Below are 57,671 nucleotides of genomic sequence, written 5' to 3'. Positions count from 1 at the left end.
GGGACGCGAGAAGTTTCTCGAGAAGGTCTGGCAGTGGAAGGAAGAATCCGGCGGCACCATCACCCGGCAGATCCGTCGCCTGGGCAGCTCGGTGGACTGGTCGCGGGAGCGCTTCACCATGGACGACGGCCTGTCCGAGGCGGTCAAGGAAGCCTTCGTCCGCCTGCATGAGGACGGCCTGATCTACCGCGGCAAGCGTCTGGTCAACTGGGATACCAAGCTGCACACCGCCATTTCCGACCTGGAAGTGGAGAACCACGACGAGAAGGGTCACCTCTGGCACCTGCGTTATCCGCTGGCCGATGGTTGCAAGACCGCCGATGGGCTGGACTACCTGGTGGTCGCCACTACCCGCCCGGAAACCATGCTCGGTGACGCCGCCATCGCAGTGCATCCCGAGGACGAGCGTTACAAGAGCCTGATCGGCCGCCACGTCATGCTGCCGCTGGTCAACCGCCTGATCCCCATCGTCGCCGACGACTACGTCGACCTCGAATTCGGTACCGGCTGCGTGAAGATCACCCCGGCGCATGACTTCAACGACTACGAGGTCGGCAAGCGCCACCACCTGCCGTTGATCAACATCTTCGACCAGAACGCCTGCATCCTGGCCCGTGCCCAGGTGTTCAACATTGATGGCTCGGTAAACGACAAGATCGATGGCAGCCTGCCGGACGGTTACGCGCACATGGACCGTTTCGATGCGCGCAAGGCCATCGTCGCCGAATTCGAAGCGATGAGCCTGCTGGAGAAGATCGACGACCACGCGCTGAAAGTGCCGCGTGGTGATCGCTCGGGCACCATCATCGAGCCGTGGCTGACCGACCAGTGGTACGTCTCTACCAAGCCGCTGGCCGAAAAAGCCATCGCCGCCGTGGAGAGCGGCGAGATCGAATTCGTCCCCAAACAGTACGAGAACATGTACTTCAGCTGGATGCGCGACATCCAGGACTGGTGCATCAGCCGCCAGCTCTGGTGGGGCCATCGCATTCCGGCGTGGTACGACGAGGCCGGCAACGTCTACGTCGGCCGCGATGAAGTGGAGGTACGCAGCAAGTACAACCTCTGCAACAACGTCGAACTGCGGCAGGACGAGGACGTGCTGGACACCTGGTTCAGCTCCGGCCTGTGGACCTTCTCCACCCTCGGCTGGCCGCAGCAGACCGAGTTCCTCAAGACGTTCCACCCCACCGACGTGCTGGTCACCGGCTTCGACATCATCTTCTTCTGGGTCGCCCGGATGATCATGCTGTCCACCCACCTGACCGGGCAGATTCCGTTCAAGACCGTTTACGTGCACGGCCTGGTGCGCGACGGCCAGGGCCAGAAGATGTCCAAGTCCAAGGGCAACGTGCTCGACCCGCTGGACATCGTCGATGGCATCACCCTCGATGAACTGCTGACCAAGCGCACCAGCGGCATGATGCAGCCCAAACTGGCCGAGAAGATCGCCAAGCAGACCCGCGCCGAGTTCCCCGAAGGCATCGCCAGCTACGGTACCGACGCCCTGCGCTTCACCTTCTGCTCACTGGCTTCTACCGGCCGCGACATCAAGTTCGACATGGGCCGCGTCGAGGGTTATCGCAACTTCTGCAACAAGATCTGGAACGCGGCCAACTTCGTCTTCGAGAACACCGAAGGCAAGGACACCGGCGCCAATGACGAGCCGGTCGAGCTGTCCTCGGTGGACCGCTGGATCATCTCAGCGCTGCAGCGTACCGAAGCCGAAGTGACGCGCCAGCTGGAAGCCTTCCGCTTCGATCTGGCGGCCCAGGCGCTGTACGAGTTCATCTGGGACGAGTACTGCGCCTGGTACCTGGAGCTGGTCAAACCGCTGCTGTGGGACGAGACCGCCAGCGTCGAGCGCCAGCGCGGTACCCGCCGCACCCTGGTCCGCGTGCTGGAAACCGCGCTGCGTCTGGCCCATCCGTTCATGCCGTTCATCACCGAGGAAATCTGGCAGCGCGTCGCGCCGCTGGCCGGCAAGTCCGGGTCGACGCTGATGCTGCAGCCCTGGCCGGAATTCAACCCGGAGCGCATCGACGAAGCCGCCGAAGGCGATATCGAGTGGGTCAAGGCCTTCATGCTGGGCATTCGCCAGATCCGCGGCGAGATGAACATCTCCATGGCCAAGCGTATCGACGTGGTGCTGGGCAACGCCTCGGCAGAGGATCAGCGCCGCCTGGCCGACAACGAGCCGCTGCTGCGCAAGCTGGCCAAGCTGGAATCGGTGCGCATCCTCGCAGGCGGCGAAGAGGCCCCGCTGTCGGCTACCGCACTGGTCGGCGACATGCAGGTGCTGGTGCCGATGGCCGGTCTGATCGACAAGGACGCCGAACTGGCGCGCCTGGACAAGGAAATCGCGCGACTGGACGGCGAAGTCAAACGCGTCGGCGGCAAGCTGTCGAATGCCGGCTTTGTCGACAAGGCACCGGCTGAGGTGATCGACAAGGAGCGCGCCAAACTGGCCGAGGCCGAACAGGCCAAGGCCCGGCTGCAGGAGCAGCGCGACCGTATCGCCACGCTCTGAACAACGCTTCGAACGCGTCAAACGAGAAGGCCAGCCCGAAAGGTGCTGGCCTTTTTGCTTAAGCAGGTCATCTTGATTGATGACAAGTTATTACCGGTAACGCTGATACACTATGCCGCACATGAAACACCCCTTTACAAACTGGCAGGCTGTTAAAGCCAAGACGAACAGCTCGACGATGTGAAATGAGCCCTCTGCTGCGAGGCGCAATGCACCAAGCATTCGCTGAACGCGCAACCGTTTCTCCGGGCAGATAACTGCCTCGACTTTTTTCACCTTCGACAGCAACTCGTGCCCTGCCAGCCGCCGAGGTTGCGTAGCCACGTCCGCATGCCCGGCAAGGTTCCTCAAGATGGAGTCCCTCCGATGTATGCGCTAATGGCTGTAGTGTTCGTCATAGGCTATCTATGCATAGCCTTTGAACATCCGCTGAAAATAGACAAGGCTGCCGCGGCAATCCTCACCGCGGTGTTGACCTGGACCATTCTGGTACTGGGTGCCGACCAGATACTTCCGCTGCTGCAGCCGGGCAGCCATGACCCGGCGGACTCGTCTGCCGTGGTGGTCGAAGCGCTGCGCCACCACCTCGGCGAAGTGTCGGAAATCCTGTTCTTCCTGCTCGGGGCGATGACCATCGTCGAGCTGATCGACTCGCACGAAGGCTTCAAGGCCATCACCGACCGCATCCAGACGCGCAAGCGCGTGCACCTGTTGTGGATCATAGGTTTCCTGACCTTCTTCCTCTCCGCGGCGCTGGATAACCTGACCACCACCATCGTCATGGTTTCGCTGCTGCGCAAGCTGATCCGCGGCCGTCCCGAGCGCTGGTTGTTCGTCGGTGTCGTAGTGATCGCCGCCAACTCCGGTGGCGCCTGGTCGCCGATCGGTGACGTGACTACCACCATGCTCTGGATCGGTAATCAGATCACCGCCTCGGGCGTCATCGTCAACCTCTTCATCCCTAGCCTGGTGTGCCTGCTGGTGCCGCTGATCATCCTCAGCTTCACCCTGCGCGGCGAAGCTCCGCGGCCGCGGCCGCGTGCCCACCTGGCGGAGAAGCATCCGCCGACCACCACCGTGTTCGAGCGCAACCTGGTGCTGGGGCTCGGCCTCGCCGCCCTGCTGTTCGTGCCGATCTTCAAGACCGTGACCCACCTGCCGCCGTACATGGGCATTCTCTTCGGCCTCGGCGTGCTCTGGGTGACCACTGAGTTCATCCACCGCAACAAGAACGACGAGGACAAGCATCCGCTCTCGGTGGTCGGCGTACTGCGCAAGGTGGACACCCCCAGCGTGCTGTTCTTCCTCGGCATCCTGCTGGCGGTCTCCAGTCTCGCCACCGCGGGCCATCTGACCCAGGTCGCAACCGCGCTGCGTGAATCGCTCGGCCACATCTACGCGATCAACTACGCCATCGGCCTGCTCTCCGCGGTCGTCGATAACGTGCCGCTGGTAGCCGGTGCAATGAAGATGTACCCGCTGGTCAGCGAGAAGATGCTGGCGGCAACCGCAGCAGAAGAACTTGGCTGGATGTCCCAGTTCGTCGTCGACGGCAATTTCTGGGAAATGCTGGCTTACTGTGCGGGTACCGGAGGTAGCACGCTGATCATCGGTTCTGCCGCAGGTGTCGCCGCCATGGGCATGGAGAAGATCAGCTTCACCTGGTACATCAAGCGCGTCAGCCTGCTGGCCTTCCTCGGTTACACTGCGGGCGCCGCGACCTATATCGGCATGCTCGCCCTGCGCTGAGCCATCGCCCTGCCGGGTCGTTGCCGCCGAAAGGCGCCACCAACGACCTGGCCAGGGACCACGCATGACCGTCAGCAAAACCAAAACCAGTTTCTACCGTCGACTCTACGTCGCCTGGCTGATCGACAGCGGCAGCGCCACCAGCGTCCCGGCGCTGATGGCAGCAACCGGTATGCCGCGGCGCACCGCCCAGGACACCCTGGCCGCGCTCGCGGACCTGGACATCGATTGCACGTTCGAGCAGGACGACGGTGAACGGCATAACGCCGGCCACTACGCCATCCGCGACTGGGGCGCGATCGACAAAGGCTGGATCGAGCGAAACCTGAAGCACATCAGGTCCGTCCTTGATTACCCCTGATCACCCATGAACACCGATCTGCTGCTGGTCCTCACGCTGCTGACGGGCTGTGTCGGCCTGTTCGCGCTGAACAAGCCGCGAATGGACGTGGTGGCGGTACTGGCAATGGTCGCCCTGCCGCTCACCGGCGTGCTCAGCGTGCAGGAGGCACTGGCCGGCTTCAGCGATCCGAGCGTGGTGCTGATCGCCACGCTGTTCGTCATCGGCGACGGCCTGGTCCGTACCGGCATCGCCTATCGCCTGGGCGACTGGCTGATGCGCGCCGCTGGCAGCAGTGAAACGCGTCTGCTGATCCTGCTGATGCTGGCGGTCGCCGGGCTCGGCTCGGTGATGAGTTCGACTGGCGTGGTGGCGATATTCATCCCGGTAGTGCTCGGCATCGCCAATCGCATGAAGGTCTCACCGCGGCGGTTGATGATGCCCCTGGCATTTGCCGGGCTGATCAGCGGCATGCTGACCCTCGTGGCGACGCCGCCCAACCTGGTGGTCAACAGCGAGCTGCGTCGCGCCGGCCTCGAAGGTTTCGCCTTCTTTGCTTTCACTCCGATCGGTCTGACGATCCTGCTGCTGGGCGTCGGCTACATGCTGCTGGCGCGTCGCTGGCTCGGCATCGACAAGCACAGCGAACCCCTGGAGCAACGGCATACCCTGGCCGACCTTGCGCAGAACTACCGGCTGGACGAACGCGAGCGGCGACTGCGGATATTGCCGGGGTCGGTCCTGGCCAACCAGGCGCTTGATGCGTTGCAACTACGCAGCCAATACGGCATCAACGTGATCGCGGTGGAACGCCACGAGCGCCTGCGCAACCTGCTGTTGATGGCCACCGGCAACACCGAACTGTTTGTCGGTGATGTGCTGCTGGTCGATCTCGCCAGCCCGGCCATCGGCCTGCTTGGCGCCTACCAGGAACTCGGCCTGGAACCGTTGCAGCTCAGCACTTCCTACTACGCCGACCATGCACGCGAGCTGGGCCTGGCGGAGGTCGCCTTGCCGCCGGACTCGCGCCTGCCTGGCAAGACGATCCAGCAACTGGGCTTTCGCAGCCGGCACAAGCTCAATGTCGTCGGGCTGCGGCGCAACCGCGAAGCGCTGCAGGGGCTGCTGGTGGACGAGAGACTCAAGCCGGCCGACACCCTGCTGGTCGCCGGCAGCTGGAAGCACATCCACCGCCTGCAGGGGCTGAGCCGCGATTTCCTGGTGCTGAGCCTGCCTGCGGAAGTGGACGACGTCGCCCCGGCCGCCAACCAGGCCCCCTTTGCGCTGCTCGGGTTGACGGTGATGATCGTGCTGATGGTCAGCGGTGTGGTGCCCAATGTGCTCGCCGCGCTGATCGGTTGCCTGGTCATGGGTCTGTTCCGCTGCATCGACATGGACAGCGCCTACAAGGCGATCCACTGGCAAAGCCTGATACTGATCGTCGGCATGCTGCCGTTCGCCTTGGCGTTGCAGAAAACCGGCGGCATCGCCCTGGCGACCGCCGGGCTGGTCGGCCTGCTCGGCGACGCCGGTCCGCATGCCCTGCTCGCCTGCCTGTTCCTGCTGACCGCGCTGATCGGACTGTTCATTTCCAATACGGCGACGGCTGTGCTGATGGCGCCCGTCGCGCTTTCCACCGCCGAACAGCTGGGCGCCTCGCCCTACCCGTTTGCCATGATCGTCGCGCTGGCCGCCTCGGCCGCATTCATGACGCCGATTTCCTCGCCGGTGAACACCCTGGTACTCGGCCCAGGACAGTATCGCTTCGCTGATTTCGTACGCATCGGTGTGCCCTTCACACTCCTGGTGATGGCGGTTTCCGTGGCGCTGGTTCCGCGGCTGTTCCCGCTTTGATCTACCTGGCAGCGGATCGCCGGCTCACCTGCCGCTGTCGAAAAGTGGCATGGCGGCGGTAAGGTCCAGCCGTTAAGCTCCAGCTCTCATTCTAAAAAGAACAGATTCCATGCCTCAGCGCGTCGCCCTGTTTCCGGTCCTGCTGGCCGGTGCCGTCCTGTTGTTGGTCGTCCACGGCCTTGGCCGCTTCGTCTATACCCCGCTGCTGCCCTGGCTGGTGGAGGACGGTCTGCTGACCGTGAAGGAAGGCGCCAGCATCGCCAGCTGGAACTACCTCGGCTACCTGATCGGCGCGCTGCTCGCGGTGCGCTGGCATCGTGTCGCACAGATCCGCCGCACCCTGCCCTGGGCGCTAGGGCTTCACGTATTGAGCAGCCTGCTACAGACCCAGGCCGAGTCCGCCGATGCCCTGGCTGCCTTGCGCCTGGCCAATGGCATCAGCAACGGCCTGGTGTTCGTCCAGGCGCCCTCGCTGATCCTCGAATGGCTGGCACGCCAGCAGCGCGTGTCCTCCAGCGGTCTGGTCTATCTCGGTGTATGCGTCGGCCTGATCCTCTCCAGCCTGCTGGTGAGCCTGAGCGATGGTTTGCTGATGGGCGCCGAACGCTGGTGGCCGGCGGCGCTGCTGTCCATACCGCTGGCGTGGTGGGGCTGGCGCCAGCTGTCGCGACTGGACGTGCCTGACGAGGAAAAGGTCCATCCTTCGGAGGAGCCACCCAGCGGCAAGCTGCTCGATCGTTCCAGTACACCGCTGTTTCTTTCCTACGCCGGTGCCGGCATGGGCTACATCCTGCCGATGACGTTCCTGCCGATGGTCGCGCGCCTGCAGGTGGAGCCAGGCGATTTCCTGATCGGTGGCAGCTGGCTGGTGGTCGCACTGGCAACGCTGCCGTCGCCCTGGCTGTGGAATCGCCTCGGCGTGCGCATGGGCGACGACATCGCCTTGCGCCTGAGCTATCTCACCCAGCTGCTCGGCGTGCTCGCCGCGCTGCTGCTGCCCGGCGCCGTCGGCATCCTGCTGTGTGCGGTGCTGGTCGGCGGGACCTTCCTCGGTACGGTACTGCTGACCCAGCGTCTGGCGCGGGCGCTGCATCCACACCAGGGGCCGCGGCTATCAGCGGCGCTGATCGCACTCTACGGCCTGACCCAGCTCGCCGCACCCTGGCTGACGAGTATCTGGATGGGCATGGGCGGCAGCCTGCACAGTGCCTTCTGGCTCGGCGCGGGTGCGCTGCTCTGGGGGCTGTTCTGGATGCTGATGGTGCCGCGTCGTCGCTAGCATCAAGCCTATCCGCCAGCAGCGGTTGTGGGACAATGCGTCCCCCAGCCGCCATTCCCGCTGATCACATGCCGCGCAAATCTCCGAGCCCACCCCCGCCATCTGCCCGCGCTGAAGCCAAGGCGGTGCTGCATCCACGCAACCGCCACACCGGCCGCTACGACTTCCCCACGCTGATCGCCGGCTGCCCGGAGCTCGCCGAGCATGTGATCGTCAACCCCTACGGCAAGCAAAGCATCGACTTCGCCAATCCGGATGCGGTGAGGGTGTTCAATCGCGCGCTGCTCAGGCAGTTCTACGGAATCCAGCACTGGGACATTCCCCCAGGCTACCTGTGCCCGCCGGTGCCAGGGCGCGCCGATTACCTGCATGGACTGGCAGATCTGCTCGGGCAGAACGATGCCAGCGCCATTCCCCGCGGCGCGGCCATTCACGCGCTGGACATCGGCACTGGCGCCAACTGCATCTACCCGCTGATCGGCCATCGGGAATACGGCTGGCGTTTCACCGGCAGTGACATTGATGCCACGGCCCTGGCCTCGGCACGCACCATCGTCTCGGCCAACAGCCTCGCCAAGGCCATCGAATTGAGGCAGCAGGCAGCGCCGAAGCATATCTTCAAGGGAGTGATCCTGCCGGAGGATCGCTTCGACCTGACCCTTTGCAATCCGCCCTTCCATGCATCGCAGGCCGAAGCCAGCAGTGGCAGCCAGCGCAAGTGGCGCAACCTGGGCAAGCTTGACCCCAGCCGCAAGCTGCCCGCGCTCAACTTCGGCGGTCAGGCGGCAGAGCTCTGGTGCGAGGGTGGCGAAGCGGCTTTTATCGCGCGCATGGCGGAGGAAAGCGCCCTGTTCGCAGGACAGGTCTACTGGTTCAGCACATTGGTATCGAAGGGGTCCAACGTGGCGCCACTGGAGACACGGCTCAAGCGCCTCGGTGCCCGCCAGGTGCACACGCTGGACATGGCTCAGGGGCAGAAGAAGAGCCGCTTCGTTGCCTGGACGTTTCTCACCGAGGCTGAGCAGGCGAATTGGCGCGCCGAGCGCTGGCCGAAAGGCTGAAATTCAGGCAGGCACCCTCGCAAGGGGATTAGACGGCAACGTCCCAGAGCTGCTTGTTCTTCAACGCCATGGTCTGGATATAGCGCGGCTCGCCGTTGATCTCTTCCAGCTCGGTCATCCCGGCCAGCTCGCCTACCACGCGATAACGCTTGCCTACACGCTTGTCCTTCAACGGATAAAGCTTGGCGATCTGTTGGGCGAGTTCGGTAAGAGTGGACATTGCTTGTTGCTCCATTGACTGCGTGCCGCAGGTATTTACCAACTGTTGATGACGGTTATGCGACAGCCGAGCCGTGGAACAGAAGTCCCAAGGCCGCCGCTTGTTCACAGGCGTACATGCACAAAAGCCGGTAGCGTGCTGCTAAGAACCGGCGATTTGCTCTTAACTTCTTCTACGCCGCTTCGCTTTGGAGCAACGAATTTCGAATTGATTCCGTCACGTTCGTCGCGGTTTACGGACTACAGACGTGGCCATCGCAGCGGTAAACGCCGGCGGCGCGACCAGGCAGGCTGGTCACGTTTGAAGAGGGAATCACGAGATCGCACAGGTACCGGCTTCAGCAGGTACCCAGGCCCATCTGCAGCAGCGCCAGGCCGCCGCGCTGCCACCCCCACCAGGCAAGCGCCAGCAGGGCGAGCAGCAGCGCGCCAGCAATAACGAGCCAGAGCGGCTTCATCAGTTGACCTGCGCCTCGCGCAGACGCTCGACTGGCTGCTCACGAATCGGCCAGTTGAGCACCGCCGCCATCAGGCTCAAGGCGATCGCGATCTGCCAGACCAGGTCGTAGCTGCCAGTGCGGTCGTACAGCCAGCCGCCAAGCCAGCCGCCGAAGAACGAACCCAGCTGATGGAAGAGAAAGGCGATGCCGCCAAGCATCGACAGGTTGCGCACGCCGAACATGGTCGCCACGGTGCCGTTGGTCAGCGGCACCGTGGACAACCAGAGCAAGCCCATGGCGATACCGAAGGCATAGGCGCTCCAGACACTCAACGGTGCCAGCAGGAAGATACTGATCACCACACCGCGAATCAGGTACAGCCCGGCCAGCAGCTTTGGCTTGGAATAGCAGCTGCCCAGCCAACCGGCGGTGTAGGTGCCGACGACATTGAACAGCCCGACCAGTGCCAGAACGGTGGTGCCCACCTGGGCCGGCAGATGCTGGTCAACCAGATAGGCCGGCAGGTGCAGACCGATGAAGACCACCTGGAAACCGCAGACGAAGAAACCCAGAGCCAGCAGGCGGAATCCGGAATGCCCGGCCGCCTCGCGCAGCGCCTCACCCAGTGACTGCTGCGTGCCGGGTGCAGCGGGCGCCTGCGCCGGGCTGCGCATCATGCCCGCAAGCGGCACGATCAGCGCGACCAGCAAGCCCAGCGCCAGCAGTGCCGAGGACCAGCCCAGCCATTCAATCAGGCCGAGGCTGCCCGGCAGCATGATGAACTGGCCGAAGGAACCGGCGGCACTGGCGATGCCCATCGCCATGCTGCGCTTCTCCGGCGGCACTGCCCGCCCCACTGCACCGAGGATCACCGAGAACGAGGTGCCCGAAAGCCCCAGCCCGATCAGCAGGCCGGCACTGAGTGTCAGGGTCGCCGGTGAATCGGAAACCGCCATCAACGCCAGCCCCACGGCGTACAGCACACCACCGATCAGCACCGCGCGTGCCACGCCGAAGCGATCCGCCAACGCGCCGGTCACCGGCTGCACCAGTCCCCAGATCAGGTTCTGTATCGCAATGGCGAAGGCGAATACCTCACGGCCCCAGCCGAACTCGGCACTCATAGGCGGCAGGAACAGACCGAACCCGTGGCGCACGCCGAGCGAAATCGCAAGGATCAGCGAGCCACCAGCGAGAATCCAGGCAGAGTTGCGCCATGCAGCGGTCATGAGTGTCATTCCTCGAAGAAAAGGCGACCAGTTTACTCAGTTAAGCCTTTCTTTCGTCACCCCATGTGTCCGATCGGGTGCCCTCCGCTCTCGCGGAACGCTAAAGCGCCATCAACCCTACGGCCATCAACAACGGCGTCGCTACGCTGACCGCGGCGTTCAGCCCCAATGCCGGCAGCAGGCGTTGCGCCTGCAGCGGTTCGCGACGCAGCAACCATGCCGCGCGCAGGGCCAGCGGCAAGGTCAACAGGCCGAGTGCGCCACCAGCCAGACCGGGCTGTGCCAGCACAGCCAGAAGCACGCCGTAGGCCAGCAGCCACTGCACAAGCGCCACGCGCACGGCGTTGGCGCAGCCGATATGCATCGGCAGGGTACGCCGGCCGACAGCGCGGTCGGCATCAATGTCCGGAAACTGGCCGAGCAAAAGCAGGTTGTTGCAGAGCAGCAAGGGCGTCAGGATCAACCACAGATCGCCGAGATCCGGCGCCCCGCCCAGAACGATGCGTGTACCCAGCACCATGAGCGCGAATCCCAGGCCCGGCGCGAACAGGCACAACCAGGGATGGCGGGTCAGCCAGGGCGTGTAAAGCAGCACCAGGAGCAGCCCCGCCAGACCGATCGGCGCCAGACTGAGCAACAGCTGCGGCTGGCGCAGCAGGAAGAACAGGCCGATCAGCGCGCAGGTCAGCAGGCTGCCGAGACCGAGCAGCAACGTGCGACCCAGCAGATGCGGATGGGTCACCAAGGTACCGCTGCCGCCACTGAACGAGGTACGGCGGGTCTGCAGGTCCAGCCCACTGCGGTAATCGCCCCATTCGTTGAGCGCATTGACTGCCACATGAGCGGCCAGGGCGCCGAGCAGTACCAGCAGCGCATCACTGAAGGACATCGCCTCCGCTCCCCCGCGCGCGGCCAAGGCCACGCCGAGCGCCACGCAGCTCAGCGTGAGCAGCAGGAAACGACCGCGCGCCACACCCAGCCAGTCCAAGGTTCCGCTCATCTGTCCTCTCCCGCTGTCGTCTTGTGTACGGCAGGCTAACCCCGATTCTGCAAGGCGTCCTTGACACAGGTCGGCTCCGCCAGATGGCCGCTTCGGCTGACAGGCACGCGCTACCCGCTCTCGGGTAAACTGGCCAACCTGTTGCATTCCAGCCGTGAGACCGCCATGCCCATCCGCCACTGCATCGTCCATCTGATCGAGAAAAAGCCGGACGGCACCCCCGCCGTGCTCCACGCCCGAGACTCCGAGCTGGGCAACTCCCAGGCCATCGAGAATCTGCTGGCCGATCTCAACGAGAGCTACAACGCCAAGCAGGGCAAGGCCTGGGGCTTCTTTCACGAGGAATCCGGCGCCTACCCGTTCAGCGGCTGGCTTGCGCAGTACATGGAAGGCAATCAGGACTTCACCGCATTCAGCCGCCAGGCAGTCGAGCATCTGCAGAAGCTGATGGAAGAATCCAACCTGTCCACTGGCGGCCACGTGCTGTTCGCTCATTACCAGCAGGGCATGACCGACTACCTGGCCATCGCCCTGCTGCACCACAGCAACGGCGTCACCGTCACCGACTCGCTGGATGTCACCGAAGCCCGGCACCTCGACCTCGGCCAGCTGCACCTGGCGACGCGGATCAACATCTCCGAGTGGCAGAACAACAAGCAGTCCAAGCAGTACATCTCGTTTATCAAGGGCAAGAACGGCAAGAAGGTGTCCGAGTACTTCCGCGACTTCATCGGCTGCCAGGAAGGCGTCGACGGCCCGGGCGAAACGCGCACGCTGCTCAAGGCGTTCAGCGACTATGTCGAAAGCGAAGACCTGCCCGAGGAAAAAGCGCGGGAGAAGACCAGCGCGCTGGTCGGCTACGCCAGCAGCCAGGCGAAGATCGGCGAACCGATGTCGCTCGAAGAGCTCTCCGGGGTGATCGACGAGGAACGTCCGCGCGCCTTCTACGAGCACATCCGCAACAAGGATTACGGTCTGTCGCCGGAGATTCCCGCCGATAAACGCACGCTCAACCAGTTTCAGCGCTTCACCGGACGCGCCGAAGGGCTGTCGATCAGCTTCGAGTCGCATCTGCTGGGCTCGAAGGTCGAGTACGACGAGGCTCGGGACATGCTGATCATCCGTCAGCTGCCGACTCAACTGAAGGACCAGCTCAAGCGGCGCAAGGACTGACCGCGTCATGCGCCTGGCGGACGCCATTCTCGATGACTGCCTGTGCGACCCGGCGGCGCCGCTGGCGCGCGATCCGGCACGAGGCTACGGCCTGGACAAAGCACAGGCTCAAGCACAGCTGGCAAGCCTGAAGGAATGGCTACGCGTGCAGCAGACCATGCTCTGGGCCAACCGCCGCGACGCCCTGCTGCTCGTGCTGCAGGGGCCGGACTGCTGCGGCAAGAACGGCGTGATCCGCCGCGTGCTGGGCGGCCTGGACCCGCTGGGGCTATCGCCGCACAGCTTCCAGGCGCCCAGCGAGAACGAACGCCGCCACGACTTCCTCTGGCGCTACCGGGAGCGGCTGCCGGCACCCGGCATGCTCGGCGTATTCAATCGCAGCTACTACGAAGCGCTGATCAGCGATCTGCGCGACGGCCTGTGCTCGCCTGCCGATATTCCGCAGCGCGAGGCCGCAATCCAGGTGTTTGAGCGCGAACTGCCGGTCGCTGGCATCCACCCGCTCAAGTGTTACCTGCAGCTATCTGCCGGCGAGCAGAAGCAGCGCTTGCATCGGCGCCTGGAGCAGCCGGAAAAACGCTGGAAGCTGACCCTTGGCGATCTGCGGGACCACCGCCACTTCGCCGAGCAACAGTCGCAATGGGCCGAGGTGCTGAGCAGAAGCCACAGCGGCGAAGCACCCTGGTACGTGATACCGGCCGACCACCGCTGGTTGCGCGACCTGCTCGTGGCCAGCCTGCTCGCCCGCGAGTTCGAGCGCCTGGCGCTCGCCTGGCCGACACGCCCGGCGCCGTTCAGCCATGCCGATCTGGACAGCACGCCATGAAGCGTCTCGCTCTGGCGCCGCTGCTACTTTTGCCGATGCTGGCGCAGGCACAGCAAGCCGGCCCAGCAGCGGAGCTGTCGGTGGACGAGGTCCGCTTCACGGTCGCCAATTCCGAATTCACCCTGATGCACGAGATGGGGCATCTGCTGATCAGCGAGCTGCAGCTGCCGGTACTGGGTCGTGAGGAGGACGCCGCCGACCAGCTCGGCTTCATGGGCCTGTTCCTGTTGCAGCAGGAACAGCACCGTGACGATTTCTACGCCAAGCTGATGGACGTCGCCGACTACTGGCGTCTGGAATGGCAGAACGCCGAACGCAACGGCACCGAACTTCCAGTCTGGGACAGCCACGCGCTGGATGCGCAGCGCTTCTACAACATCGCCTGCCTGGCCTATGGCAGCGACCCGGACCGGCTCGACTGGGTGCTGGAGGTCAGCGGGTTGCCGGTGGAGCGCGCGCTGTACTGCCCCGAGGAATACGCGCAGGCGGCCCACGCGGTGCAGTGGTTTCGCGACCACTTCGGCCGCAGCGACAAGCGACCGGCACGGCATCGCATTCGGGTGATCTACGACACGCCACCCGGCCATCTGCCGGGCGGTACCGAGCTGCTGGAAAAGATTCGCACCAGCGGCGAACTGGAGGCGGTCGCGGCCAAGGCCAGCGAGGCCTTCGACCTGCCCCGCGACCTGAGCTTGCGCATGAGCACCTGCGGTGCTCCGGATGCCTGGTTCAACCGCATCAGCGGCGAACTCACCCTGTGCTACGAGCGCATCGCCTACTTTCGCGACCTCGCCGCGGAACTGCCGCGGCTGCGCCGCGTGTCAGCCCCGCCGCACTAGCGTTCAGCGCGCCTCGATCCGATAGCCCACCCGCGGGAAGTGCACGTGCACGACACCGGTTCGATCATCGCTACGGCGCAGGATCAGCTCCTCGAGGCCGGCAAATACCAGCTCGCCCTCGACCGGATCGGCGCCGTAATCCACCGCAGCGATCGCAACCTGCTGGCCTTCGTGGAAGCCGTTTGGATCGGCAAAAGTCTCATCCGGTAGCGCAGCCGGCTCGGCTTCCAGCGCCATGCGCAAGGCATCTTCAGCCGACAGCTCGCTGCTCGAGCCATGCCCGACGCCCAGGACCTTGGCGAGCCAGGCACTGACCTCCGGATAGGTATCCACCAGCGGCGACGTAACGGGTGTGGCACGCAGGAACCAGAGGCAATGTGCGACGGAGAAGTCGGCAATCGATGGCGCCGAACCCAGCAGGAACTCGCCCTCCTCGCGCGCCAGTTGCTGCTGCAGACGCGCCATGAAGGTCGGCCAGTCGTTCTTCGCCTGCTCCAGCGGAACGCGACTGACCGAACCATTGGCGAACAATTGCGCACGGTCCTTGCTGAAGGTCTGGACGAACTCCTTGGGCACCTGGGCGAAGCGCACCGCCATGGACTCAGGCTGGAACACCAGGCTCACCGCATTCAGGAACAGCACCGAATCGGCCCACTTGGCCAGCGTCGCTGCCGCAAATTCCTGCCCCTCGGGAAACAGCGCCGGCGTGGCCTTCTCGGCTTCGAGACGACGGGCAATCAACGCGGTATCGCAATAGATGTCGGCACCGACCTGCAGTACCGGGGTGCGTCGATAGCCCCCGGTCAGCGCGGTGAGATCGGGCTTGGGCATGACCGGGGGGATCATTACCGAGCGCCAGGACAACTGCTTGAAACCCAGCATCAGACGCGCCTTTTCGGCAAAGGGCGAGGTGGGATAGTGGTGCAGGATCAGCTCGTGCATGGCAGGCTCCGCCAAGTGTTAGATGAGAACGGGGAGCATCAGCTTAGACGCTCCGCCCGAGGGAGCCTACCGGCTGATTAATGCATCATTCACGCAAGCGAAGCGGCGAGTGCCACAAGGCGCTCCTTGGCACGCTTGTCCAGACGCTTGATGGCGATCTCCCGCCGCAGCGCATCGCCCTTGCTGGCGCAGGCCTCGACGTAGACCAGCGCCTGTGCCGGACTGGAATGGAAGAAACGCGCGCCGCGTCCACGCTGATGCTCGGCAAAGCGCCGCTGCGCATCGTCGCTGATGCCACAGTACAGCGCACCGTTGGCGGCGCGGACCAGGTAAACGAACCAGGGTTTGGGCATAACCTCGGTCATGGAAGGGAAAGCCTCGATACAACGGCAGATCGGGTCGGCATTATGCCCAACTCCTGCGCCACAGCCAGTTGCCGGCAGGTTTGTCCTGCGTCCCCGACGCCGCTCGCCTAGCAGAGAGCCGGTTTGCTGTCCAGATATGGTGGCGGTTCGCCTTTGCGTATACTGCGCCGATGTTTGCCCAAACCGTGTTCCGCAAGCGCTGCGCCATCTGGCTGTTGGCGACCGGACTCTTCCTGATGCTCAGCAGCTGCGCCGAGAAGCCCAGCGAGCTGGAGCGTATACAGGAGGAAGGCGTACTGCGCGTGATCACCCGCAACAGCCCTTCCACCTATTTCCAGGATCGCAACGGCGAGGCCGGCTTCGAGTACGAGCTGGTCAAGCGTTTCGCCAGCAATCTCGGCGTCGAACTGCAGATCGAAACCGCGGACAACATCGACGAGATCTTCAGCCGTCTGAACCGCCCTGGCGGCCCCGCACTGGCCGCAGCCGGCCTGGTCGCCAGCGAAGGTCGGCTGGAGCTGGCACGCTTCACCCGCTCCTATCTCGACGTCACCACCCAGGTCGTCTACCACAGTGGCCAGCGTCGGCCGACCAACCCGCAGGACCTGATCGGCAAGCGCATCCTGGTGCTCAAGGGCAGCAGCCAGGCGGAAAAGCTCGCCTCGCTGCAGGTCGAGTATCCGGAGCTGCGCTACGAGGAATCCGATGCGGTGGAAGTGGTCGACCTGCTGCGCATGGTCGATGAGGGACAGATCGACCTGACCCTGGTGGAATCCAACGAGATGTCCATGAACCAAGTGTATTTCACCAATATCCGTGCCGGTTTCGATGTTGGCGAGCAGAACAGCCTGGCCTGGATCGTCGCCAAGGGCGAGGATGACAGCCTGCTCAAGGCCGCCGATTCGTTCCTCGAACAGGCGCAGCAGAACGGCACACTGCAGCGCTTGCGCGAGCGTTACTACGGCCACGTCGACGTGCTCGGTTACGTCGGCGCCTATGCCTTCGCCAAGCATCTTCAGCAACGGCTGCCGCGTTACGAAAAGGCCTTCCGCGAAACGGCCAAGCAACATGGCATCGACTGGCGCCTGCTCGCGGCAATCGGCTATCAGGAGTCCCACTGGCAGCCGGAAGCCACCTCCAAGACCGGCGTGCGCGGCCTGATGATGCTGACTCTGCGCACTGCTACCGCCATGGGCGTGACCAATCGCCTCGACCCGGTGCAGAGCATCCAGGGCGGCGGCAAGTACCTGGTAAAGATTCATGCGGGCCTGCCGGAAAGCATCGAGGAGCCGGACCGTACCTGGTTCGCGCTGGCCGCCTACAACGTCGGCGGTGGTCATCTGGAAGACGCTCGCAAGCTGGCCGAAGCCGAAGGGCTCGACCCCAACAAATGGCTGGACGTGAAACAGATGCTGCCGCGTCTGTCGCAGAAGCAGTGGTACAGCAAGACCCGTTATGGTTACGCCCGCGGCGGCGAGCCCGTGCACTTCGTGGCCAACATCCGCCGCTATTACGACATCCTCACCTGGGTGACCCAACCGCAGATGGAAGGCCAGCAGCTCGCCAAGAGCGACCTGCACATCCCTGGCATCTATGCCACCGACCTGATGGAAGAACTGCCACCGCTTTGAGCGCTCCGTTTCACGACGGGCCGACGCCCATCCGACGCAGCAGCGCCTTCTCGATCTCCAGAATCACCAGCACCGCGACCCCGGCGAGCACCACCAGAACGCCGGTGCTCAGCGGCAGTGCCTCGGAGGCGAACAGCGACTGCATGAATGGCGCGTAGGTGAACAGCAGCTGCAGGGCGAACACACCGAACACCGCCACCAGCACCCGCGGCGTGCCCTTCACGCCCTGCAGCGTAAACGAAGGCGCCTTCAGGTAGCGCACGCTGAACAGGTAGAACACCTCCATGCACACCAGCGTGTTCACTGCCACCGTGCGCGCCGCCTCGACCGTCTCGCCCTGGGACAGCATCCACTGATACATGCCGAAGATGCCGGCAAGAAACAGCGTCGAGACGAAGAAGATCCGCCAGATGACGAAGCGCGACAGCATCGGCTCGTCCGGCCGCCGCGGTGGGCGCTGCATCACGTCCGCCTCGGTCGGCTCGAACGCCAGCACCATGGCCAATGCCACCGAACTGACCATATTGACCCACAACACCTGCACCGGGGTGATCGGCAAGGCGATGCCGAGCAGCACGGCAAGCAACAGCGACAGCGACTCGCCACCGTTGATCGGCAGCAGGAAGGTCACGGTCTTGCGCAGGTTGTCATAGACCGTCCGTCCTTCTTCCACCGCATGGGCGATGGACGCGAAATTGTCGTCGGCCAGCACGATGGCGCCCGCCTGCTTGGCTGCCTCGGTACCTTTCATGCCCATAGCGACGCCGACGTCCGCCTGCTTCAGCGCCGGCGCATCGTTGACACCGTCACCGGTCATGGCGACCACCTCGCCGTTGGCCTGCAGTGCGCGCACCAGACGCAGCTTGTGCTCCGGGCTGGCGCGGGCGAACACGCGGGCCTCGGCGACGGCCTGGCGCATGGCCGCTTCGTCCATCAGCTCCAGCTCGGGTCCGGTAATCGCCTTGATGTCGTCGCCCATGCCCAGCTGTCGGGCGATGGCGCTGGCGGTCACGCCATGGTCACCGGTGATCATCACCACGCGAATGCCGGCCGCGCGACATTGCGCGACGGCGCTGATCGCTTCGTCACGCGGCGGGTCGATGATGCCAACCAGACCAAGCAGCGTAAGGCCACTGGCGACGTCGGCATGATCGAGATCCTCCTTGTCGACGGCCAGCCTGCGCCGGGCCAGCGCCAGCACGCGCCGCCCGGCGCGAGCCTGTAGCTCGATCTGCTGGTGCCAGTGCGCTTCGTCCAGTGGACGCTCGTCGCCATCGGCTTCGAGCTGATACGAACACATCGCCAGCACACGCTCCGGCGCCCCCTTGAGCAGCACTTCGCGCGCGCCTTCGCAGGCATGCAACGTCGCCATGAAGCGATGCTCGGATTCGAACGGGATCACATCCAGCCGCGGTCGATCGACCTGCAGCACGGCCGGCGACAACCCGGCCTTCATCGCCAGGGTCAGCAACGCGCCCTCGGTGGGGTCGCCGGCCAGCACCCATGCCTGATCCTTTTCATGCAGGCTGGCGTCGTTGCACAGTGCCGCCGCCTCCACCAGCGCGCGAGCGGCGGGCGCGCGCGCCTGCAGCACGGCCGGCTCGACGGCTGAGCCATCGAACAACAACGCACCCTGCGGCGCGTAACCGGCACCTTCGACTTCCAGCGACTGGCCGGCGCAGATCACCTGCTGCACGGTCATCTCATTGCGGGTCAGGGTGCCGGTCTTGTCGGAGCAGATCACGGTCACCGAACCGAGGGTCTCCACCGCCGGCAGGCGCCGGATCACCGCGTTGCGGGTGGCCATGCGCTGTACGCCGATGGCCAGGGTGATGGTCATGATCGCTGGCAAGCCCTCCGGAATCGCCGCCACCGACAGCCCCACCGCCGCCATGAACATTTCACCGGCGCCCATGCCGCGCACCAGCGTGCCGAAGAGAAACAGCAGCGCGCCGGTCGCCAGGATGACCATGGTCAGGATGCGGCCGAACTCTTCCATATTGCGCAGCAGCGGCGTGGTGCCCTGCTCCACCGATTCCAGCATGCGACCGATGCGGCCAATCTCGGTGGCCGCCCCGGTGGCGACCACCACGGCGCGGGCTTGGCCCTGGGTCACCAGCGTGCCGGCATAGCCCATGCAGAGGCGATCGCCTATCGAGGCATCGTCAGCCACGGCGTCGACCTGCTTGTCCACGGGGACCGATTCACCGGTCAGCGCGGCCTCGTCGACCCGCAGATTGCGTGCCTGCAGCAAACGCACATCGGCCGGCAAGCTATCGCCCGAGGCCAGCAGCACCACATCGCCAGGCACCAGATCGGCCGCATCGATATCCTGCTGCCGGCCGTCGCGCAGCACCACCGCGTGCGGCGCCAGCAGATGGCGGATCGCCTGCAGCGCCTTTTCCGCCTTGCCTTCCTGGACGAAGCCGATCACCACATTGAGCACTACCACCACCAGGATCACGAAGGTATCGACCCAGTGGCCCATCAGTGCGGTGACCAGCGCAGCGGCGATCAGCACGTACAGCAGCACGTTGTTCACATGGCGCAACAGACGCTGCCAGATGCTTGCCGGCTTGGCCTCGTCGAGCCGGTTGGCGCCGTACTGGAGCAGCCGCTGCTGGGCCTGCTCATGAGTGAGGCCGGCACTCGAAGATTCCAGCGCTCGCAACGCCTCATCGGTCGGGCATGCGTGCCAGCGGTTCGATTGGGTCTGCTGTTCGGGCATTGGATCCCCCTGATCATTGATTCGATGCGATCGAGCGCACCGGCAAAGTTAGTTCATAAGAGCCGAAATAGAGCCTTCGATGCCATCGCAGGGAAACGGCTTGCAACACTCCGGCAGCGGTCGAATGCCGCAGACGGCCCAAGCGCCCCGCAAGCTCCGTCGCCGCGCTATTCTTGTCGACCAGTCATGACTACCGAGGACGCACCATGCAAAAAACCGTACTCATCGTCGGCGCTTCCCGCGGCCTGGGCTTGGGCCTGGCGAAGCAGTTTTCCAGCGCAGGCTGGCAGGTGATTGCCACGGTACGCAATCCGCAGCATGCCGAAACGCTGCGCCAGATACCTCAGCTGCGCGTCGAAACGCTGGATATGGACGATGCGGCCAGTGTCGATCAGCTAGCCGACCGCCTGGCGGGTACCAGGCTGGATGTGCTGTTCATCAATGCCGGCGTCGCCGGCCCGCAGAGCAAACCGGCCACACAAGCCACGCAAGCGGAAGTCGGCCAGCTGTTCTACACCAACGCGGTCGCACCGCTGCGCCTGGCCGAACGACTGCTGCCACTGGTGAAACCGGACCAGGGCATGATCGTCTTCATGAGTTCGATTCTCGGCAGTGTCGAGGTCGGCCCGGGCATGGGCATGGACCTCTACGGCGCGAGCAAGGCCGCGCTGAATCACATGACCCGCACCTTCGTTGCCAAGCTCGGCGAGACGAAGCTGACGGTGCTGTCGATGCATCCGGGCTGGGTCAAGACCGACATGGGCGGCGACCAGGCCCCGCTGGATGTGGAGACCAGCACGCGGGGGATGGTCGAGCAGGTTACCCGGGCCATTGGTCAGGGTGGGCATCGGTATCTGGATTACCAGGGCGAGCCACTGCCCTGGTAACCGCTGCGAGCACCTCCACGGGGTGGCTTGCCTGCGAAAGTTCGATGCCGGACACATTCGCGGTCAAGACCGCTCCCGCTAACCAGCCCTTGGCAGCCCCTGCCGCATCCCTTATCTTTCCGCCCGCGGCACAAGCAACCCCCTCCGCCCCTGGATCAGCAGACAGGGCATAACTGAGCTGGCTACTCTGAACTCAACCCTCAGGAGAAAGCCGGCCATGGCTGCTCATCGAATCTGGATCAAGAATCCCCTCGCCCTGTTCACCGCCAACGACCAGCAAGCCCCGGGTGGGCTGGTGGTCGAGAACGGCGTCATCGTCGAAATGCTCGCTGCCGGGGCCTCGCCCGCGCTGCCGGTGAACGAGACCTTCGACGCCCGCGAGCACGTGGTGCTGCCGGGGCTGGTCAACACCCATCACCACTTCTACCAGACCCTGACCCGCGCCTGGGGACCGGTGGTCAACGAGCCGCTGTTCAACTGGCTGCTGACCCTCTACCCGGTCTGGGCGCGGCTGACGCCGCAGGCGCTGCAGCTGGCAAGCAAGGTGGCGCTGGCCGAACTGCTGCTGTCCGGCTGCACCACGGCGGCGGATCACCACTACCTGTTTCCGGGCGGGCTCGAGGACGCCATCGACATCCAGGTCGGGGCCGTCCGCGAGCTGGGCATGCGCGCCATGCTCACCCGCGGCTCGATGAACCTGTCCAAGGAGAACGGCGGTCTGCCATGCAAGAGCGTGGTGCAGGACGCCGAGACCATCCTCGCCGACAGCGAGCGGCTGATCGACCGCTACCACGAGCGCGGCGACGGCGCGCAGATCCAGATCGCCCTGGCGCCCTGCTCGCCGTTCTCGGTCACCACCGACATCATGCGTGCCTGTGCCGAGATAGCCGAAGCACGCAACGTGCGCCTGCATACGCATCTTGCCGAAACACTGGACGAACAGGAGTTCTGCGCGAAGCGCTTCGGCATGCGCACCGTGGACTACCTGCAGAGCGTCGGCTGGCTCGGCCCGCGGACCTGGCTGGCCCATGGCATCCACTTCAACCAGGTGGAAATTCACCGTCTGGGTGCAGCCGGTGTGGGCATCTGCCATTGCCCGAGTTCCAACATGCGCCTGGCCTCCGGCATCTGCCACACGCTCGAGCTCGAGGACAAGGGCGCGATCATCGGCCTGGGCGTCGACGGTTCGGCCTCCAACGACGCCTCCAACATGATGCTCGAGGCGCGTCAGGCGCTGTTCATCCAGCGCCTGCGCTACGGCGCCGAGAAGATCACCCCGCAGAAGGTGCTCGGCTGGGCGACCCGCGGCTCCGCACACCTGCTCGGGCGCAGCGACATCGGCGAGTTGGCGGTCGGCAAGCAGGCCGATCTGGCCCTGTTCAAGCTGGACGAACTGCGCTTCTCCGGCAGCCACGATCCCGTCGCCGCGCTGCTGCTGTGCGCCGCTGACCGTGCCGACCGGGTGATGGTCGGCGGCAAGTGGCGCGTGATCGATGGCCAAGTCGAAGGCCTCGACGTGCAGGGGCTGATCGCCGATCACCAGCAGGCGGCCCGGCAACTGGTAAACGGCTAAACAACCACGATCGAGGCTTGCACCAAAGCTGGGCACCGTGGATTACTGGCGCACCAGTGCAAGTCTCGATCGGGCTTCGGCGTCGAGTCGAATCGGCCACAATCCGGCGCAACTGAGGTATCTGTCCAGTTGGTCAGCTTTTTGCTAACCAGCTATCAGCCAACACAGGCTCTGTAGCCAGACAAACAGGAGCGTCACCCGCCATGCAGAACAACTCACGGAAAACCCTGCTGCGCGCCCTTGCCGCAGCGATCGGCTTCAGCGCCGCTCTCACCACGGCCGCCGCTTCGGCCGCCGATCCGCTGAAGGTCGGCTTCGTCTATATCGGCCCGATCGGCGACCACGGCTGGACCTACCAGCATGAGCAGGGTCGCAAGTACATGGAAGAGCAGCTGGGCGACAAGGTGAAGACCAGCTTCGTCGAGAACGTGCCGGAAGGCGCCGATGCCGAGCGGGTCATCCGCAACATGGCCAAGAGCGACTATGACCTGATCTTCACCACCTCCTTCGGCTACATGAACCCCACGCTGAAGGTGGCCAAGCAGTTCCCCAAGGTCACCTTCGAGCACGCCACCGGTTACAAGCAGGCGAAAAACGTCGGCACCTACCTGACCCGTTCCTATGAAGGTCGCTACGTCGGCGGCTTCCTCGCGGCGAAGATGACCAAGACCAAGAAGGTCGGCTACATCGCGTCCTTCCCGATTCCGGAAGTGATCCGCGACATCAATGCCATCCAGCTGGCGCTGGACAAGTACAACCCTGGCACCGAGATCAAGGTGGTGTGGGTCAACACCTGGTTCGATCCGGGCAAGGAAGCCGATGCCGCCAACGCGCTGATCGACCAGGGCGTGGACGTGATCTTCCAGCATACCGACAGCCCGGCACCGATCCAGGCCGCCGAGCGCCGTGGCGTCTATTCCGTCGGTTACGCCTCGGACATGCAGCACTTCGGGCCGAAGGCCGTGCTGACTTCCATCGTCAACGACTGGGGCCCGCACTACACCAAGTCCGCCGAAGCGGTGATGGCCGGCACCTGGAAATCCGAGGACTTCTGGGGCGGGCTGGCACAGGACAGCATCAGCCTGCCGATCAGCGATCTGGTGCCTGCTGACGTCAAGGCCGAGGCCGAGCAGATCATCGCCCGCATCAAGAGCGGTGAATTCCATCCGTTCACCGGCCCGATCAAGGACCAGGCTGGCGAAGTGCGCATCGCCGAGGGCGAGACCGCCAGCATCAAGGACCTCGCCTCGATGAATTACTACGTCCAGGGCGTCAAGGCTGAAATGCCGAAGTAAGCGTCACCTGCGCCGGCCCAACCGGCGCACTGCGGAATCTCGCGTGCCGTCCCGCCTCCGGGCGAACCGCACGCAGGGGGCATTGCCCTCGAAGGCCGCCGGTACGAGAAGACCGGCGGCGCCGTACCCGGAGTCAGCCATGAACTCACTGCCCATCATCGATATTTCCCCGCTCTATAACGCCGACGAGGCCGGCCATCTGGCCGTCGCCGAGGCCATCGACCGCGCCTGCCGCGAGTGGGGCTTCTTCTATATCAAGGGTCATCCGATCAGCGCCGAGCGCATCGCCACGCTGAGCGAGCATGCCCGCCGCTTCTTCGCGCTGCCGGCCGAGCAGAAGCTCGAGATCGACATCACCAAGAGCCAGCACCACCGCGGCTACGGTGCCGTCGCCACCGAGCAGCTGGACCCGAGCCAGCCGTGCGACCTCAAGGAAACCTTCGACATGGGTTTCCATATGCCTGCCGACCACCCCGAAGTGCTGGCCGGCAAACCGCTGCGCGGGCCCAATCGTCATCCGCTGCAGATCGAAGGCTGGACCGAGCTGATGGAAGGGCACTACCGCGACATGCAGGATCTCGCCTGCACCCTGCTGCGTGCCATCGCGCTGGCCCTGGGTATCGAGCGGGACTTCTTCGACAAGCGCTTCGTCGAGCCCATCAGTGTATTCCGCATGATCCACTACCCGCCCCGGCAGACGGCCACCAGCGCCGATCAGCAAGGCGCCGGCGCGCACACCGATTACGGCTGCGTCACCCTGCTCTATCAGGACCAGGCCGGCGGCCTGCAGGTGCAGAACGTCAAGGGCGAGTGGATCGACGCGCCGCCCATCGAGGGCACCTACGTGGTCAACATCGGCGACATGATGGCGCGCTGGAGCAACGACCGTTACAAGTCGACGCCCCATCGCGTGATCAGCCCGCTGGGCGTGGACCGCTACTCCATGCCGTTCTTCGCCGAGCCGCATCCGGACACCGAGATCGCCTGCCTGCCCGGTTGCTACGACGAAACCAACCCGCCGAAATACCCGAGCACCACCTGCAGCCGGTACATGCTCTCGCGCTTCGCCGAGACCTACGCCTACCGACGGCAGGGCGAGGCCGAACCCGTCTGAACGGGCTTTAATTGCAGTATGCAAACAGGGGCGAGCGCATCGATATGCCTCGCCCGATCTGCGCGCGTCTGCCGCATTGACTTTTGAGTCAGGAATTAGTTGACCGAAAAGTCAGATAGCGATAGCTTGCGTGTCAGAACAACAACAGCGGAGGCATCGCCTTGATCCAGTTTCTCCTCAATCGAGAATTGCGCAGCGAGCGCGCACTCGATCCCAACACCACGGTGCTGCAGTACCTGCGCGAGTATCGTGGCAAGACCGGAACCAAGGAGGGCTGCGCCTCCGGTGACTGTGGCGCCTGTACCGTGGTGGTCGGCGAACTGGTGGGCGACCGCCTGCGCTATCGCACGCTCAACTCCTGCCTGACCTTCATCTCCGCCCTGCACGGCAAGCAGCTGATCAGCGTCGAAGACCTCAAGGACCAGGGCCGGCTGCACAGCGTCCAGCAGGCGATGGTCGACTGCCACGGCTCGCAGTGCGGCTTCTGTACCCCGGGATTCGTCATGAGCCTGTTCGCCCTGCAGAAGAACGCCGGCGCGGTCAATGAATACGATCCGCACCAGGCCCACGAAGCCCTGGCCGGCAACCTCTGCCGCTGCACCGGCTACCGGCCGATCCTCGAAGCCGCCGAACAGGCCTGCGGCGACCGCCAACCGGACCAGTTCGATGCCCGCGAAGCCGAGACCATCGCCCAGCTCAAGGCCATCGCCCCGCGTGAAATGGCCGAGCTCAGCGACGGCGAAAAGCGTTGCCTGTCGCCGCTGACCGTCGCCGAACTGGCCGAGGTCTACGCCGCCAATCCCGACGCACGGCTGCTTGCCGGTGGCACCGACCTGGCACTGGAGGTCACCCAGTTCCATCGCGAGCTGCCGGTGATGATCCATGTCGGTCAGATCACCGAGATGAAGCAGGTCCAGATCGCGGACCGCCATATCGAGATCGGTGCAGTCGCCCCGCTGACCGACTGTTACGCCGCGCTGGCCGCCGAGTACCCGGATTTCGGCGAGCTGCTGCAGCGCTTCGCCTCGCTGCAGATCCGCAACCAGGGCACGCTCGGTGGCAACATCGGCAACGCCTCGCCGATCGGCGACTCGCCGCCGCTGCTGATCGCTCTGGGTGCCGAAGTTATCCTGCGCAAGGGCGCCAGCAGCCGCACCCTGCCGCTCGAGGATTACTTCATCGACTACAAGGTCACCGCGCGCCAGCCCGGGGAATTCATCGAGAAGGTACGGGTGCCGCGCGCCACGCCGGATCGCCTGTTCCGCGCCTACAAGGTTTCCAAGCGACTGGACGACGACATTTCCGCTGTCTGCGCCGCGTTTGACCTGCAGATCACCGATGGCGTGGTCGCCGATGCCCGGGTCGCCTTTGGCGGCATGGCGGCGATCCCCAAACGTGCCGCGGCCTGCGAAGCGACCCTGAACGGCGCGCCCTGGAACCAGCAGACCGTGGAAGCGGCCTGCGGTGCGCTGGCCGAAGACTTCACGCCGCTGACCGACTTCCGCGCCAGCCGCGAATATCGCCTGCTGGTCGCGCAGAACCTGCTGCGCAAATGCTTCCTCGAACAACATGCACCGAAGACCGAGACGAGGGTGACCGCTTATGTCTAACCACGTAACCACCCGCACTCAGGAAGAAATCGCGGCGCTGTTTACCGAGGATCTGGTCACCGGCGTCGGCAAGAGCGTCAAGCACGACAGCGCGCCCAAGCACGTCTCTGGCGAGGCGGTGTACGTCGACGATCGCCTGGAGTTTCCCAATCAGCTGCATATCTATGCACGCATGAGCGACCGCGCCCACGCCCGCATCGTCCGCATCGACACGGCGCCGTGCTATGAGGTGCCGGGCGTGGCCATCGCCATCACCGCTCAGGATATACCTGGGCAGCTGGATATCGGCGCAGTATTGCCCGGCGACCCGCTGCTGGCCGACGGCAAGGTCGAGTTCATCGGCCAGCCGGTGATCGCCGTGGCTGCCGACAGCCTGGAAACCGCACGCAAGGCGGCCATGGCCGCGATCATCGAATACGAGGATCTGGAGCCTGTAATCGATGTGGTCGACGCGCTGCACAAGAAACACTTCGTGCTCGACAGTCATGCCCACAAGCGCGGCGATTCGGCCGGCGCTCTAGCCACTGCGCCGCGCCGCCTGCAGGGTTCGCTGCATATCGGCGGTCAGGAGCACTTCTATCTGGAAACTCAGGTGTCCTCGGTCATGCCCACCGAAGACGGCGGCATGATCGTCTACACCTCGACACAGAACCCCACCGAGGTGCAGAAGCTGGTGGCCGAAGTGCTCGGCGTGCCGATGAACAAGATCGTCATCGACATGCGCCGCATGGGCGGCGGGTTTGGCGGGAAGGAAACCCAGGCCGCGGGACCTGCGTGCCTGTGCGCGGTGATCGCGCACCTTACCGGTCGGCCGACCAAAATGCGCCTGCCACGCATGGAAGATATGACCATGACCGGCAAGCGCCACCCGTTCTATGTCGAGTACGACGTCGGCTTCGATGACGACGGCCTGCTGCACGGTATCGAGATCGACCTGGCCGGCAACTGCGGCTATTCGCCGGACCTTTCCGGCTCGATCGTCGACCGCGCCATGTTCCACTCCGACAACGCCTACTACCTGGGCGACGCCACCATCAATGGCCATCGCTGCAAGACCAACCTCGCCTCGAACACCGCCTACCGCGGCTTCGGCGGCCCACAGGGCATGGTCGCCATCGAGGAGATCATGGACGCGGTGGCCCGCGAGCTGGGCAAGGACCCGCTCGAGGTGCGCAAGCGCAACTACTACGGCAAGACCGAGCGCAACGTCACCCACTACTACCAGACCGTCGAGCACAACATGCTCGAGGAGATGACCGCCGAGCTGGAGGCCAGCAGCGACTATGCAACGCGACGCGAAGCGATCCGCGCGTTCAATGCCGCAAGCCCGATCCTGAAGAAGGGCCTGGCGCTGACGCCGGTGAAGTTCGGCATCAGCTTCACCGCCAGCTTCCTCAACCAGGCCGGCGCGCTGGTGCACGTCTACACCGACGGCAGCATCCACCTGAACCACGGTGGCACCGAGATGGGCCAGGGCCTGAACACCAAGGTCGCGCAGGTGGTGGCCGAGGTGTTCCAGGTCGATATCGAGCGCATCCAGATCACCGCCACCAACACCGACAAGGTGCCCAACACTTCGCCGACGGCGGCCTCCAGCGGCACCGACCTCAACGGCAAGGCGGCGCAGAATGCGGCGCAGACCATCAAGCAGCGGCTGGTGGAGTTCGCCGCACGCAAGTGGCAGATCTTCGAGGAAGACGTCGAGTTCAAGAACGGCCAGGTGCGCCTGCGCGACCACTACATCAGCTTCGAGGAGCTGATCCAGCAGGCCTATTTCGGCCAGGTCTCGCTGTCGTCCACCGGCTTCTACCGCACGCCGAAGATCTACTACGACCGCAGTCAGGCGCGCGGGCGGCCGTTCTACTACTTCGCCTATGGCGCGGCCTGCTCGGAAGTGATCGTCGATACCCTTACCGGCGAATACAGGATGCTGCGCAGCGACATCCTGCATGACGTCGGCGCCTCGCTGAACCCGGCCATCGACATCGGCCAGGTCGAGGGCGGCTTCGTCCAGGGCCTGGGCTGGCTGACCATGGAAGAGCTGGTCTGGAACGACAAGGGCAAGCTGATGACCAACGGCCCGGCCAGCTACAAGATCCCGGCGGTGGCGGACATGCCGCTGGACCTGCGGGTCAAGCTGGTGGAGAACCGCAAGAACCCCGAAGACACCGTGTTCCACTCCAAGGCCGTGGGCGAGCCGCCGTTCATGCTCGGCATTTCGGTCTGGTGCGCGATCAAGGATGCGGTGGCGAGCCTGGCCGACTACCGGGCGCAGCCGCAGATCGATGCTCCGGCGACCCCCGAGCGCGTGCTCTGGGGCGTGGAACAGATGCGCAGGTTGAAGCAGGCGGCGGTATCCCTACCGGAGCCCGCCGTGGAAACCGCGCACTGATCCATAGGGTGGACAACGCTCTGCTTGTCCACCACGGTCGCATTACGAATGTTCCGGTGGAAAACGCTTCGCGGTTTCCACCCTACGAAGGGTCAAGCCATGAGCAACCTGTCCTGGATCGACGCACTCGCCGACCTGCAGCAACAAGGCGAACCCTGCGTGCTGGTCACCATCATCGAGGAGCGCGGCTCCACGCCGCGCAATGCCGGCTCGAAAATGGTGGTCAGCCGTGAGCGCCTGTACGACACCATCGGCGGCGGCCACCTGGAATACAAGGCCCAGCAGATCGCCCGCGAAATGCTGGAAAAGCGCAGCCGTGACACCCGCCTCGAGCGCTTCTCCCTCGGCGCCAGCCTCGGCCAGTGCTGCGGTGGCGCCACGGTGCTGCTGTTCGAGCCCATGGGCCAGCCGCAGGCGCATATCGCCGTGTTCGGTGCCGGGCATGTCGGACGCGCGCTGGTGCCGCTGCTGGCCAGCCTGCCGTGCAAGGTGCGCTGGATCGATTCGCGCGATAACGAATTCCCCGCCGAGCTTCCGCGCGGCGTGGAAAAGGTGGTCAACGACGATGTGGTCGAGGAAGTGGATAACATGCCCGCCGGCAGCTACTTCATCGTCATGACCCACAACCATCAGCTCGACCTGGAACTGACCGCCGCGATCCTTTCGCGCAACGATTTCACCTACTACGGGCTGATCGGCTCCAAGAGCAAACGCGCCAGGTTCGAACACCGTCTGCGGGACCGCGGCTTCCAGCCGGAGACCGTGCAGCGCATGCGCTGCCCGATGGGCATCGCCGAGGTGAAGGGCAAGCTGCCGGTGGAGATCGCCGTGTCCATCGCCGGCGAGGTGATCGCCACCTACAACGCGCATTTCGGTGAAAAGGGTGGGGAGAACGCCGAGGACGGTGAAAAGCCGGTACCGATGCTGGTCCCCGCTTCGCGCCGCGCCCAGACCAACTGACCACCCGACATTCTTGCAGGCACGCCATCGGCGGCGGCCTGCCCATGTCAACGCATCACCCTCATACAACGATTTTCGAGAGTCACCATGCCAAGCACCAAAGCCTACCGTGCCGCCCTGCTCCACTGCCTCGCCGACCCGCGCAAAGTGGGCATCGAGCAAGCCCATGAATACTTCGAGGACGGCCTGCTGGTCGTCGAGGACGGCAAGGTCGCGCGCATCGGCCACGCCGCCGAACTGCTGCCGACCCTGGCGGCCGGCACCGAAGTTGTCGAATACCCGGACGCGCTGATCACTCCGGGTTTCGTCGACACCCATATCCACTACCCGCAGGTCGGCGTCATCGGCTCCTACGGCGCGCAGCTGCTGGATTGGCTGGAAACCTACACCTTCCCCAACGAGGGCCGCTTCAGCGACATGGCCCACGCCCGCGAGCAGGCCGACCTGTTCCTCGGCGAGCTGCTACGCAATGGCACCACCACCGCACTAGTGTTCGGCACGGTGCACAAGCAATCGGTAGACGCCTTCTTCGAAGCGGCGGAAAAGCTCAACCTGCGGATGATCGCCGGCAAGGTGCTGATGGACCGCAACGCCCCGGAGTTCCTCACCGACACCGCCGAGTCCGGCTACGCCGACAGCCGCGAGCTGATCGAGCGCTGGCACGGCAAGGGCCGTCTGCACTACGCCGTCACTCCACGCTTCGCCCCGACCAGCACGCCGGAGCAGCTCACCCTGGCCGGCAAGCTGTTCGCCGAATTCCCCGGCCTGTACATGCACACCCACATCTCCGAGAACAAGCAGGAGGTCGAGTGGGTCAAGGAGCTGTTCCCCGAGCGCAAGGGCTACCTGGACGTCTACGACCACCACGGCCTGATCGGCCCGCGCTCGGTGTTCGCCCACGGCATCCACCTGTGCGACGACGAGTGCAAACGCCTCGGTGAGACCGGCTCGGCGGTGTCATTCTGTCCCACCTCCAACCTGTTCCTCGGCAGCGGCCTGTTCGACCTGGCCAAGGTGGAAGGCTTCGGTGTGCGCGTCGGCCTGGGCACCGACGTCGGCGGCGGCACCAGCTTCTCGCAGCTCGCCAGCCTCAACGAGGCATACAAGGTGTTGCAGCTGCAGGGCCAGAAACTCGATGCCTTCAAGGCGCTCTACCTTGCCACGCTCGGCGGCGCACGAGCGCTGTATCTGGACGACAAGATCGGCAACCTGCAGCCGGGCAAGGAGGCCGACTTCGTGGTGCTCGACTGCAAGGCGACGCCGCTGATCAGCTATCGCCTGAGCCAGGCGACGACCCTGCAGGAAAAGCTCTTCGCCCTGATGATCCTCGGCGACGATCGCGCGGTGAAGGAAACCTACGCCGCCGGGGTTTCAGTGCACCGCAAGGTGTGCTGACCAGCCGATCACGAACCTGATCATCAACGGTCGTCTCCATGCTTGATGAGCGCGTGGATCGGTGAAGCGTGATCCACCCTACGGGCCGGAACCACAACCGCCGTTCGTAGGGTGGATGTCACTTATACATCCACCGCCGGATCGCACGGAGCTTGGTGAGCAGCGATCAATGACTCGCGCTCGACCTTACGGCTTGAGCGCGGCCATCAGCGTATCGAGGTTGTGCTCGAACATCCCGAGATAGGTACTGGCCGGCCCTTCGCTGGCCAGCGCATCCGAATACAGAGTCCCGCCGACCTTGGCGCCGGCCTCGTCGGCGATCTGGCGGATCAGCCGTGGATCACGGATGTTCTCGACGAACACCGCCCGTACCCCTTCGCTGCGTATCTGCCGAATCAAGGCCGCGACTTCAGCCGCCGAAGGCTCGTCATGGGTGGACAATCCCTGCGGCGCGATGAACTGGAGCTGCCAGGCCTGACCGAGATAGCCGAACGCATCGTGGCTGGTGACAACCTTGCGCTGGCTTGCCGGCAGGCTGCCGATACTGGCATCGGCTTTCTTCAGCAGTGCATGCAGACGGGTCAGGTAAGCGTCGCGGCGCTGGTTGTAAGCATCGACATTGGCCGGGTCCAGTTCACCGAGTGCCTTGGCGATGTTGCGCACGTAGATCTCGGCATTGGTCAGGCTCTGCCAGGCATGCGGATCGGGCACCCGCTCGCCATCTTCATCCAGCATCAGCGGAACGACGCCCGCACTGGCATTAATGCGCTTGCCCTTGGGCTCGCTGCTGGCAAGTACGCGCTCCAGCCACGGCTCGAAGCCCAGCCCATTGGCGATGATCAGGTCGGCACGCAGCAGCGCCTTGGCGTCGTCCGGGCTGGGCTCGTAGACATGAGCATCGGCATCGGCATCGACCAGGTTGGTGAGTTCGACATGATCGCCACCCACCTCGCGGGTCAGGTCGGCGAGGATGCTGAAGCTCGTCACCACCTGCAGTTTTTCAGCGGCTTGCAGTGAGAGCGGGAGCCACAGGGCCAGCACAAAAAGCAGGTAACGCATGTGAATACCTCAAACGGTGATGGGGAAAGGAGTCGAGCGCAGCAGCCCATTTACCGGGCCTGCCACCAGCGAGAACAGATAGAAGGCGCCGGCCAGGAGCACGATGCACGGCCCGCTGGGCAAGCTGGCGTAGAAGGAAAGAACCAGACCGAGCCACACGCACACCGCACCGATCAACGCGGCGAGCGGTAACAGGATCAATAACCGCCTGCTCCAGAAGCGCGCGGCGGCAGCCGGCAGCATCATCAGCCCCACCACCATCAACGCGCCGATGGCCTGGAAACCGATCACCAGATTGAGTACCACCAGCGTCAGAAACGCGGCGTGCGCCAGCGGGCCGAAACGGCTGATGCTGCGCAGGAACAGCGGATCGAGGCTGTCCAGCGCCAGGGCGCGATAGCTCAGCGCAAGCACCGCCAGGCTGAAGAGCGCGGTGCCGAGCATGCCGTACAGGGTCGCGGTATCGACCGCCAGCGCCGAGCCGAACAACAGGTGCAACAGATCCAGCTTGCGCCCGGCCAGGCCAAGGAGCAGCACGCCGCTGGCCAGCGAAATTGGATACAGCGCGGCGAGGCTAGCGTCCTCGCGCAGCCCGGTGCGCCGTGTGACCCAGGCTGCGGCGCCGGCCATGCCAAGGCCGGCTACCAGCCCGCCGGCCGTCAACGCCGGCAGGCTCAGGCCGAATAGCCAGAACGCCAGCGCGGCACCGGGCAGGATGCCATGGGCGATCGCATCCCCCATCAGGCTCATCCGCCGCAAGATCAGAAAGACGCCCAACGGCCCCGCGCTGCAGGCAAGCGCAACGCCACCGAGCAGCGCTCGACGCATGAAGGCAAATTCGCCGAACGGCGCCCAGAGCAGATCCGGCGTCACGCGACCTGTCCGAGCCGTTGCCGCTCGGCCATGAACTGGCGGATCGGCGCCTTGATGCAGCCGCTGCGAGCGATCAGCAAGCCGTCACAGTGGTGATGACTCAGCCCGGCAAGGTTATGGCTGACCAGTACCAGCGTCCTCCCTTCGCGCTGCCAACGCTCGATGTGCCGCCAGAGCAAACCCAGGCCAACATCGTCCAGCGCCGCTTCGGGCTCGTCGAGCAACAGCACCTGGGCATCGGTCAGGCTCAGTCTTGCCAGCAAGGCGCGCTGCAGCTCGCCGCCGGACAACGCATGCAGCCCCTGGGTTTGCAGATCAAGCAGTCCCCAATCCGCCAACGTCTGCCGCAGCCGTGCCCGGCGCTCGTCGCGTCCGAGCCGGCTACGCCAGAAACCGGCGCTCACCAGTTCGGCAAGTCGGATCGGAAACTGCCTATCCACATGCTGCTGTTGCGGCAGATAGGAGACACCGCCCAGCAGCGATACGCCCAGATCTATGCGTCCCGCCAAAGGGCGATCCAAACCGGCGATTACCTTGAGCAGGCTGCTCTTGCCCGATCCGTTGCTGCCAATGACAGCGGTCAGGCTGCCCGCAGCCAACTGCAGATCCACTGGCGGCGTTAGCGGACGTCCACCCGCGCCCCATTGCAGGCCGTGGCATTCGATCATCATTACCTCGGTATTCAGCATCCCAGACCATGCGCGCTGCTCGGACCTCCGCTAACAGCAACAGGCGATACCCGCGCGCTCAATGTAATAGTTATAACATAACAACACCGAGAGGAGCCCGATGTCTTGTACTGGGCAGCACTGACGTGCCGACCAGATCGAGCGGGAGCGCATGAAATAGGGCTATGCCTGCTGCCGAGGCCGGGAGTGACGGGTGCTCACGATGGTGAGCCGGTTCTCATGGCTCAGCGATACCGCGGGTGAGAACTGACGGCGCAGGCTCAGGACAAGCCAGCGCGCGGGGTGGGTAGCGCTAGCGAGCCGTGCGGGGCTTCTTCTTTGCCAGCGTCAGATGCGAGAAAACCGCGTGCAGGTCGCCCGAGGCGCTGTCTTCCTCGAGGTTGAGCTTGCTGTCGATGTGGTCCATGTGATGCATCATCAGGCGCACCGCTTTATCGCTGTCGCGGGCGGCGATGGCATCGATCAGTTCGTTGTGCTCATCGTAGGAACAGTGCGATCGGCTGCCACTTTCGTACTGCGCGATGATCAGCGAAGTCTGCGACACCAGGCTGCGCTGGAAGCTCACCAATGGTGCGTTCTTCGCCGCCTCCGCCAGCTTGAGGTGGAATTCGCCTGACAGACGGATGCCGGCGCCGCGATCGCCGCGAGCGAAGCAGTCGCGCTCGTCGATCACCATCTGCCGCAGCTCGGCCAGTTGCGCGTCACTGGCGTGCTGCACCGCCAGTTCGGTAATGGCCTTTTCCACCAAGCGACGGGCGAAGAAGATCTGCCGTGCCTCCTCGACGCTCGGGCTCGCCACCACCGCGCCGCGATTGGGGCGCAGCAGCACCACGCCCTCATGGGCCAGCCTCGACAGTGCGCGGCGGATGATGGTGCGGCTGACACCGAAGATCTCGCCCAGGGCCTCCTCGCTGAGCTTGGTGCCCGGGGCCAGGCGTTGCTCGAGGATGGCGTCGAAGATGTGGGCATAAACGATATCGTCCTGCGTCCCGGTGCGAGTCTTGCCGGTCTTGTTCGGCTTCTTCAGGGGCTGCAACTGTTCGTTCATCGATGGCTCGCAAATGAGGTGTCGGCAAGGCCGAACTTTACTGGGTTCACGACGTGACGGGCAGCTCGTCAGGCAAATAAATCGCTAAAAGCCCGTTTAGCTTGTGCACAAAGAAAGGGACCAAAGCCGCCGCCACAGGCAGCTTTCATACAATCCGCACTGGCCAGCCCACCACATTCAGGCAGCTACACGATTTAGTGTTTGCAATTCTTGTATACAAAAGCATAATCCGGACAGCCCTTCCTGACCTTTCGGTCAACTAACAGAACGAAGGGCCCACCATCACCCGCCCCTCGGGAGTACTCACGCTCCGGGTGATCGACAACAAGAACGATGAGGAACGCCCAGTGGAAAGCATCAAGCGCAAGCCCCAGGCAGCACCCTTGCAACGCACCGCCCCCGGCTGGCTGGACCGCCTGTTCAAGCTCAGCGAACACCGCACCAGCATCCGTACCGAACTGCTCGCCGGCCTGACGACCTTCGTCACCATGGCCTACATCATCTTCGTCAACCCGAACATCATGGCCGACGCCGGCATCGACCACGGCGCTGCCTTCGTTGCGACCTGCATCGGTGCCGCGCTCGGCTGCCTGTTGATGGGCCTGTACGCCAACTGGCCGGTCGGCCTGGCGCCAGGCATGGGCCTGAACGCCTTCTTCACCTACACAGTGGTTGGCGAGATGGGCTACAGCTGGCAGATCGCCCTGGGTGCGGTGTTCATCTCCGGCGTGCTGTTCATGATCATGAGCCTGTCGCGCATCCGCGAATGGTTGCTCAACAGCATCCCCATGAGCCTGCGCTTCGCCATGGGCGCGGGGGTCGGCCTGTTCCTCGGGCTGATCGGCCTGAAGACCGCCGGCATCGTGGTCGACAGCCCGGCCACCCTGCTGACCATGGGCTCGTTCGGCGAACCCACCGCCCTGCTCGCCGCGGTGTGCTTTCTGATGATCGCGGTACTCAGCCACCGCAACGTGTTCGGCGCGATCCTCGTCAGCATGCTGGCAGTGACCGCCATCGGCTGGGCCTTGGGGCTGGTCGAGTACAACGGCCTGGTGTCGATGCCGCCGAGCCTGGCGCCGACCTGGCTGGCGATGGATATCGCCGGTGCGCTCAACGTGGCAATGGTCAGCGTGATCCTCGCCTTCCTCTTCGTGAACATGTTCGATACCGCCGGGACCCTGATGGGCGTCGCCCATCGTGCCAACCTGGTGAACGAGGACGGCAAGATCGAGAACCTGTCCCGCGCGCTGAAGGCGGACAGCAGTTCCAGCGTGGTTGGCGCCTTCGTTGGCTGCCCGCCGGTGACCAGCTACGTGGAAAGCGCCTCGGGCGTCGCCGCCGGCGGCCGCACCGGGCTGACCGCAGTGACCGTCGGTGTGCTGTTCCTGATCGCGATGTTCTTCGCCCCGCTGGCCGGCATGATTCCGGCGTACGCCACCGCCGGCGCGCTGATTTACGTGGCGATGCTGATGATGAGCGGGCTGGCCAACATCGACTGGAAGGACCACACCGACACCATCCCGGCCATCGTCACCGTGGTGATGATGCCGCTGACCTTCTCCATCGCCAACGGCATCGCCCTGGGTTTCTTGACCTACGCAACGCTCAAGCTGTTGACTGGCCAGCGCGACAAAGTCTCCATCAGCCTCTACGTGCTGTGCGTGATCTTCATCGCCAAGTTCGCGTTTCTCTGAACGAGGCGCACGTCACCGCCCCGCCGCATTGCGGCGGGGCTTTTCTATTTCTCAGGAGAGTGTGATGAGTCTGGAAACCTGGTTGTTATATGCGAGTGCAGCGCTGGTGGTGATCCTCATCCCCGGGCCGCTGTCGCTGTTGATGATCAGCAACAGCCTGAGCTACGGAGTGCGCCGCTCCTGGCCAGCCTTTCTCGGCGGCATGACCGCCTCCATCGCCCTGCTCAGCGCCTCGGCGCTGGGCCTCGGCGCGTTGTTGATGGCTTCGGAACGACTGTTCAGCGCGCTCAAGCTGGTCGGTGCGCTGTACCTGTTCTACCTCGCCTGGCAGTGCTGGCAGGAGGCACGTCAGGCACCGGCTGCCCGCGAGATCGAAAGCCCGGCCCTCGCCCCGCGCTTCAGACGGTTGTTCGGCCGAGCCTTCATTCTGGGAGGCAGCAACCCGAAGGACATCCTTTTCTTCGCCGCCTTCCTGCCGCAGTTTCTCAGCGCGGGGCAGCCGCTGCTGCCACAGCTGCTGGTGATGACCCTGACCTGGGCGGTGCTGGACCTGTGCTGCAAGCTGGCCTACGGATTCGGCGCGCAGGGGGCGGCGCGCTATCTGCGCACCGGGAAAGGGCATGCGTGGTTCAACCGGACCAGCGCGGCACTGTTTGGTAGCGCGGGAGCGGCGTCCTTGATGAGTCGGTGACTCGGCCTGCGTTGGCAGCGCCGGCTCGCGACGTGATGGAGGCGACACGCCTGCCGCAGCGCAACCTGCAGTCCGTCCCGATGAACGCGCTGCGCACCCGAGTGAGTTCCGTACCGACGTCTTCGCGGTCACCCGCCCACGCAGGTGCTGCGGACCGCTGCTCATCACGCGCTTCGACTCTCACCAATAAAAAACCCGCCATTACGGCGGGCAAAAGGGACTCCATAAGAGTCAGCACTGAACAGGCGCCGCCTCAGCTACCCCGATAGGTCGAATAGCTGTACGGCGAAATCAGCAGCGGCACGTGATAGTGATCCTGCCCGGCATCGATGCCGAAGCGCAGCACCACCTCGTCGAGGAACGCCGGCGCCCCCAGCGTCACACCGCGACCACGGTAGTAGTCGCCAGCGTGGAAATGCAGCTGATAGACCCCGGACCGGTAGTCCGCGCCGTCCAGCAGCGGGCTGTCGCAGCGGCCATCGGCGTTGGTTTCACGCGTGGCGACCAGGGTCAGGCCCTGATCCTCGACGCGATACAGCTCCACCTTGATTCCGCTGCCCGGGCAACCGTGGGCGGCATCGAGTACGTGTGTGGTCAAACGGCCCACGGGCACCTCCGCTCTGTTGAATGGAAACTGACCCGGAGCATAGCCAGCGCGAACAACAGACTCAAGACAATTTTAATATATTTTTGTACACAATCCAAGAGAGCGACAGTTGGCCCGTTCTCTGCAGACACCGTCTGTCGTGACGGCCCGCTTGAAAACCGCCGGCAGCGGTGTTTCGCAGCAAGCTCCGTGAAAAAGCTATTTACAAGCCACGCATCGATTTGTATACAATCTGGCCATCCGGTCGTTACATCACGACCCGCCACACAGGAAGCAGCCCAGTGAGCGCCGACTACCCACGCGACTTGATCGGTTACGCCAGCAACCCGCCCCATCCGCAATGGCCGGGCGACGCCCGTATCGCCCTGTCCTTCGTGCTGAACTACGAGGAAGGCGGCGAGCGCAGCGTGCTGCATGGCGACAAGGAATCTGAAGCCTTCCTCTCCGAGATGGTCGCGGCGCAACCCCTGCAGGGCGTGCGCAACATGAGCATGGAGTCGCTCTATGAATACGGCAGCCGCGCCGGCGTCTGGCGCCTGCTCAAGCTGTTCAAGCGCCACGACATTCCGCTGACCATCTTCGCCGTGGCCATGGCCGCGCAGCGCCATCCGGAGGTGATCAAGGCCATGGTCGCCGACGGCCACGAGATCTGCAGCCACGGTTATCGCTGGATCGACTACCAATACATGGATGAGGCCCAGGAGCGCGAGCACATGCTCGAGGCCATCCGCATCCTCACGGAGCTCACCGGCGAGCGCCCGCTGGGCTGGTACACCGGCCGCACCAGCCCCAGTACCCGGCGCCTGGTGCGCGAGGAAGGCGGCTTTCTCTACGACTCGGACACCTACGATGACGACCTGCCCTACTGGGACCTGGAATCCACGCCGGTCAAGCCGCACCTGGTGATCCCCTATACGCTGGACACCAACGACATGCGCTTCACCCAGGTGCAGGGCTTCAACAAGGGTGACGACTTCTACCAGTACCTGAAGGACGCCTTCGACGTGCTCTACGCCGAAGGCTGCGAAGGTGCGCCGAAAATGCTGTCCATCGGCATGCATTGCCGCCTGCTGGGTCGCCCCGCTCGTCTGGCCGCGCTGCAGCGCTTCGTCGAATACGCCAAGGGGCATGACAAGGTCTGGTTTGCCCGCCGCGTCGATATCGCCCGCCACTGGCACGCCACCCACCCCATGACCGCGGAGCGCAATTGATGACCCCGTTCAAGACAATCAAGCCCTCGACCCTCGACCGCGATGCCTTCGTCGCCGCCTTCGCCGATGTCTACGAGCATTCGCCCTGGGTCGCCGAGACGGTCTATGGCGCCGGCGTCGACGAGACGCTGGACTACGTCGAGGTGATGCACACCCGCCTGTCCCAGGCGATGCTCGCCGCCGACCACGACACCCAGCTCGCGCTGGTCAATGCGCACCCGGATCTGGCCGGCAAGGCGGCCGTGCGCGGCGAGCTGACTGCCGCCAGCACGTCCGAACAGGCAGGCGCGGGCATCCATGAGTGCACGCCCGACGAGTTCGCCCGCTTCACCGAACTCAACGACGCCTACAAGGCCAGGTTCGGCTTTCCCTTCATCATGGCGGTCAAGGGCAGCAACCGGCATCAGATCCTCGCCGCGTTCGAGGAGCGCATCCACAACAGCCCGGAACAGGAATTCGTCCGGGCACTGGCGGAGATCAACAAGATCGCCCTGTTCCGCCTGCAGGCCATGTAGCCGGAAAAGGGAACAGGCACCACCGCAGTACAGGCAGCAAGGGCAGAACGCTCCACTCCATTTCAAGGCAGATCGCGATGAAAGCTTACGCCGTACCCTTCGAGAAATACGTCAACCTGGCCGACGCACGCCTGGGGACCCGCGCCATTTCCGTCACCGACGACTGGTTCGCCGACGTCAACCGGCTGTTCCAGCCGACGCCTGCCGTATGGAAGGAAGGCGTATTCGATGACAACGGCAAGTGGATGGACGGCTGGGAGTCGCGCCGCAAGCGTTTCGAAGGTTACGACCACGCGGTGATCCGCCTCGGCGTACCGGGCTGGATCAAGGGCGTGGACATCGACACCAGCCACTTCACCGGCAACTACCCGCCATCTGCCTCGCTGGAAGCCTGCTTCGTCGCCGACGGCGACCCGAGCGACGCGACTGTCTGGACCGAAGTCCTTCCGGCCGTGGAGCTCAAGGGCAACAGCCACCACTACCACGAGATCGCCTTCGACAAGCCGGTCAGTCACCTGCGCTTCAACATCTACCCGGACGGCGGCGTCGCCCGCCTGCGCGTGCACGGCATCCCGTACCGCGACTGGCGCAGCGTCGGCGACAACGAGCAGGTCGACCTGGCGGCCGCCCTCAATGGCGGCCGCGCACTGGCCTGCTCGGACGAGCACTTCGGGCGCATGAGCAACATTCTCAACCCGAACCGCGGCGAGAACATGGGCGACGGCTGGGAAACCGCCCGCCGCCGTACCCCGGGCAACGACTGGGTGATCGTCGCCCTCGGCCACCCGGGCGAGATCGAGCGCATCGTCGTCGATACCCTGCACTTCAAGGGCAACTACCCGGACAGCTGCTCGATCCAGGCGGCCTACGTGAAGGGCGGCACCGACAGCCAGATCGAGACCCAGAGCCTGTTCTGGCGCGAACTGCTGCCCAGCCAGAAGCTCTCCATGCACGCCGAGCACGAGTTCAGTGAGCAGATCGCCAAGCTCGGCCCGGTGACCCACGTACGCCTGAACATCTTTCCGGACGGCGGCGTCAGCCGGCTACGGCTGTTTGGCAAGGTGGCCCGCTAAGCGAGCCAAAGGGCAAGACCGGGAGTGGTAGCCGTGGACTGAAGCCCAGGCTACGGATCCGACAGCCTCAACGGCGGTTTGCAGCCGCCCTTCGATTCAGCAATCAAGATAACGAGCACCGCATGCGCACACTCAAGATCGAACCGTTGACCAAGGAAGCCTTCGCTCCATTCGGCGATGTCATCGAAACCGAAGGCAGCGACTATTTCATGATCAACAACGGTTCCACCCGCCGCTATCACAAGCTGGCGACGGTCGAGACCGCGCAGCCGGAAGACCAGGCCATCATCAGCATCTTCGCCGCTGACGCGCTGGAAATGCCGCTGGTGGTCCGCATGCTCGAACGACACCCGCAGGGCAGCCAGGCGTTCATACCGCTGCTCGGCAACCCCTTTCTGGTCGTGGTCGCGCCACTTGGCGATGCACCTGTACCGGGCCACGTCCGCGCCTTCCACAGCAATGGCAGGCAGGGCGTCAATTACCACCGCGGCGTCTGGCACCACCCGGTGCTGACGATCGAAAAGCGGGATGAATTCCTGGTGGTCGATCGCAGCGGTTCTGGCAACAACTGCGACGAGTACTTCTTCACGGAGGACCAGCAACTCCTCCTCGACCCCCAACGGAAATCGACATGAGTGCTGCCGCGCTCGCGACGGACTCAAGCCGACTCCAATAAGAAGAAATGACGGCCGCTACGGCGACCGTGCAAAGAGGTAATCAACGTGGACGCACATCTGACCGAATGGTTGAACCTGAGTATTCGCTGGATTCACATGATCGTCGGCATCGCCTGGATCGGTGCCTCGTTCTACTTCGTCTGGCTGGAGAACAACCTCAACCGCAGTAACCCACGCGAGGGGCTTTCGGGCGACCTCTGGGCCATCCACGGTGGCGGTATCTACCACCTGGAGAAATACAAGCTCGCCCCGCCGCAGATGCCCGAGAACCTGCACTGGTTCAAGTGGGAGGCCTACACCACCTGGCTGTCCGGTGTGGCCCTGCTGATGGTGGTGTACTACCTCAACCCGAGCCTGTACCTGATCGCACCGGGCAGTGAACTGTCCCCGGCTGCAGCCATCGCCATCGGCTTCGGCTCGCTGATCGTCGGCTGGTTCGTCTATGACCTGCTCTGCGATTCGCCGCTGGGCAAGACCCCCGCCCTGCTCGGCCTGGTGCTGTTCGTGCTGGTGATCGCCGCCTGCTGGGGCTATTCGCAGATCTTCAGCGGTCGCGCGGCCTATATCCACACCGGCGCCCTGATCGGCACCATCATGGTCGGCAACGTGTTCCGCATCATCATGCCGGCGCAGCGCGCACTGGTCGCCGCCATCGAGCAGAACCGCACGCCCGATCCGGTGCTGCCGGCCAAGGGTCTGCTGCGTTCGCGGCACAACAACTACTTCACCCTGCCGGTGCTGTTCATCATGATCAGCAACCACTTCCCGAGCACCTACGGCAGCCAGTACAACTGGCTGATCCTCGCCGCACTGGGTGCGCTGTCGGTACTGGCCCGCCACTACTTCAACACCCGCCACAGCGGCAACCGCTTCGCCTGGGCGCTGCCGGCCGCGGCGCTGGGCATGATCTGTCTGGCCTACGTCACCGCACCGAACCGTCAACCGGCACCAAACCTGGCAGCAACCTCGCCGGAGCAGGCGAGCATGGCGAACCAGGCCGCAGCCGGCGCCGCCGACTTTGCCAAGGTCAACGCGGTGATTCATGAGCGCTGCACCGTCTGCCATTCGGCGAACCCGAGCAGTCCGATGTTCAGCGCCGCGCCGGCCGGTGTCATGTTCGACAGCCCCGAACAGATCCGCCAGCAGGCGGCGAAGATCCATGCTCAGACCGTGGCCAGCCAGATCATGCCGCTGGGCAACATCACCCAGATGACCCAGGAAGAGCGCGACCTGCTCGGTGACTGGATCGCCAAGGGCGCCCGAATCAACTGAGACTGCGGCAAGCCGCACGCATGGCGTGCGGATTTTTTATGCGACGACGTTTCACCGCCGGGCACGCCCCCGGTGCAGGCCATACCGGCCCCTCCGTGCAGGGGGCTGTCGCGACAATCAATAACAAACGCGCCCGAGGTATCTTGCATGAACGATCTGAACGCCCGCTCCGCCGGGGCGAATCGGCTGCCCTGGCTGCAGCAATTGCTGGTGAGCCTGCAGCATGTGCTGCTGATGTACGGCGGCGCCGTCGCCGTCCCGCTGATCGTCGGCCAGGCGGCCGGACTGTCCCGCGATGAAATCGCCTTTCTGATCAATGCCGACCTGCTGGTCGCCGGCATCGCCACGCTGGTGCAGTCGCTGGGCATCGGCCCGATGGGCATCCGCATGCCGGTGATGATGGGCGCCAGTTTCGCCGCGGTGAGCAGCATGGTAGTCATGGCCGGCATGCCGGGTGTGGGCATGACCGGCATCTTCGGCGCAACCATCGCCGCCGGCGCCTTCGGCCTGCTGATCGCCCCCTTCGTCTGCCGCATCGTGCGCTTCTTCCCGCCGCTGGTGACCGGCACCGTGATCACCGCCATCGGCCTGTCGCTGTTTCCGGTGGCGGTGAACTGGGCCGGCGGCGGCAGCAGCACCAGCCAGTTCGGCAGTGTGCACTACCTCGGCATCGCGGCGGCGGTGCTCGGCACCATCCTGCTGGTCAACCGCTTCCTGCGCGGGTTCTGGGTCAACGTTTCGGTGCTGATCGGCATGGGCCTCGGTTATGCACTGGCTGGTGCGCTGGGCATGGTCGACCTTTCCGGCATGGCCGCAGCGCCCGCGGTGCAGGTGGTCACACCGAACCACTTCGGCACGCCGACCTTCTCGCTGGCGCCGATCCTCTCGATGTGCCTGGTGGTGGTGATCATTTTCGTCGAGTCGGCGGGCATGTTTCTGGCACTCGGGCGGATCACCGGCGAAACGGTCGACCCGCAACGGTTGCGCCGCGGGCTGCTGTGCGATGCAGGCGCGACCTTCCTGGCCGGCTTCATGAATACCTTCACCCATTCATCGTTCGCGCAGAACATCGGCCTCGTGCAGATGACCGGCGTGCGCAGCCGCTACGTCACCGCGATCGCCGGGCTGATCCTGATCGCCCTGAGCCTGCTGCCGAAAGCGGCGTTCCTGGTCGCCTCGATACCCGCCGCAGTGCTCGGCGGCGCCGGTATCGCCATGTTCGGCATGGTCGCGGCGACCGGCATCAAGATCCTCCAGGAAGCCGATATCAGTGATCGGCGCAACCAGCTGCTGGTGGCCGTGAGCATCGGCCTGGGCATGATCCCCGTGATTCGCCCGGAGTTCTTCGCGCAGCTGCCGCACTGGCTGGAGCCGATCACCCACAGCGGCATCGCCCTGGCGACACTGAGCGCGGTGGCGCTGAACCTGTTGTTCAATGTGCTCGGCGGCCCCGAGCGCGAGGCACTGACCGGCTCGGCTCACGCCTGAGTGATCCCCTGGCGGCCCAGCACGGGCCGCCCTACCCACCGCCTTCGCTCTGCTGCCACGAGGTCAGCTCGACAAGCCGGCACATCCCGTTAAAATGCCGCGCCCCTCCTCTGCGCCGGACGCCGCCCGTGATTGAAGCCAGCTGGATTGCCTTCGCCTTCGCCCTCGGGCTGCTTGCCCGCTTCATCGGCCTCCCGCCACTGATCGGCTATCTGGGCGCCGGTTTTGCACTGGCAGCGGCCGGTGACTATGTCGGCATCACCCAGAACGACAGCATCATCCTCGACCATCTGGCGCATCTGGGCGTGCTCCTGCTGCTGTTCACCGTGGGGCTCAAGCTCAAGCTTGGCAATCTGGTGCGCCGCGAAGTCATTGGCGGCAGCCTGCTGCACTTCCTCATATCCAGCGTGCTGGTACTGCCCGCAATCATGCTGATCCTCGACAGCGACTGGCGCGAAGCAATGCTGCTGGCCATCGCCCTGTCATTCTCCAGTACCGTGCTCGCCGCCAAGGTGCTGGAAAGCAAGCGCGAGCTGCGCGCCTTCCATGGCCGCGTCGCCATCGGCGTGCTGATCATCCAGGACCTCATCGCCCTGGTGGTGATGAGCCTCGCCGCCGGCAAGTTGCCTTCCGCCTGGGCGTTGCTGGTGTTCCTGCTGCCGCTGTTGCGACCCGTGCTGTTCCGCCTGCTCGACCACAGCGGCCACGAAGAACTGATGGTGCTGCTCGGCCTGATGCTGGCACTGGTCGCAGGCGGCCTCGGCTTCGAATATGTCGGCCTGAGTTCCGAACTGGGCGCCCTGGCCTTCGGTGCCATGCTGGCCAAGCACAAGCGCGCCAGTGAGCTATCCAACTCGCTGTGGGCGATCAAGGAAGTGTTCCTGGTCGGCTTCTTCCTCAAGATCGGCATCGGCGGGCTGCCGGATGCCGACGCCCTGTGGTTCGCCTTCGCCATGGCGTTGCTGCTGCCGCTCAAGGGCGTGCTGTTCTTCGGCCTGTTCATCGCCTTCCGCCTGCGTGCACGCAGCGCCTTTCTCAGCGCGACCAGCCTGACCAACTACAGCGAGTTCGGCCTGATCGTCGCCAGCGTGGTACTGCCGCAATGGCTGATGCCACTGGCGATCACGGTGGCCCTGTCGTTCATCATTTCCGCGCAGCTTAACCGCGTCGCCCACCCGCTGTACGAACGCCTGGCGCCGCGGCTGATTCGTTGCGAGCGCAACATTCGCCACCCGGACGAACAACCGGTGTCGCTGGGCGACGCGCGCATCCTGATCATGGGCATGGGGCGCACGGGGCGGGCCGCCTACGACTATCTGGCGCAGAAGGGCTTTCGCCTGATCAGCCTCGACTCCGACCCGGTGATGGTGGAAAAAAACACCCAGGAAGGACGCAAGATTCTCTTCGCCGATGCCGAGGACCAGATGTTCTGGCAGAGCCTGGAGATGAACCAGGTCGAGGCCGTGATCCTGGCAATGAACGATCCGGAGGCCAAGATCATCTCGACCCGCAAACTGCGCGAAAGCGGCTTCCGCGGGCTGGTCGTCTCCCATGCCATGTACGAGGACATAGCCCAGCGCATTCAGGAAGCCGGCGCCGACCGTACCTACCTGACCATGAGCGAAGCCGGTGCCGGCCTGGCCGAAAACGTGGCACGGGAGCTGGAATCAAGGTAAGCGGTGCGACCACCGGTCATCTTGTACACAATCCAAAAATTTATTGTTCCAACGCCTGTCCACAGATTGCTATAGTCGGGCTATCCGATCACCGACCCTACAGCCGGTGCAGCGGGTAGAGGAGCCGTGACCCTCGAAAGCCCATGACCGTACAACAACAAATGGCAGGCTTGACCATGACCGCAACCGATTCGAGCAGCGGCACCGCTGCTGCACCTCAGCAGGATCTGATCTACGGGCTGGACGATCGCCCGGCTCCCCTTCCGGCACTCTTCGCGGCGCTGCAGCACGTACTGGCGAGTTTCGTCGGCGTCATCACCCCCACCCTGATCGTCGGCAGCGCCCTGGGCCTGGGTGCCTACGTGCCCTATCTGGTCAGCATGGCGCTGTTCGTCTCCGGCCTCGGCACCTTCGTCCAGGCCAAGCGCATCGGCCCGATCGGCTCCGGACTGCTCTGCCTGCAGGGCACCAGCTTCGGCTTTCTCAGCGCCATCCTCAGTGCCGGCTTCATCGTCAAGGCACGCGGCGGCACGCCTGAAGAGATTCTCGCCACGCTGTTCGGCGTGAGTTTCTGCGCGGCCTTTGTCGAAATCGCCTTCAGCCAGTGCATCAACAAGCTGCGCCGGGTGATCACCCCTGTCGTCACCGGAACGATCATCTGCCTGATGGGGCTGTCGCTGATCAAGGTGGCGATGACCGACATCGCCGGCGGCTACGGCGCACCTGATCTGGGCGCACTGTCCAACCTCGCCCTGGCGGGTCTGGTGATCGGCATCATCGTGGTGCTCAACCGCTTCCCCTGGCCGGTGCTGCGGCTGTCCGCGGTGATCGCCGCACTCAGCATCGGCTACGCCGTGGCACTGGCGATGGGCAAGGTCGATCTGTCCGGCCTGGGCGACCTGCCCTTGGTCAGCGTGCCGCAGCCGTTCCGCTTCGGCTTCGCCTTCGACTGGATGGCCTTCATTCCGATCGCCGTGATCTTCCTCATCACGCCGCTGGAAACAGCCGGCGACCTCACCGCCAACTCGATGATCTCGCGCCAGCCGGTACGCGGCCCGCTGTACATGCGCCGCATCAAGTCCGGCATTCTCGCCGACGGCTGCGCCTCGGCCACTGCGGCGGTGTTCAACAGCCTGCCGATGACTACCTTCAGCCAGAACAACGGTGTGATCCAGCTGACCGGCGTGGCCAGCCGCCACGTGGGCTTCTATATCGCCGGGTTGCTGGTGCTGCTGGGCCTGTTCCCGGCAGTCGGCGGCGTGCTGCAGGCGATGCCCAAGCCGGTGCTCGGCGGCGCCACCCTGATCATGTTCGGCACCGTGGCCATCGCCGGCATCAAGATCCTCGCCGAAGCCGGCCTGCACCGGCGCAACATGCTGATCGTCTCGATCTCCCTCGGCATGGGCCTGGGCGTGGCCAGCGTGCCGGAAGTGCTGAGCGCGATGCCCGACGTGCTGAAGAACATCTTCGGTTCGCCGATCACCATCGGTGCCTTCAGCGCCATCCTTCTCAACCTGTTCCTGCCGCGCGAAGCATCCGAGCGCGACGTGTTCGACCCGGAGGAGCTGATCGAGGACGCCGTGGGCACCAATACCCTGTCGGTGAACATCCCCGATTACCGGGAGCAGGATGATCGGCACCGCCGTGACGCCTTGCCGCAACCGGCAGGCGCCGACTTCAAAGGCTGATCACCCCCTTCGCTACAAGCCGTGCGACCGGAGCAGTGCCGGTCGTGCGGCCCTGCCTATAACAAAAACACAAGGGAATCCCCCATGCGACTGAAGACTGCCCCTTGCTGCCTGGCGCTCACCGGCGCCCTGCTGACGACCCCTGCCCTGGCTGCCGACCTGATGCTCTGGCAGAACAACAGCCTGACCTATCTGTACGGCAAGAACTTCGCCGTCGACTCGGGTGAGGACGGCCGCGAGGCCTCAATCCAGCAGACCATCACCTTCGAACACGCCAGCGGCTGGAGCTGGGGCGACGTGTTCCTGTTCGTCGACCACAAGTGGTTCAACGGCCACTCGGGCAAGGACGGCCGAACTTACTACGGCGAGTTCAGCCCGCGGCTGTCGCTCGGGAAACTCACCGGCACGGACCTGTCGTTCGGGCCGGTGAAGGACGTGCTGATCTCGGCCACCTATGAGCGTGGCGAAAGCCTGGCCAACGGCACGCCGAACCAGAACTACCTGCTCGGCCCGGCCGTCGACCTCAGGGTGCCCGGCTTCGACCGTTTCGCCATCAACACCTACTACCGCAAGCCCGACGGCGCCACCGGCAAGCCGAGTGGCCAGTGGCAGATCACCCCGACCTGGGCCATGACCATCCCGGTGGGCAAGTCCGACATCCTGTTCGATGGCTATATCGACTGGGTGGTGAACGACGCCGGCTCCAAGGCGCGCGGCAACTACCTGGCGAAGAATTTCCACTTCAATCCGCAGGTGAAGTACGACCTCGGCAAGGCCTTGGACCATGAGGCTGGCCGGCTCTATATCGGCATCGAATACGACTATTGGGCCAACAAGTACGCGATTGAGGACAGCCGCAACTTCAACACCGACAACAACGTGGTGAATGCCATCGTCAAGGCACACTTCTGACGGCCGCACAGAACGGGGCGCCGCCCGGTGGGGGTGTCCCGTTCATGCTGCAGACAGCCACGACGTCGACTGCGACACCATGTCCTGATAAATCTTCTGAAAGCGGCAATCCCTTGATTTGACGCGCTTCTCGCACGGTCGTGGTTCGCAGACAATATGACCAGTAGCCATCAACTAAACGCACCGCAAGGGACGAACCATATGCACATCAAGACCGCCCCACTCGCCGTCGCACTTGCCGGCAGCCTGCTCACCGCTCCGGTAATGGCAGAAGGTCTTCTGCACTGGCAAAGCAACAGCCTGACCTACCTGTACGGCAAGGACTACAAGATCGATTCGCCGATCCAGCAGACCGTCACCTTCGAGCACGCCAACGGCTGGAAGTACGGCGACACCTTCTTCTTCGTCGACTCGATCCACTATAACGGCAAGGGTAACGACAACGGCCGGGACGACAGCACCTTCTACGGCGAATTCTCGCCACGCCTGTCGTTCGGCAAGATCTTCCAGCGTGACCTGAGCTTCGGCCCGATTACCGACGTACTGGTCGCGATGACCTACGAGTTCGGTGAAGGCGATGTGGAAACCTACATGATCGGCCCGGGCTTCGACCTCAACGTCCCCGGCTTCGACTACTTCTCCGTGAACTTCTACCACCGCAACACCGACGGTGACCGCGTAGGGGACGGCGTCTGGCAGATCACCCCGGTGTGGGGCTACACCCTGCCGGTGGGCAACTCCGACATCCTCATCGACGGTTTCATCGACTGGGTGGTGGACAACGACCGCAACTCCCGCGGCGAGGAATACCACGCCAACTTCCACTTCAACCCGCAGATCAAGTACGACCTGGGCAAGGCGTTGAACTGGGGCGAGAAGCAGCTCTACGTCGGTATCGAATACGACTACTGGACCAACAAGTACGGTATCGAGGACGGCGGCGAGTTCAGCAGGCAAGTTGTTGGCAAGACCGACCAGAACACCTTCAGCGCCATCGTCAAGGCGCATTTCTAAGCGCTGTTGCGAAGGGGCAACGTGCCCCTTCGCTTCCCCCGCCGTCCGGTTGAGGGGCTTGCGACAGGGGTGCTAGCATGCGGGCGCTTGTCCGTGCCGCCGGCAGCCAGCGAAAGGCCCCCATGTCCAGTATCCGTGAGCGCAACAAAGAGCTGATTCTCAAAGCCGCCAGCGAGGAATTCGCGGAAAAGGGCTTCGCCGCCACCAAGACCAGCGACATCGCCGCCCGCGCCGGGCTGCCGAAGCCCAACGTCTATTACTACTTCAAGTCCAAGGAAAACCTCTATCGCGAGGTGCTGGAGAGCATCGTCGAACCGCTGCTCGAAGCCTCGGCACCGTTCAATCAGCCCGGGCATCCGGCCGAGGTGCTGCGCGCCTACATCCGCACCAAGATCCGCATTTCCCGCGATCACGCCTATGCGTCCAAGGTGTTCGCCAGCGAGATCATGCATGGCGCCCCGCACCTTTCACCGGAGCGCACCGCCCAGCTCAACGCCCAGGCCGCGCATAACATCGCCTGCATTCAGGGCTGGATCGACGATGGCCTGATGGCGAAGGTGGACGCCAATCACCTGCTGTTCAGCATCTGGGCGGCGACCCAGACCTATGCCGATTTCGACTGGCAGATCAGCACCGTCACCGGCAAGGCCCGGCTCGACGACGCCGACTACGACGCGGCCGCCGACACCATCATCCGCCTGGTGCTCAAGGGCTGCGAGATCGCCGAACCGAGCTGACGCCTTACGGCGACGTGCCATCTGACGCAGCGACTCAACGTCCGCATTGCCGACCCGCCGGGCAAATTGGACGGGCGAAATTCGCCGTGACGCTTGTCCTATGGTGATCGCGCCGCCGTGGCGCCCCGGACCTGCACGCTCACAATGCCCGAATACCTCGCGCCGGTTCCTCGCTGGGAACCCCACGAACGCCCGTCGATGCCCGGCTCGCCGGCGATCCTGCTGCACAGTCCGCCGCGGCGTCTGGCCTATGCCGCGGTGGCGGTACTGGTGGGGCTGACCGGCGGGCTCGGCAATGCCCTGTTCATCGCCAACCTGCCGGCGATCCAGGGCGACCTGGGCCTGACGCCCGAACAGGGTGCCTGGCTGCCCGCCGCCTACTTCATGGTGAATGTCTCGACCAATCTGCTGCTGATCAAGGTGCGCCAGCAATACGGCCTGCGCGTCTTCGCCGAGATCGGCCTGGCCGTGTATGCCTTGCTGACCATCGCCCACGTGTTCGTCGAGGGTCTGGGCATGGCGATGTTCGTGCGCGCCGCCAGCGGCTTCGCTGCCGCCACCACCACCTCACTCGGGCTGTTCTACATGCTGCAGGCCTTCCGCAAGGTGGACCTGCCACGAGGCGTGATCGTCGCCTTCGGCATGACCCAGGTCGCCACGCCGCTGGCCTGGCTGTTATCGCCACCACTGGTGGATATCGGCCAGTGGCACCGCCTGTATGTGTTCGAAAGCGGCCTGGCCCTGTGCTCGCTGGCTGCTGTGGTGGTGCTCAAGCTCCCGGTGGGCGAGCGCATCAAGGTCTTCGAGCCGCTGGATTTCCTTACCTTTGCCCTTTTCGCGCCCGCCCTGGCGCTGGTTGCCGCAGTATTCGCCCAGGGCCGCGTGCAGTGGTGGACCGAAGCGCCGTGGCTGGGCTACGCACTGATCGCGGCCCTGCTGCTCAGCTGCCTGACCTTCATGATCGAACATCACCGGCGCAATCCGCTGCTGCAGACGCGCTGGCTGGGCACTGCCGAGATGCTGCGCTTCGCCTTCGGTGCGCTGGCGCTGCGTTTTCTGCTGTCCGAACAGAGCTATGGCGCGGTCGGCCTGCTGCAGACGCTCGGCATGGGGCCGGATCAGCTGCGCCCGTTGTATGCGGTGATCCTGCTGGGACTGGTGACGGGGATCGCCGCCAGCGCGATGACCTTCAGTCCGAGGACGGCTTCAGCGCAGATCCTGCTCTCGATCGTGCTGATCGGCGTGGCGAGCTTTCTCGACGTGGACGCAACCAGCCAGACCCGCCCGCACGACCTGTTCCTCAGCCAGGGCCTGCTGTCCTTCGCCAGCGGCATGTTCCTCGGTCCGCTGCTGATCACCGGCATCGGCAAGGCGCTGGCCAACGGGCCGAATTATTTGGTGAGCTTCATCGTGCTGTTTTCCATGACCCAGAGCCTGGGCGGGCTGGCCGGCCCGGCCGTGTTCGGCACCTACCAGATCGTCCGCGAGCAGCACCACTCGGCGCACCTGACCGAGCAGGTGGTGCCGGACGATCCACGCATCGCCGCCCGTCTCGCCCAGCAGAGCCAGGCGCTGGCCGCGACCCAGCTCGACCCGCAGCTGCGCCAGGCGCTCGGCGGTGCTCGCCTGTCGCAGACCGTCACGCGTGAAGCCAACGTGCTGGCCTTCAATGACGTGTTCCGCCTGATCGGCCTGCTCGCCATCGCCGTGCTCGGCTGGTCACTGTTCCATACCCTGCGCCTGGCGCGACAGAAGAAGGCTTCCGCCCCATGAGCGATGCGCGCACACCCGACGACCAGACCACACCGACCACGGACGCTGGCGGCACCCCACCCGAGCCACCCAAGACCATCCAGCCGAGCCGCCGCTCGGTGCTGCTGATGTCGTTGGTCGCTCTGGTCGGGGTGCTGGCGATTCTTTACGCCTGGCAGCTCTGGCCGTTCACCGGCAGCCAGGTGACGACCGAGAACGCCTATGTGCGCGGCCAGCTCACGGTGCTTGCGCCGCAGGTCGCCGGCTACGTCACCGAGGTGCGCGTGCAGGACTTCGAGCAGGTCCGCCAGGGCCAGGTGCTGGTGCGCATCGATGACAGGCAGTACCAGCAACGGGTCGCCCAGCGTCGGGCCGAACGGGACGCCGCACGCTTCGAGCTGGAAAACCTCGACCAGCAACTGGCCGCCGACCGCGCCACCCTGGCCGTCCGCCGCGCCGACCTGTTCGCCGCCGAAGCCGAACTGGTTCGTGCGCGGACCGATGAGCGCCGTGTCGATGAGTTGGCCGAGCGCGGCTCCGTCTCCATTCGCGAGCGCGATCAGGCCCGCGCCAGCGCCCTCGCAGCCAAGGCAAACGTACAGAAAGCGCGTGCTGCCATCGAGATCGCCGAGCAGACGCTCAAGGCCAGCGATGTCTCCCGTGGCGGCCTGGACGCACGGGTACAGATTGCCGAGGCCACCCTGCACCAGGCCGAGATCGACCTGGCCAACACCGAAATCGTCGCCCCCACCGCCGGCCGTGTCAGTGAAGTGGGGGTGCGCCTGGGCCAGTACGTTTCAGCCGGGTCGCAGCTGCTCTTCCTGGTTCCGCCCAGGCTCTGGGTGATCGCCAATTACAAGGAAACCCAGACGGCCAACATGCGCGCCGGGCAGCCGGTCACCTTCGAGGTCGACGCGCTGGACGGTGCGCGTCTTACCGGGCGCGTCGAGCGCCTGGCGCCGGCAACCGGTTCCGAGTTCAGCGTCCTGCGCCCGGACAATGCCACCGGCAACTTCACCAAGGTCGTACAGCGCCTCCCGGTGCGCATCGCCATCGATCCCGATCAGCCACTGCTCGAGCGCTTGCGGCCCGGCCTGTCGGTCATCACCCACGTGGACACCGCTGCGCAATGAAGCTGTATGGCCTGTTTACCGCGCTGACGCTCGGTTTGCTCTGCGCTTGCGTACCGCACCGTGAACCGATACCCCAGCAGGCTCGGCTCGAGGAGATACCTGCTCAGTGGCGCAGCCCTGCCGATGGCACAGCCCCCATCGAGCGATGGTGGCAGGGTTTCGGCGACCCCGCGCTGGCGGCGCTGGTCGAGCGGTCGTTGGCGCGCAACACCGACCTGCTGACCGAGGCCGAGCGCCTGGACGCCGCCCGCGAGCAGATCCGACTGTCTCGCGCGGCCCTCTTGCCGAGTTTGGATGCCGTGCTCGGGGCCCAGCGCAGCCAGGATTTCGGCGCAGCCGGCCTGACCACCACCACTGCCGCGCAGCCTGGCCTCCAGCTCAGCTATGAAGCGGACCTGTGGGGACGCCTCGCCCGTCTGCGCCAGGTTGCCGAATTGCAGTACCAGGCTTCGGCGGCCGAACAGCAAAGTCTGCGCCTGGCGGTCGCCGCCACTGTGGCGCAGGGCTATGTGTCCTTGTTGTCGCTGGATCGCCAGCTCGCGCTGACCCAGGAAACCGTGGAGTCGCGGCAGGCGGCGCTGCACCTGGCCGAGGATCGGGCGCGGATGGGCTACACCTCGGAGCTGGAGCTGACCCAGGCCCGCGCCGAGTTCGAAGCCGCGGCGCAGCTGGTACCGCAACTGGAACAGGCCATCGTCGAGCAGGAGCATGCACTGCGCCGGCTCGCCGGCGACTCACCCGGCCCGGTGGCGCGCGGTACGCTGGATGCGCTGCATCCACCCGCGGTGCCCGGCGCCCTCCCCGCGGCCCTGCTGCGCCAACGCCCCGATCTGTACCAGGCCGAACAGCAGCTGGCGGCCAGTGACCTGTTCCTCGACAGCGAACGTGACCGCTTCCTGCCGCAAGTGCAACTTTCCGCGAGCCTCGGGCGCCTCTATGTCAACGCGCTGGATTACGACCCGGTAAAGGTCTGGAACCTGGGCGCCAGCGTGCTCGCCCCGCTGTTCGACGGTGGCCGCCGCGAAGCCGGCGTCGCGGTGGCCACGGCCGAGCGCAATCACGCGGCCTATGCCTATCGCGCGGCAGTGCTCACCGCCTTCAGTGAAGTGGAGAATGCCCTCTCCGGCCTGGATCGCCTGGCCAGCCAGAGCGACCGCATCGAAGCACGCCGCACGGTACTGACACGCTCACTGGAGATCGCCGAGGACCGCTATCACGGTGGCTATTCGTCCTATCTCGAAGCGCTCGATGCCCAGCGCAATCTGTTCGATACCCAGCTGACGGAAGTGCAACTGCGGGAGGCGCGAATCAATCGCCTGATTCAGCTCTATCGCGCGCTCGGCGGGGGCTGGCAGGCGCCAGAACATGCAGCTGACGGGTCCTGATCGCCTTGTGCAACGGACGGCTGGCAGAACGGTGTGGCCTGTATAAAAGCAAAAAAAACGCCAGCAGACGCTGGCGTTTTTCATGCCGCTACAAGCGGATGCGCTGACAGTCAGCTGCGTGCGCGGGCCGCGTCACGCAATGCCTTGACCTGATCATGGTTGCGCTGTACGCCCTGGTATTGACGTTCAACCACGATCCGCACTTCGGCCGGCAGATCTTTTTCCAATGCCTTGCGGTAGCTCTTCACCGCAACATCTTCACCACGCTCACACTCGTTGAGGATAGCCTCATCGTCCTTGCCGGTGATCATCGACTTGAGGTCGACCCAACGGCGGTGCATATCGGCCGCCATGCTGGTGCTGGTTTCCGGATCACCGCCCATCGAGCGGACCAGCTGCTGCAGCTCGGCAGCGGCCGTGGCGCAATCGCGCGAACGTTGATTCATGGTGCTCTTGAGCTGCGGATCACGCAGGTCCTCAGCGCATTCGAGAAAGCCTTTTTCGCCGTCCTTGCTGGTTTCTATCAGGTCGTTGAGCACTGAAATCGTGTCTTTCGTATCCATCGGGTACCTCCTGCCAAGTCGACTCGGAAGGAGCCGCATCGCTGCGGCTCGCGTTATGGAGTCGACTGCCCTCGCACCAGAAAGGTTCAGCGAAACCGCTGGAAGGCACCCAGCGGTGCAGGACTCAGCCAACTGCTGCGCGCCGTCCCAGCGGCGCCGGCCGACCCAGCAAATAGCCTTGTGCTTTGTTCACCTGCAACCGGCGCAGCATGGCCAGCTCGGCTTCGGTTTCGACCCCTTCAGCGACGACCTTGCAGGCGGTTTCCTCGGCGAACCGGATCAGTGCAGCCGCCAGGGCACGACAGCCGGTGTCGCTGTCGACATTGCGGATCAGGCTGCTGTCGAGCTTGATCACGTCGGGCTTGAGTTTGAGGATATGGCGGAAGCTCGCGTAACCGGCGCCGGCGTCGTCGACGGCCAGCCGCAGCCCCTTGCTGCGCAGCGGCCCCAACACGTCGGCGAGTCTTTCGTAATCCTCCACCAACGCATGCTCGGTCACTTCCAGCATCAACCGATCCAGCGGCCAGCCGCGCAACACCTCGCCCATCACTCCGGAGAGGATCGTATCCGGTGAAACATTCAACGACAGGTAGCTTTCAGCAGGCAGCAGATCGAAGCCCTGCAGCGCAGCCTCGATCAGAGCGATCTCAAGCTCCTGCTGCAACCCGACCTGCCCGGCCTCGGCAAACCACTTGTCCGGGCTGCGCAGCGGCTCGTCGGTAAAGCGTGCAAGCGCCTCATGGCCGACGATGCGGTTCTCCACCAGGTGCACGATCGGTTGATAAACCACGCCGTACGCACGCTCGGCGAGCGCGGCCGCGACCCTGTTATGCCGGGTCTGCCGTGCCTGCTGGCTCTTCGCCTGGGTTTCCAGCAGCCGACCGGCAAACGCCGCGAACAGACGCAGGGTATTGAGATCACGGTCGTTCAGGCTGCCGTCGGGGCGGGTGCTGAAACAGCAGAAGGTGCCGTACAACGCACCATCGCTGAAGCGGATAGGCACGCTCAGATGCGCACCGACCGGCAGCTCGGTGGTCACCGGCAGCAGCAACGCCTCGGCAAGCTGTGCGGCGTCGTGTATCAGTTCGGGAAGACGCCCATCGACCACTCGCTGGCAGTAGCTGTCTTCCAGCGGGTTGGAATCCCCCACGCAAAGGGTGACATGTTCACTTCGCCCGTCGACGTGACGGAAGATGCGGGCGCCTTCGCTGAACTCGGCGATGAACGCCACCTCCATGCCCAGATGGCTGCGTACCGCATGCAGCGCCTCGCAGAGCATCGACCCAATCGGCATGCTGCCGGCTTCAAGTCTCGCCAGTATCGCGACAGGGTCGTCGCGGGAAATGGCCGTGGCTGATTGCAAATGTCCGAGCATCCAATTCTCCTTTGGCAAGCAGGCGGGCGGACTCCTTTTACCCGGGCCGCTGTTACATAGAACATTCGAAACCGTTGGGAATGGCCAGTGCTGCGTCGCGCGAGCCGACCAGTGGCCAGTCCGTCGGCTGCGAGGGCCGCTCCGACTGGCTACGGCTTCGTCGCCACGGCCAGGCTGACCCACGTCGGCGCATGGTCACTGGCGTGCTCCTGGCCACGCACCCAACGATCGACACCGGCCTCCTGCAGGCGCGGCGCGAGGTCCGGGCTGAGCAGCAGATGGTCGATGCGCAGCCCGGAATTCTTCTGCCAGTGCTGTCGAAAGTAATCCCAGAAGGTGTAGACGCGCTCGTCTGGATACTTGGCGCGAAGCGCGTCGGTCCAGCCCTGCGCCAGCAGGCGCTCGAAGCACTCGCGGCTTTCCGGCTGCAATAGCGCGTCCTTCTTCCAGGAGCGCGGGTTGTAGATGTCCTCGTCGGTGGGCACCACGTTGTAGTCGCCGGCCAGCACCACCGGATGGCCGCTGGCCAACAGCCCCGCGGCATGCTCGATCAGCCGCTCGAACCAGGCCAGCTTGTAGTCGAACTTCGGCCCGGGCTGCGGGTTGCCGTTGGGTAGGTAGAGGCATGCGACGATCACGCCCTGCACGGCCGCTTCCAGGTAGCGGCTGTGGCTGTCATCCGGGTCGCCGGGCAGGCCGCGGCGGATCTCCAGCGGCTCGCTGTCACGGGCGAGGATCGCCACGCCGTTCCAGGATTTCTGCCCATGCCAGATGGCGCCATAACCAGCGCCGCGGATGTCGTCGATGGGGAAGTCGGCATCCTGCGCCTTGAGTTCCTGCAGGCAGACCACGTCGGGCTGCTCGCGCTCGAGCCATTCGAGCAGGTTGGGCAGGCGCGCCCGGATGCCGTTGATGTTGAAGGTGGCGATTTTCAGACGATCCACAAGCGCCTCTCTGCTCGGCTGGTGATATTCACCTTAGCTGTGACCGTACCGGCCGGCATTTATCCTTGGGCGCCGTCAGTCGGGATCTGCCGGCAAGCACAGGGTGAAGCGGGTCGCGCTGGCGTCGCTGTGCACCTCCACCTCGCCGCCATGCAGCTGCGCGA

General features: G+C 64.5%; 49 protein-coding genes (2 of these 49 running past the window's edge). 34 read left to right on the top strand and 15 right to left on the bottom strand.

Annotated elements, in window-relative coordinates; translation table 11 throughout:
- The 6 genes from EA798_RS04850 to rlmF all read left to right on the top strand — a co-directional run.
- Positions 1 to 2,530, top strand: partial view of a valine--tRNA ligase gene (locus tag EA798_RS04850; RefSeq protein ID WP_122098248.1) — the 3' portion only. Its footprint begins 305 nt before the window's first position; only the last 2,530 of its 2,835 coding nucleotides appear in the window; its start codon lies beyond the left edge, outside the window; it ends in the stop codon at positions 2,528 to 2,530.
- A 366-nt stretch (positions 2,531 to 2,896) separates the two neighbouring features.
- A complete protein-coding gene (gene nhaD, locus EA798_RS04840; RefSeq protein ID WP_122098246.1) occupies positions 2,897 to 4,279 on the top strand; it encodes a sodium:proton antiporter NhaD in 1,383 nt (460 codons plus the stop codon).
- 64 nt (positions 4,280 to 4,343) lie between these two features.
- Positions 4,344 to 4,640 carry a winged helix-turn-helix domain-containing protein gene (locus EA798_RS04835; RefSeq protein ID WP_106157917.1) on the top strand — a complete coding sequence of 99 codons (297 nt, stop codon included), beginning with the start codon at positions 4,344 to 4,346 and terminating at the stop codon, positions 4,638 to 4,640.
- A 6-nt stretch (positions 4,641 to 4,646) separates the two neighbouring features.
- Positions 4,647 to 6,473: an SLC13 family permease gene (locus tag EA798_RS04830; protein ID WP_122098245.1), complete on the top strand. Its 1,827-nt coding sequence runs from the start codon at positions 4,647 to 4,649 to the stop codon at positions 6,471 to 6,473.
- Positions 6,474 to 6,582: 109 nt separating this feature from the next.
- On the top strand, positions 6,583 to 7,752 hold the full coding sequence (locus EA798_RS04825; protein WP_122098244.1) for a YbfB/YjiJ family MFS transporter: 1,170 nt from the start codon (positions 6,583 to 6,585) through the stop codon (positions 7,750 to 7,752).
- A 68-nt stretch (positions 7,753 to 7,820) separates the two neighbouring features.
- Complete coding sequence (gene rlmF, locus EA798_RS04820; protein ID WP_122098243.1) at positions 7,821 to 8,813, top strand: 23S rRNA (adenine(1618)-N(6))-methyltransferase RlmF; 993 nt, start codon at positions 7,821 to 7,823, stop codon at positions 8,811 to 8,813.
- 28 nt (positions 8,814 to 8,841) lie between these two features.
- Here the strand turns inward: rlmF and EA798_RS04815 are convergent, their stop codons facing one another.
- From EA798_RS04815 to EA798_RS04805, 3 genes are all read right to left on the bottom strand, one after another.
- Positions 8,842 to 9,033, bottom strand: a complete 192-nt coding sequence (locus EA798_RS04815) for a hypothetical protein (RefSeq protein ID WP_003298204.1) — start codon at positions 9,031 to 9,033, stop codon at positions 8,842 to 8,844.
- A 456-nt stretch (positions 9,034 to 9,489) separates the two neighbouring features.
- Complete coding sequence (locus EA798_RS04810; RefSeq protein ID WP_106157914.1) at positions 9,490 to 10,701, bottom strand: MFS transporter; 1,212 nt, start codon at positions 10,699 to 10,701, stop codon at positions 9,490 to 9,492.
- A gap of 100 nt (positions 10,702 to 10,801) precedes the next feature.
- Positions 10,802 to 11,701, bottom strand: a complete 900-nt coding sequence (locus EA798_RS04805; protein WP_106157913.1) for a prenyltransferase — start codon at positions 11,699 to 11,701, stop codon at positions 10,802 to 10,804.
- Positions 11,702 to 11,866: 165 nt separating this feature from the next.
- Between EA798_RS04805 and yejK the strand changes: the two genes are divergently transcribed.
- Genes yejK through EA798_RS04790 form a run of 3 tightly spaced genes read left to right on the top strand, consistent with a single transcriptional unit; the run spans position 11,867 to position 14,539 of the window.
- Positions 11,867 to 12,874 (top strand): nucleoid-associated protein YejK, encoded by a 1,008-nt coding sequence (gene yejK / locus EA798_RS04800; protein ID WP_041013178.1) that lies wholly within the window; start codon positions 11,867 to 11,869, stop codon positions 12,872 to 12,874.
- A 7-nt stretch (positions 12,875 to 12,881) separates the two neighbouring features.
- Entirely contained in the window at positions 12,882 to 13,700 is an 819-nt protein-coding gene (locus EA798_RS04795; RefSeq protein WP_122098242.1) for a polyphosphate kinase 2 family protein, read from the top strand.
- Positions 13,697 to 14,539: a DUF4344 domain-containing metallopeptidase gene (locus EA798_RS04790; protein WP_122098241.1), complete on the top strand. Its 843-nt coding sequence runs from the start codon at positions 13,697 to 13,699 to the stop codon at positions 14,537 to 14,539. Before EA798_RS04795 ends, EA798_RS04790 begins: the two co-directional genes overlap by 4 nt.
- Positions 14,540 to 14,542: 3 nt before the next feature.
- Here the strand turns inward: EA798_RS04790 and EA798_RS04785 are convergent, their stop codons facing one another.
- Positions 14,543 to 15,481, bottom strand: a complete 939-nt coding sequence (locus EA798_RS04785; protein ID WP_122098240.1) for a glutathione S-transferase family protein — start codon at positions 15,479 to 15,481, stop codon at positions 14,543 to 14,545.
- Positions 15,482 to 15,570: 89 nt separating this feature from the next.
- The gene (locus EA798_RS04780) at positions 15,571 to 15,846 is read right to left on the bottom strand and encodes a GIY-YIG nuclease family protein (RefSeq protein ID WP_106157909.1); all 276 of its coding nucleotides are present in this window, start codon (positions 15,844 to 15,846) and stop codon (positions 15,571 to 15,573) included.
- 170 nt (positions 15,847 to 16,016) lie between these two features.
- Between EA798_RS04780 and mltF the strand changes: the two genes are divergently transcribed.
- Positions 16,017 to 17,477: a membrane-bound lytic murein transglycosylase MltF gene (gene mltF, locus EA798_RS04775; RefSeq protein WP_122098239.1), complete on the top strand. Its 1,461-nt coding sequence runs from the start codon at positions 16,017 to 16,019 to the stop codon at positions 17,475 to 17,477.
- 10 nt (positions 17,478 to 17,487) lie between these two features.
- On the opposite strand, the gene EA798_RS04770 is transcribed toward mltF, so the two are convergent.
- On the bottom strand, positions 17,488 to 20,205 hold the full coding sequence (locus tag EA798_RS04770; protein ID WP_122098238.1) for a cation-transporting P-type ATPase: 2,718 nt from the start codon (positions 20,203 to 20,205) through the stop codon (positions 17,488 to 17,490).
- 206 nt (positions 20,206 to 20,411) lie between these two features.
- On the opposite strand from EA798_RS04770, the gene EA798_RS04765 reads away from it, so the two are divergent.
- The 8 genes from EA798_RS04765 (at position 20,412) to guaD (ending at position 31,431) form a co-directional block, all read left to right on the top strand.
- Positions 20,412 to 21,092 carry an SDR family oxidoreductase gene (locus EA798_RS04765; protein WP_122098237.1) on the top strand — a complete coding sequence of 227 codons (681 nt, stop codon included), beginning with the start codon at positions 20,412 to 20,414 and terminating at the stop codon, positions 21,090 to 21,092.
- A gap of 217 nt (positions 21,093 to 21,309) precedes the next feature.
- On the top strand, positions 21,310 to 22,665 hold the full coding sequence (locus tag EA798_RS04760) for an 8-oxoguanine deaminase (protein ID WP_122098236.1): 1,356 nt from the start codon (positions 21,310 to 21,312) through the stop codon (positions 22,663 to 22,665).
- A 203-nt stretch (positions 22,666 to 22,868) separates the two neighbouring features.
- Positions 22,869 to 23,960 (top strand): BMP family ABC transporter substrate-binding protein, encoded by a 1,092-nt coding sequence (locus EA798_RS04755; RefSeq protein WP_122098235.1) that lies wholly within the window; start codon positions 22,869 to 22,871, stop codon positions 23,958 to 23,960.
- Between the two features lie 139 nt (positions 23,961 to 24,099).
- Positions 24,100 to 25,074 (top strand): 2-oxoglutarate and iron-dependent oxygenase domain-containing protein, encoded by a 975-nt coding sequence (locus tag EA798_RS04750; RefSeq protein WP_122098234.1) that lies wholly within the window; start codon positions 24,100 to 24,102, stop codon positions 25,072 to 25,074.
- Positions 25,075 to 25,235: 161 nt separating this feature from the next.
- Positions 25,236 to 26,684: a xanthine dehydrogenase small subunit gene (gene xdhA, locus EA798_RS04745; RefSeq protein WP_122098233.1), complete on the top strand. Its 1,449-nt coding sequence runs from the start codon at positions 25,236 to 25,238 to the stop codon at positions 26,682 to 26,684.
- Positions 26,677 to 29,076 carry a xanthine dehydrogenase molybdopterin binding subunit gene (gene xdhB / locus EA798_RS04740; protein WP_122098232.1) on the top strand — a complete coding sequence of 800 codons (2,400 nt, stop codon included), beginning with the start codon at positions 26,677 to 26,679 and terminating at the stop codon, positions 29,074 to 29,076. Before xdhA ends, xdhB begins: the two co-directional genes overlap by 8 nt.
- A gap of 108 nt (positions 29,077 to 29,184) precedes the next feature.
- On the top strand, positions 29,185 to 30,036 hold the full coding sequence (gene xdhC, locus EA798_RS04735) for a xanthine dehydrogenase accessory protein XdhC (RefSeq protein ID WP_244221260.1): 852 nt from the start codon (positions 29,185 to 29,187) through the stop codon (positions 30,034 to 30,036).
- A gap of 87 nt (positions 30,037 to 30,123) precedes the next feature.
- Positions 30,124 to 31,431: a guanine deaminase gene (guaD, locus tag EA798_RS04730; protein WP_122098230.1), complete on the top strand. Its 1,308-nt coding sequence runs from the start codon at positions 30,124 to 30,126 to the stop codon at positions 31,429 to 31,431.
- A gap of 186 nt (positions 31,432 to 31,617) precedes the next feature.
- On the opposite strand, the gene EA798_RS04725 is transcribed toward guaD, so the two are convergent.
- The 4 genes from EA798_RS04725 to EA798_RS04710 form a co-directional block, all read right to left on the bottom strand.
- Entirely contained in the window at positions 31,618 to 32,490 is an 873-nt protein-coding gene (locus tag EA798_RS04725; RefSeq protein WP_122098229.1) for a metal ABC transporter substrate-binding protein, read from the bottom strand.
- 9 nt (positions 32,491 to 32,499) lie between these two features.
- A complete protein-coding gene (locus tag EA798_RS04720; RefSeq protein WP_165362572.1) occupies positions 32,500 to 33,318 on the bottom strand; it encodes a metal ABC transporter permease in 819 nt (272 codons plus the stop codon).
- 41 nt (positions 33,319 to 33,359) lie between these two features.
- Positions 33,360 to 34,031 (bottom strand): metal ABC transporter ATP-binding protein, encoded by a 672-nt coding sequence (locus tag EA798_RS04715; protein ID WP_122098659.1) that lies wholly within the window; start codon positions 34,029 to 34,031, stop codon positions 33,360 to 33,362.
- Between the two features lie 313 nt (positions 34,032 to 34,344).
- The gene (locus EA798_RS04710) at positions 34,345 to 35,100 is read right to left on the bottom strand and encodes a GntR family transcriptional regulator (protein WP_106157897.1); all 756 of its coding nucleotides are present in this window, start codon (positions 35,098 to 35,100) and stop codon (positions 34,345 to 34,347) included.
- Between the two features lie 347 nt (positions 35,101 to 35,447).
- Here EA798_RS04710 and EA798_RS04705 point away from each other — a divergent pair, with 347 nt between their 5' ends.
- Positions 35,448 to 36,794 carry an NCS2 family permease gene (locus tag EA798_RS04705; protein ID WP_106158815.1) on the top strand — a complete coding sequence of 449 codons (1,347 nt, stop codon included), beginning with the start codon at positions 35,448 to 35,450 and terminating at the stop codon, positions 36,792 to 36,794.
- A gap of 64 nt (positions 36,795 to 36,858) precedes the next feature.
- Complete coding sequence (locus tag EA798_RS04700; RefSeq protein WP_122098227.1) at positions 36,859 to 37,485, top strand: LysE family translocator; 627 nt, start codon at positions 36,859 to 36,861, stop codon at positions 37,483 to 37,485.
- A 253-nt stretch (positions 37,486 to 37,738) separates the two neighbouring features.
- Here EA798_RS04700 and uraH read toward each other — a convergent pair whose 3' ends face one another.
- Positions 37,739 to 38,092 carry a hydroxyisourate hydrolase gene (gene uraH, locus EA798_RS04695; protein ID WP_045158910.1) on the bottom strand — a complete coding sequence of 118 codons (354 nt, stop codon included), beginning with the start codon at positions 38,090 to 38,092 and terminating at the stop codon, positions 37,739 to 37,741.
- Between the two features lie 281 nt (positions 38,093 to 38,373).
- Between uraH and puuE the strand changes: the two genes are divergently transcribed.
- The 14 genes from puuE (at position 38,374) to EA798_RS04625 (ending at position 54,625) form a co-directional block, all read left to right on the top strand.
- Positions 38,374 to 39,303: an allantoinase PuuE gene (gene puuE, locus EA798_RS04690; protein WP_122098226.1), complete on the top strand. Its 930-nt coding sequence runs from the start codon at positions 38,374 to 38,376 to the stop codon at positions 39,301 to 39,303.
- Positions 39,303 to 39,818 (top strand): 2-oxo-4-hydroxy-4-carboxy-5-ureidoimidazoline decarboxylase, encoded by a 516-nt coding sequence (gene uraD, locus EA798_RS04685; protein ID WP_122098225.1) that lies wholly within the window; start codon positions 39,303 to 39,305, stop codon positions 39,816 to 39,818. Before puuE ends, uraD begins: the two co-directional genes overlap by 1 nt.
- Before the next feature lie 77 nt (positions 39,819 to 39,895).
- On the top strand, positions 39,896 to 40,891 hold the full coding sequence (gene alc / locus EA798_RS04680; protein ID WP_122098224.1) for an allantoicase: 996 nt from the start codon (positions 39,896 to 39,898) through the stop codon (positions 40,889 to 40,891).
- Positions 40,892 to 41,013: 122 nt separating this feature from the next.
- Positions 41,014 to 41,526, top strand: a complete 513-nt coding sequence (locus EA798_RS04675) for an ureidoglycolate lyase (protein ID WP_122098223.1) — start codon at positions 41,014 to 41,016, stop codon at positions 41,524 to 41,526.
- 87 nt (positions 41,527 to 41,613) lie between these two features.
- Entirely contained in the window at positions 41,614 to 42,840 is a 1,227-nt protein-coding gene (locus EA798_RS04670) for a urate hydroxylase PuuD (protein ID WP_106157891.1), read from the top strand.
- Between the two features lie 147 nt (positions 42,841 to 42,987).
- Complete coding sequence (locus EA798_RS04665; RefSeq protein ID WP_122098222.1) at positions 42,988 to 44,328, top strand: nucleobase:cation symporter-2 family protein; 1,341 nt, start codon at positions 42,988 to 42,990, stop codon at positions 44,326 to 44,328.
- 128 nt (positions 44,329 to 44,456) lie between these two features.
- Positions 44,457 to 46,004 carry a cation:proton antiporter family protein gene (locus tag EA798_RS04660; protein ID WP_106157889.1) on the top strand — a complete coding sequence of 516 codons (1,548 nt, stop codon included), beginning with the start codon at positions 44,457 to 44,459 and terminating at the stop codon, positions 46,002 to 46,004.
- A gap of 176 nt (positions 46,005 to 46,180) precedes the next feature.
- The gene (locus EA798_RS04655) at positions 46,181 to 47,692 is read left to right on the top strand and encodes a uracil-xanthine permease family protein (RefSeq protein WP_208643708.1); all 1,512 of its coding nucleotides are present in this window, start codon (positions 46,181 to 46,183) and stop codon (positions 47,690 to 47,692) included.
- An 84-nt stretch (positions 47,693 to 47,776) separates the two neighbouring features.
- On the top strand, positions 47,777 to 48,604 hold the full coding sequence (locus EA798_RS04650; protein WP_106157888.1) for an outer membrane protein OmpK: 828 nt from the start codon (positions 47,777 to 47,779) through the stop codon (positions 48,602 to 48,604).
- Positions 48,605 to 48,805: 201 nt separating this feature from the next.
- Positions 48,806 to 49,618, top strand: coding sequence for an outer membrane protein OmpK (locus EA798_RS04645; protein ID WP_122098221.1), 813 nt, complete (start codon positions 48,806 to 48,808; stop codon positions 49,616 to 49,618).
- A 122-nt stretch (positions 49,619 to 49,740) separates the two neighbouring features.
- Positions 49,741 to 50,355, top strand: a complete 615-nt coding sequence (locus EA798_RS04640; RefSeq protein ID WP_122098220.1) for a TetR/AcrR family transcriptional regulator — start codon at positions 49,741 to 49,743, stop codon at positions 50,353 to 50,355.
- 198 nt (positions 50,356 to 50,553) lie between these two features.
- Complete coding sequence (locus EA798_RS04635; RefSeq protein ID WP_122098219.1) at positions 50,554 to 52,128, top strand: MFS transporter; 1,575 nt, start codon at positions 50,554 to 50,556, stop codon at positions 52,126 to 52,128.
- Positions 52,125 to 53,240, top strand: a complete 1,116-nt coding sequence (locus EA798_RS04630) for an HlyD family secretion protein (protein ID WP_106157883.1) — start codon at positions 52,125 to 52,127, stop codon at positions 53,238 to 53,240. The genes EA798_RS04635 and EA798_RS04630 overlap by 4 nt, the downstream gene beginning before the upstream one ends.
- Entirely contained in the window at positions 53,237 to 54,625 is a 1,389-nt protein-coding gene (locus EA798_RS04625; protein WP_122098218.1) for an efflux transporter outer membrane subunit, read from the top strand. Before EA798_RS04630 ends, EA798_RS04625 begins: the two co-directional genes overlap by 4 nt.
- A gap of 110 nt (positions 54,626 to 54,735) precedes the next feature.
- Here the strand turns inward: EA798_RS04625 and EA798_RS04620 are convergent, their stop codons facing one another.
- The 4 genes from EA798_RS04620 to EA798_RS04605 all read right to left on the bottom strand — a co-directional run.
- Positions 54,736 to 55,188: a PA2169 family four-helix-bundle protein gene (locus tag EA798_RS04620; protein ID WP_003285087.1), complete on the bottom strand. Its 453-nt coding sequence runs from the start codon at positions 55,186 to 55,188 to the stop codon at positions 54,736 to 54,738.
- A gap of 124 nt (positions 55,189 to 55,312) precedes the next feature.
- A complete protein-coding gene (locus EA798_RS04615) occupies positions 55,313 to 56,563 on the bottom strand; it encodes a sensor domain-containing phosphodiesterase (RefSeq protein ID WP_106157881.1) in 1,251 nt (416 codons plus the stop codon).
- A gap of 149 nt (positions 56,564 to 56,712) precedes the next feature.
- The gene (xth, locus tag EA798_RS04610; protein ID WP_122098217.1) at positions 56,713 to 57,507 is read right to left on the bottom strand and encodes an exodeoxyribonuclease III; all 795 of its coding nucleotides are present in this window, start codon (positions 57,505 to 57,507) and stop codon (positions 56,713 to 56,715) included.
- A 75-nt stretch (positions 57,508 to 57,582) separates the two neighbouring features.
- A protein-coding gene (locus EA798_RS04605; RefSeq protein ID WP_122098216.1) for a heavy metal sensor histidine kinase crosses the window boundary here: on the bottom strand, positions 57,583 to 57,671 show its 3' portion. Its footprint extends 1,270 nt past the window's final position; 89 of the gene's 1,359 nt are visible here — the last part of the coding sequence; the start codon falls outside the window, past its right edge — the gene reads right to left on this strand; its stop codon occupies positions 57,583 to 57,585.

This window comes from Pseudomonas songnenensis (assembly GCF_003696315.1).
GTDB lineage: Bacteria > Pseudomonadota > Gammaproteobacteria > Pseudomonadales > Pseudomonadaceae > Stutzerimonas > Stutzerimonas songnenensis.
The sequence above is the reverse complement of the archived record's forward strand: the minus strand, read 5'-3'. Positions and strand labels throughout refer to the sequence as shown.

What these genes read in the sequence shown, in the direction of transcription:
- nhaD (WP_122098246.1), top strand. Translation starts at nt 2,897, where the DNA reads ATGTATGCGCTAATGGCTGTAGTGTTCGTCATAGGCTATCTATGCATA.
- EA798_RS04835 (WP_106157917.1), top strand. Translation starts at nt 4,344, where the DNA reads ATGACCGTCAGCAAAACCAAAACCAGTTTCTACCGTCGACTCTACGTC.
- EA798_RS04830 (WP_122098245.1), top strand. Translation starts at nt 4,647, where the DNA reads ATGAACACCGATCTGCTGCTGGTCCTCACGCTGCTGACGGGCTGTGTC.
- EA798_RS04825 (WP_122098244.1), top strand. Translation starts at nt 6,583, where the DNA reads ATGCCTCAGCGCGTCGCCCTGTTTCCGGTCCTGCTGGCCGGTGCCGTC.
- rlmF (WP_122098243.1), top strand. Translation starts at nt 7,821, where the DNA reads ATGCCGCGCAAATCTCCGAGCCCACCCCCGCCATCTGCCCGCGCTGAA.
- EA798_RS04815 (WP_003298204.1), bottom strand. Translation starts at nt 9,033, where the DNA reads ATGTCCACTCTTACCGAACTCGCCCAACAGATCGCCAAGCTTTATCCG.
- EA798_RS04810 (WP_106157914.1), bottom strand. Translation starts at nt 10,701, where the DNA reads ATGACCGCTGCATGGCGCAACTCTGCCTGGATTCTCGCTGGTGGCTCG.
- EA798_RS04805 (WP_106157913.1), bottom strand. Translation starts at nt 11,701, where the DNA reads ATGAGCGGAACCTTGGACTGGCTGGGTGTGGCGCGCGGTCGTTTCCTG.
- yejK (WP_041013178.1), top strand. Translation starts at nt 11,867, where the DNA reads ATGCCCATCCGCCACTGCATCGTCCATCTGATCGAGAAAAAGCCGGAC.
- EA798_RS04795 (WP_122098242.1), top strand. Translation starts at nt 12,882, where the DNA reads ATGCGCCTGGCGGACGCCATTCTCGATGACTGCCTGTGCGACCCGGCG.
- EA798_RS04790 (WP_122098241.1), top strand. Translation starts at nt 13,697, where the DNA reads ATGAAGCGTCTCGCTCTGGCGCCGCTGCTACTTTTGCCGATGCTGGCG.
- EA798_RS04785 (WP_122098240.1), bottom strand. Translation starts at nt 15,481, where the DNA reads ATGCACGAGCTGATCCTGCACCACTATCCCACCTCGCCCTTTGCCGAA.
- EA798_RS04780 (WP_106157909.1), bottom strand. Translation starts at nt 15,846, where the DNA reads ATGACCGAGGTTATGCCCAAACCCTGGTTCGTTTACCTGGTCCGCGCC.
- mltF (WP_122098239.1), top strand. Translation starts at nt 16,017, where the DNA reads ATGTTTGCCCAAACCGTGTTCCGCAAGCGCTGCGCCATCTGGCTGTTG.
- EA798_RS04770 (WP_122098238.1), bottom strand. Translation starts at nt 20,205, where the DNA reads ATGCCCGAACAGCAGACCCAATCGAACCGCTGGCACGCATGCCCGACC.
- EA798_RS04765 (WP_122098237.1), top strand. Translation starts at nt 20,412, where the DNA reads ATGCAAAAAACCGTACTCATCGTCGGCGCTTCCCGCGGCCTGGGCTTG.
- EA798_RS04760 (WP_122098236.1), top strand. Translation starts at nt 21,310, where the DNA reads ATGGCTGCTCATCGAATCTGGATCAAGAATCCCCTCGCCCTGTTCACC.
- EA798_RS04755 (WP_122098235.1), top strand. Translation starts at nt 22,869, where the DNA reads ATGCAGAACAACTCACGGAAAACCCTGCTGCGCGCCCTTGCCGCAGCG.
- EA798_RS04750 (WP_122098234.1), top strand. Translation starts at nt 24,100, where the DNA reads ATGAACTCACTGCCCATCATCGATATTTCCCCGCTCTATAACGCCGAC.
- xdhB (WP_122098232.1), top strand. Translation starts at nt 26,677, where the DNA reads ATGTCTAACCACGTAACCACCCGCACTCAGGAAGAAATCGCGGCGCTG.
- guaD (WP_122098230.1), top strand. Translation starts at nt 30,124, where the DNA reads ATGCCAAGCACCAAAGCCTACCGTGCCGCCCTGCTCCACTGCCTCGCC.
- EA798_RS04725 (WP_122098229.1), bottom strand. Translation starts at nt 32,490, where the DNA reads ATGCGTTACCTGCTTTTTGTGCTGGCCCTGTGGCTCCCGCTCTCACTG.
- EA798_RS04720 (WP_165362572.1), bottom strand. Translation starts at nt 33,318, where the DNA reads ATGCGTCGAGCGCTGCTCGGTGGCGTTGCGCTTGCCTGCAGCGCGGGG.
- EA798_RS04715 (WP_122098659.1), bottom strand. Translation starts at nt 34,031, where the DNA reads ATGATCGAATGCCACGGCCTGCAATGGGGCGCGGGTGGACGTCCGCTA.
- EA798_RS04710 (WP_106157897.1), bottom strand. Translation starts at nt 35,100, where the DNA reads ATGAACGAACAGTTGCAGCCCCTGAAGAAGCCGAACAAGACCGGCAAG.
- EA798_RS04700 (WP_122098227.1), top strand. Translation starts at nt 36,859, where the DNA reads ATGAGTCTGGAAACCTGGTTGTTATATGCGAGTGCAGCGCTGGTGGTG.
- uraD (WP_122098225.1), top strand. Translation starts at nt 39,303, where the DNA reads ATGACCCCGTTCAAGACAATCAAGCCCTCGACCCTCGACCGCGATGCC.
- alc (WP_122098224.1), top strand. Translation starts at nt 39,896, where the DNA reads ATGAAAGCTTACGCCGTACCCTTCGAGAAATACGTCAACCTGGCCGAC.
- EA798_RS04675 (WP_122098223.1), top strand. Translation starts at nt 41,014, where the DNA reads ATGCGCACACTCAAGATCGAACCGTTGACCAAGGAAGCCTTCGCTCCA.
- EA798_RS04665 (WP_122098222.1), top strand. Translation starts at nt 42,988, where the DNA reads ATGAACGATCTGAACGCCCGCTCCGCCGGGGCGAATCGGCTGCCCTGG.
- EA798_RS04655 (WP_208643708.1), top strand. Translation starts at nt 46,181, where the DNA reads ATGACCGCAACCGATTCGAGCAGCGGCACCGCTGCTGCACCTCAGCAG.
- EA798_RS04650 (WP_106157888.1), top strand. Translation starts at nt 47,777, where the DNA reads ATGCGACTGAAGACTGCCCCTTGCTGCCTGGCGCTCACCGGCGCCCTG.
- EA798_RS04645 (WP_122098221.1), top strand. Translation starts at nt 48,806, where the DNA reads ATGCACATCAAGACCGCCCCACTCGCCGTCGCACTTGCCGGCAGCCTG.
- EA798_RS04640 (WP_122098220.1), top strand. Translation starts at nt 49,741, where the DNA reads ATGTCCAGTATCCGTGAGCGCAACAAAGAGCTGATTCTCAAAGCCGCC.
- EA798_RS04635 (WP_122098219.1), top strand. Translation starts at nt 50,554, where the DNA reads ATGCCCGGCTCGCCGGCGATCCTGCTGCACAGTCCGCCGCGGCGTCTG.
- EA798_RS04630 (WP_106157883.1), top strand. Translation starts at nt 52,125, where the DNA reads ATGAGCGATGCGCGCACACCCGACGACCAGACCACACCGACCACGGAC.
- EA798_RS04625 (WP_122098218.1), top strand. Translation starts at nt 53,237, where the DNA reads ATGAAGCTGTATGGCCTGTTTACCGCGCTGACGCTCGGTTTGCTCTGC.
- EA798_RS04620 (WP_003285087.1), bottom strand. Translation starts at nt 55,188, where the DNA reads ATGGATACGAAAGACACGATTTCAGTGCTCAACGACCTGATAGAAACC.
- EA798_RS04615 (WP_106157881.1), bottom strand. Translation starts at nt 56,563, where the DNA reads ATGCTCGGACATTTGCAATCAGCCACGGCCATTTCCCGCGACGACCCT.